This is a genomic window from Faecalibacterium sp. Marseille-Q0746, assembly GCF_017377595.1.
Lineage (GTDB): Bacteria > Bacillota > Clostridia > Oscillospirales > Ruminococcaceae > Faecalibacterium > Faecalibacterium duncaniae.
The window spans coordinates 1-56,961 of the sequence record NZ_JAFREI010000013.1; the positions used below are offsets into that span (position 1 = coordinate 1).

A 56,961-nucleotide genomic window follows, 5' to 3' on the forward strand; every position below is an offset into this window, starting at 1 on the left:
CCGCAAAAATCCCCGGCAAGTGCTGACCCGTGGGCAGCTTTTGGAAAAGCTGTGGGATATAGACGAGAGGTTTGTGGACGAACACACCCTGACAACCTCCATCAGCCGGATTCGCAGCAAGATTGAAGCCGACGGAGGTGTGCCATACATCAAGACCGTTTACGGTATGGGCTATCAATGGACGGGAGGCGAGGCAAAATGAAGTTTCAAAATCTATCGGTAAAGCGGCTGTTTGGCCGGGTGGCAATAGGGCTTGTCCTCTCCATGTCCGGGATCACCATAGCCCTGTTTCTTGTGACAAAACAGACGGCGGTGCTGCTGACGGGCGGGGCGCTGCTGTTGTGCGCCCTTGTGGGGATTTTTGTACTGACGCAGGCGTTTGGAAAGCGGTTGTCGCAGTTTACCGCTGACCTGTGCCAGACCTTAGACCACATGATCGCCGGAAATGAAGCACCCCAGCGGCCAGAGGACAGCGAAACCCAGCTTGCCAGAATTGGACACCGGCTGGCAAGGCTTTACCAGATCATGCAGGAGAACCGCCGCCGGGTGGACGAGGAACGGCAGGAGTTACAGACCCTTGTATCGGATATTTCCCATCAGGTGAAAACGCCGGTAAGCAATCTGAAAATGGCGACGGATACCCTGCTGGAAAAGCCCATGACTGAGGCGGAGCGCACCGACTTTATCCGGGGAATCCGCAGCCAGACGGATAAGCTGGACTTTCTCTTTCAGGCCCTTGTGAAAACCTCCCGGCTGGAAACGGGCGTGATCCAGTTGGATAAGAAGCCGGGCCGCCTTTTTGATACCGTGGCGCAGGCCATGAGTGGGATCGTGTATGCAGCGGAGAAAAAGGAAATTGCCGTGTCCGTGGACTGCCCGGAGGATTTGACCGTTTTCCATGACAGCAAGTGGACATCCGAAGCCCTCTTTAACCTGCTGGACAATGCAGTGAAGTACACCCCGGCAGGCGGGAAAATCGCCGTGTCAGTGGTGCTGTGGGAAATGTATGTGGAGATCAAAGTAGTCGACACCGGCAAGGGCATTTCCGAAAGCAATCAGGCTGCCATCTTCCGGCGCTTCTATCGTGAGGAAGAAGTACACGAACAGCAGGGCGTGGGCATTGGCCTGTATCTGGCCCGCGAGATCGTAACGCGGCAAGGCGGCTATATCAAAGTGGTTTCGGAGCCGGGCAAGGGTTCAGAATTTTCCATTATGCTGCCGACAAAATAGAACGCGGCGGACGGCCATTTCCGGCTGCCCGCCGTAAGTCTTTTCGCAACAGTGTGCCGATAAAGCTGCCAGTGGCAGTTTTTCGGCGGAAATGTCCGAGCGTTGTAACATTTCACCCCCGATTTTCAATGAAATTTTTTGGCCGCTGTAACATTTCGCGGACATTTGGGTTTTACAATAGCCTTATCAACAGGCAGAAAGCCTTGAAAGGAGTTTTGAGTATGAGCGTTTTACAGGCGATTGATCTGAAAAAGTATTACGGCACAGAGCCGAACATTACCCGCGCCCTTGACGGTGTGAACTTCTCCGTGGAGGACGGCGAGTTTGTGGCCGTTGTGGGAACATCCGGCAGCGGCAAGTCCACCCTGCTTCACATGATGGGCGGGCTGGACACTCCCACCAGCGGAACCGTGATCGTCCGGGGCGAAGAACTGGCAAAGAAGAACGATGAACAGCTTACCATCTTTCGCCGCCGCAACATCGGCTTTATCTTCCAGAACTATAACCTTGTTCCTATTCTGAATGTGTATGAGAACATCGTCCTGCCGGTGGAGCTGGACGGGGACACGGTGGATCAGAAGTTTTTGGACGAGATCGTTCACCTGCTGGGGCTGGAAGATAAACTGAAAAATATGCCGAATAATCTTTCTGGCGGACAGCAGCAGCGTGTGGCGATTGCCCGCGCTCTGATTACCAAACCGGCTATTGTGCTGGCCGATGAGCCAACCGGTAACCTTGACAGCAAGACCAGCGCCGAGGTGCTGGGACTTATCAAGCGCACCAGCGCGGAGTTCCGGCAAACCGTTGTAATGATTACCCACAATGACGACATAGCCCGCCTTGCAGATCGGATTGTCCGCATTGAGGATGGCAGGATTGTGGAATAAGGAGGTGGCAAGCTATGACATGGCCTTTTGAAAATGATACCAGTGACATTGAAAAGAAGCTGGCAAAGCGCAGTTTGCATCGTGAACGGCAGCGTAATTTATTTGCAATCATTGCTCTTGTGCTAACTGCATTTATGATAACTGCGACATTCAGTATTGGTTTTAGTTACTTTGAAACCTACCAAATGCAACAAATTCGGTTAATGGGAACTACCGCTGATGTCGGAATCACAAATGTAACAGAAAATCAGTTGGTTGAAATTTCAAAATCAAACCTTGTCCTTGACGTAGGTATACAGCAGCGTTTAGGTAGTGTTGATACAGAACAACTGAGAAACGCAAGATTAGGTGTAGTATGGATAAATGATACAGAGTGGGAACACCACCGTCTTCCTACTATATCAGGTGTTGTAGGAAATTACCCATCAAGTAAAAACGAAATTATGCTACCTACATGGGTGCTTGAACAGATGGGCATTTCTGATCCGCAAATAGGGATGGAGATTGTGTTGTCATACCAAATTGGCGATAGCTATGATTATGTCACGGACACCTTTTTGCTGTCGGGCTACTATACGGACTACATTCCAGTGCGCACAAATAATCGTGGTTATGTTTATGTTTCATCCGCTTTTAAGGATAGCTTAAATGTATCACTGGATAATAGTGTTACGGCAATGATCCGTTTTCAAGGCAATGATAATGCTGACAAAAACTGTGAAAGATTGCGGCGTGAGATTGACTTTACAGAAGGGCAAACATTTGAAATTGTACCATTAGAACAGGCAAATGGTGGAACTATTATTTTAGCTGTAATAATTTTAGCAGTTTTTATATCCTTTAGCGGCTATCTGCTGATTTATAATATTCTTTATGTCTCTGTCATAAAAGATGTGCAATTCTATGGCCGTCTTAAAACGATTGGAACGACCCAAAGGCAGATAAAGAGAATTATCTATAAGCAGGCAATCAGAATCTCTTGTATTGGTATTCCGATTGGTCTGTTACTTGGTGCGGTTGTTTCCTTTGGCATTGTTCCTTACTTCCTGAATATGATGTATTCAACAAATTCTGATGTGGGAACAAAAGTATCTTTTTCGCCGTTTATTTTCATAGGAGCGGCCATATTTACGTTCATTACCGTTATGATTGCAAGCATGAAGCCCGCCAAAATTGCCGGAAGTGTTTCACCAATAGCAGCACTCCAATATACAGCAGCCAGCACAAAGAGTAGCGCCAGAAATTGTAGCAAAATGAAGTTGTCCAGAATGGCATGGAACAATGTCTTTCGTAATGCTAAGAGTACAACCCTTGTTTTTGCATCGCTTTTTTTCGGCCTTTCCTTGTTCCTTGTCGTCACAGGGCTATTACATGGTTTAAACCCGGAGAATTATGTGAGCCAATGGGGAGTAAGCGATTTTGCACTCACATATAGTATCCACGAAAGAGAAGATTTAATTTCCAGCGAAATGGTTTCAGAGGTTGGTCAGCTTGACGGCATTGAGAATTTGAGGTTGACCTATGCACCTTATCCTCAAGTAGTAGCAGATGTTGTATATGACGATGCTGTATTTCACGAGTTTCTTGCGTCATTAGACGGAGTAAACGGCATTGATTTTTCTGATCCGGCAAAATTAGAAAATTATCAGCAAAACTTTTTTAGTGGGGTTTTTGGAATTGACAGTGCATATTTGGAAGAAATCAATAAAACCTTAAACTTGCCTATTGACACGTCTGCCTTTGAACAAGGAAAGGTTGTGCTGCTGTCCAAAACAGTAGAAGACCTTATTCAGCCGGGGCAGGAAATAACAATCCAGACGCAGAACGGACAGCATTCCTTTATTGTAGCGAACGGTTATTTGAATGAAGGGTTTCGAGCAGGAGGAGGCAATGAGAGAGGGACGGCTCCTGATTTGTATATTAGTCAAACAGCTTTGAAAGAACTCTTTCCGCAATATAGAGTGTTCCGCGTGGCCTTTGATACGGATGGTCAACATGACGAAAGTATACTGCAAGAATTAAAGCAAATCACCGCATCACAAGCTAACATTGATATTATATCCCGATATGAACGGCGAGAAGAAATGCAGGAATATCTCATTACAGCAAAGGTTTTAGGAACAGGGTTGTCCGTGATCCTGCTGCTTGTTGGTGTCATGAACTTTGTCAATACAATGGTTGTCAATGTAAATACTCGGCGCTATGAATTAGCTGTTCTTGAAAGCATTGGAATGACAAAGCGACAAATCAAACGAATGCTATTTATGGAAGGTTTCTATTATTGGGGCGTTTCCCTTTCCCTTGCAGTCACCATTGGAACAGCAATCTTCATCTTGCTATATATGATTTTTAGTAAAGTGGCCTATTATGCTGTTTTCTCCTATCCATTTATCCCACTGGTGCTGGTGTCTGGACTGGTGTTGCTAATCTGCCTTATTGTGCCTATATGGGTCTACAAAACTGACGTTAACCTTCCAGTTGTGGAGCGATTGCGGTTGACAGAGTGAGTTTAATCAAATAGCAAAACATCCTTAGATCAATCATATCGAAGCGGAGCAGATTTTAGCTGCTCCGCTTCTTTAGTGTTTTTCAAAAAATTCTTTTGAAATGTCCGAGCTTTGTAACAATTCAGCCTGTTTTTTTGTCGAAATCAAAGGCACCTCGGACATTTATAGTTCTTCCAAAAGTTTGATGATAATATTACCATTCATGGAAGAAGCAATCTGTTATTACAATAATGCGAAATTGACGATAGTGCCATCATTAAATTGGGCTTCCACCCGGTTGGTGTCCATGTTGTAGCGGTAGGAAAGCGCTTTTTGAGAGTGATTATGGTCGAAATACTGATTTCGTTTCATTTGAATTGCTCCTTAAATGATTTTGGATTTGATTTTCAACGAGATGAGGTCTCTTTTTCCTTTCTCTTAAGTCACCCAACCGCACTGTCCTGCATCGGTCGCGGCGGTCACGCTGTCCACGTCCGGGCGGTTGAGCAGGGCACGCAGAACTTCAAACTGCTGTTTCTTTTCGTCCGGGACAATGAACTGCCACGGCTGGGGCAGGATGGGCAAATCCTCATACCGCCACTTACAGTATTTTTCGTCGTACTGGCCAGCCTCGGCAAAGGACACCAGATGCCCGATGCACCAGCTGACCAGATACCCGCCACCCTGCCAGTAGCCGGTTTGTTTTTCGCTTGCCCCGATCACGGCGGCGATGCTACGGGCCACACTGGGCTTTTCGGCAATCACCAGCTGAAAACTCATGTTTCATCCTCCTGTCCGTCCTCCGAATGAATCTCGATTTCAGCCGGTTCCTCGTCTGCATCCTCATCCTCGCCAAAATCGTATTCGTCCAAATCATCGTGCCCGGTGGTGTCGGCCTTGGGTTTGCGGAGCTTGAAATAATAGAGGGCTGCACCGCCGCCCGCCAGAGCCAGCACCAACAGGATCATCAGACAGCCCATGTTGGACTTCGGCTTTTCCTCTGGCGTTTCGGTGTCGGTTTTCACCGCTTCCGGGGCCGTGCAGTTGCGCAGGCTCTTTTCACACAAGGGGCAGTTTTCGTTGACGTTTCCGGCCTCACATTTCACCGTGCAGGTGCAGACTTCGGTTTCCTGCGGTTCTTCATCCAGCAGGGCCAGCAAGTCGGCATCGTCCACTTGGTTCAGGAAGTGAACGGACGTTTCCTTGTCCTCGTTGGCACGGTCAATGAGAATGTAATAATAATTCCCGGCCTTGGTGGTCACTGTGATAAGCTGCTTGTCGCCGTAAAAGTCATCCACCAGTGTTGCATTGCCCTTGGGCGTGATGGGCACACCCTCCGGCTCCATGCCGCCCGTAGTGGGTTCTTCTTCGATAATCTCCGGCAGAGGTTCCGGGGCAGGGTCAGTACCGCTTGCGAAAGCGGGCATGGAAAAGGAGCAGAGGCAGAGCAGGATAGCCAGCAGTCCGGCAGCGAAACGGTTCCAGTTGTCAGGTTTCATCGGCGGCATCCTCCTGTTTGTGGTACGGGGTGACGGTAGGAGCGGCGTTCAGCGCACCGCTGCGCAGGAAGGCCGCAAACTCGTCCGGCTTCATATTCATGCTGCGCACCAACTGAATGATCTGCAAATTTTCCTGTTCGGTCTTTTCAGCTTCCAGTTCTTTCAACTGCTGCTGGTATTCGCTGATTTTTTCTTTGAGCCGTTCAATGTCGCGCTCAATGCGAGAAAGTCTTTTTGCCATACAAAATCCTTTCTGGCGTCACGGTAAACGCCCATAGCTGTAAAAATGTTCTTGCCAATATTTCGAGTTGAGGTTTGTGTAAGAGATCGGGTCGCCGCAGTGCAGCATGATGGAATTGCCCACATAGATACCGCAATGGCTCACGCCGGGGGTATCGTAGGTTCCCTTGAAAAACACAAGGTCGCCCGGTTTGACCTGCGCCGTCGAAACAGGAGTACAGAGGTTGTAAAGGCCCTGTGCGGTCTGGCGGCCCACATTCCAGCCGGAGTGATTCAGCACCCACGAAATGTAGCCGCTGCAATCAAAGCTGGTGCTGGGCGAACTGCCGCCCCACACATACGGGTAGCCGATGTACTTCGTGGCTTCCTCCATCATGGCGGCAAACCTATCATCCTTTAGTGCTTCCGGGGGAATATCGTAATAGATGGGCTGCTTGATGGTGGACGCATTGGGGTACTGTGCCTGCCCGAACAAATCCGGCCGGTTGCCCAGCGTGCGCATATAGAGCGAATAAGCACTGAGTTGTTCTTCGGTCAGCACTTCCACGGGCAAATGGGACAAATCCTTGTTTTTCAGCTTGACCGTGCAGATGTAGTATTCATACGGTTCTTGGTAGGTGATAACTTGCGGCACACCATACGGGCCAATAATGACCATCATTTTTGTACGGTAGCGTATCTGCATGGTCACGGTCTCGGTCAGGATGTATTGCTTTTCAAAGAGCATTTCAAGTTCGCCCTGCACCTCGGCCAGTGTGAACACGCCGTCATGCAGCGCGGACAAAATCGAGATCAGCACATAGGGGTCATGCTCGATTTCATCCAGATAAAAATGATACTCGTCATAGTTGTGGGTGGCCTCGTAGGTGTCGAGATAACGTTGCAGCTTTTGTTCCAGCTTGGCATAAGCCTTCTCTGCACCCAGCATATCCTTGTCCTTGGAAAAATAAGAAGATGCCGTCACGCCGGTTCCAGCGGTGCCCGCCATCACGGTGCAGGACTGCAAACCCGTTATCAGGAGCAGAGCCAGCAGACCGAACACCGCCACGATCAGAATGGTTTTCCAGTTCCGGGCCGCAAATTCGGCTACCCGTTCGCCGCCCTCGGCCGCCAGCTTCGTTACCCGGAAACCGTTCTCTGCGGTGGCGGCTGCACCCTGCGCGGCGGCTTGTCCGGCCTGCCGTGCAGCTTTGGCATACTGCTGTTTGATACGCCGTTTCTGCCACATCCGGGAAATGGGGTTGCTGGCCGCCTGTGCAATTTGCGGATTGTCCCGCAAGGATTTCTGGTAAAAGTATTCTGCATTGGCAGACATGAGCTGACGCTCTGCCTTTTCCACGGCCTTGTAGGGCTTCATCTTGTGGTGCCGGATGCCGCTGCGGATGGCTTTGGCGGTCTGACGCTCCACCAGTTCTTCACCTTTGTGGCCGCCCTCCACGCCCACATTTTCGTGTTCGACCTCGTGGATTTTTCCGTGAGCGAACAGCAATGCTTCCGACAGCGGGCGGCTGGCCGGGTTTGGTTTCAGGCTGGGCGGGCCTTTGTCCTGCTGCTCAAACCGCAGGGTGGATTTTGCCTTGCCGCTGACAGCATCGTAGACTTTTCCCTTGACCGGGACGCGCTTTTTCGGCAGAGCGGCGCGGGCTGCATCCAGTTTGTCGGCTTTCGCTCCCGCCTTTTGGATATACGGCTGCAACTCTGGGTCTGCCCGTTCTTCCTCGGTCAGTTCCAGACGCGCTGCCGAACCGTGCAGACCATCTTCACTCCCGGCGGTTTCCGCAGCTTGTTTGGCTTTTTTCTTTGCCTTGTGCTTGTCCTTTACGTCCTCGGTGCGTTCCAGTATTTTTTCGGTCTTGCCCTCGGAATCCGTTGAGTAATCCTGTTCCGCTTCCCGACTGGAAACATTCTCTACAGTGCCGTCCGCTTGATTTTCCATCACCAGACCATCACGGGTCATGGTCTGGGTGACTTTGGCTTTCGCCTGCAATTCTTTCAAAGTTCTTCACCTCCCATCGGACAGCGGCCCGTTTCAATGTCCGCAATGTATTTGAGAATCGGGAACACCTGCGGCGGCGAAACTGCATTGCCCAGTGTTTTCATCCGCTTGCTGCGGTTCGGCACCTCTTCGGTCAGGCGCGGGATGTCGGCGGGTTCTTCGGCCCAAAGGGAATGTCCGTCCATTTGCGCGGGAAACCCATCAGCCACTCTACCCAGTCCGGGTTGAGGTAGGGCTTTTCCAGCGTGGTGGGGGTCATGCGGTAGACCACATGGGAAAGCCGCGCCGTCCACGCCTTGCCGTCCTTGTTCATCTTGCGGTAACTGCCATTCGCAGAGATTTGGATGTCCAGCCCCTTGCCCACATCCCCGGTGTCGCTGGCAAGGGGTGTGGGAAGCAGCGGAGCCGATGATGAATACTCGTTTCCGCTCGTGCCACGCGCCAACGGCAGCAGCAGGTAATACGAAAACCCGAACATCGTAACCTGCCTGCTCCAAGTCAATGAGCGTTTTGTCGAGCCCCATACGGAGGAAGCCAGCAACATTTTCTCCAAGCACCCAACGGGGCTGCAGTTCCCGGATGACCCGCAGCATTTCGGGCCAGAGATAGCGTTCATCGTGGAAGCCGCGCTGCCGCCCTGCGGTGGAGAACGGCTGGCACGGGAAGCCACCTGAAATGAGGGTGACGGTGCGAAGTCCTGTTTTTTCAAAGAAAGCCTCCTTTGTTACGGTGGTGATGTCCTGAAAACGGGGCACCTCCGGCCAGTGGCTTGCCAGCACAGCGGCGGGAAAGGCCGCCCACTCGCATTGACAGACCGAAGTAAAACCCGCTGCTTCTGCGGCAAGGTCGATGCCGCCGATGCCGGAAAACAAGCTGAAATGTGTTAAGCTCATAGCTCCACCACCTCGCTGAGCCGGGTGGTCATGATCTTATAGAGCTGTGTGTTTTTCGGGATGGGGTTGGAAAACGGAAGCACCACGTTTTCAAAAATCAGCAGTCCTTCGCCCGGTTCCGAATTGTCGATGTACTTCTGCTGGTCTGCGGAGAGGTTCAGCCGTTCCGAAAGGATTTTGCGGTCGCCGGATGCCTGATTCAGCAGCGTGATGAAGTCGCTGTTTTCCAGAATGTTCTCAATCTCCGGGGAAGAAAGAAGGTCCTTCACATTTTGGGTGGCACCTGTGGGCACGCCGCCCCATTTGCGGAAGCGCTTCCAAATCTCGGCGCTGTACGCGGCGGTCTGTTCCTCTTTCAGCAAAAGGTGGAACTCGTCTGCAAAATACCATGTGGCCCGGCCTTGGCTGCGGTTCTGGGTGACGCGGCCCCATATCTGGTCTTGGATAATGAGCATCCCCAATTTTTTTAACTGTTTTCCTAACTCTTTGATGTCAAAGGCCACAAGCCGGTTGTGGATGTCCACATTCGTTTTGTGGTTAAACACATTCAGCGAGCCGGACACATACAAGTCCAATGCCTGCGCTACCCGGTCCGCTTCCGGCAAGTGCTGGTCGAGCAGGGCTTGGTGGAGGTCAGATAAAATCGGCATATTCTCTGGGCTGGGATTCGCCAGATAGGGGCGGTAGATGGCTTTCACGGCACGGTCTATCACGGTGCGTTCAATCGCTTCCAGACCTGTTTTGCCGCCCATGACCAGCTCACAGAACGACAGCACAAAATCCGACTTCAAGGCCAGCGGGCTGTCATCTTCGGAGTAGTTCAGGTTGATGTCCAGAGGATTCACATAGTCCTTGCTGGTGGGCGAAAGTTTGATGACCTGCCCATGCAGCCGCTTGACCAGCGGGTAATACTCGGCCTCTGGGTCTGAAATAAAAATATCGTCAGCAGTCGTTAAAAACACACTGACGATTTCGGACTTGCAGCTCATGGATTTGCCGCTGCCGGGCGTACCCAGCTTTAGGCCGTTGGGACACCGGGCCTGCTTGCGGTCCAGCATGATCATGTTGTGGGATTTTGCGTTGATGCCGTAGTACATGGCTGCCCCGCTCTGGAAAAGTTCCTGCGTCACAAAGGGCACGAACACCGCCACGTTGGAGGTGGTAAGGCTGCGCTGAATCTTTATCTGGTTGATGCCCAGCGGCAGGCTGGACACAAGGCCCTGTTCCTGCTGGTAGTCCAGCCGGACAAGCGAGCAGTTATACTTCTGTGCCACACCTGCGGCTTGGAACACATCGTTGCCCAGCTTTTGCTTGGTGTCGGCCACATTCAGCACAAGAAAGGTCAGCATGAAAAGCCGTTCGTTCCGGGTCTGCAATTTGTTCAGCAGCTTTTTGGCGTCCTCGCCGTAAGTGGCAAGGTCGCTGGGCAGGATGTCCATGTCGTACCCGGAACGGACAGCCTTTTTCTGCTCCTGAATCTTCATGGCGTCAAGGTCTGTGATCTTCCGCTTGATGGTTTTGATGGCCTCGGTCTGGTCGATGGCCTGCACATGGAGATTGACGAGAATGCCGCTTTCCGTTTTGAGAAAATCGGCCAGCATTTCATCCGAAAGTTCCGGCGCAAGGATTTGTAAAAAGCTCACAGCTCCATATTTGCCGCCCAGTCCAAAAGTCTTGGCCGTGCCGAAGCAGAGGGAGGACGGGGCCACAAAATCCTTAGTGGACAGGCCGGAGGGCGCCAGCCAGTCCCAGTCAAAGCGGAACGGTTCCCCGTCCGGGTGGAAGATGCCGTGCAGCACCTCCAAACGCGCCTGTCCGTCCATGACGTGCGCCACGCAGCCCATGGTCTTGAAATAGCCCAGCAGGTCAAGACCAATGCGGGTCAGCCGAGCCCGCGCAGTTTTCAGGCTGTCGGCCTCGATGGTGAACGTCAGGTACTTGGTTTTCACAATGCCGTTGTTGCCGCTGGCAAGCTGTTTTTGCAGGATGGCGGTGTACTCGGCGCGGATGTCGTCAAAATCATCCCCCTGCGGTGCGATCTCAAAACTTTTTGCGTACTGTACCGGGTCAACCTTGCGATTCAAAAACGAAAGCTGCACATGGATGGAAGCATCCACATAGTTGTAGAGGTCGCACAGGTGTTCAAAGATGGCGGTGCGGGTCTCCGGCTGAGCCAGCTGATAGCTGATGTCCTCAAAGGTAATGCACTTGGAGAACGTGCGGCGGTCAATGCGGCACACACCGTCCGGGTAGATGGCCTCATACGGGATGGTGGCCTGTGCCGTGCGGGGCTTGCCGTCACCCTTGTACTTGCGGAGAACGGCATCAATTTCTTTTTTCTGGGCGCGGGTGAGCTTTTTGGGCTTTTCGGTTTCGCGGGGTGTCGTTTTTCTGGACAATGGCCTTTACCTCCTGTTCCATTTTGTATTGCCGCACAAGGGCGGCGTAAGCATTGTTGGTCTGATAGCGCCTTTCCTTGGGACGGATAAAGCAGCACTGAATCATTTGCTGAATCACTACTTCAAGGGGCTGGCCGTGCCGCTCAAACAGAGCGAACAGCAGCCCCGGCAGCATGGCAAAAATCATCAGCAAAGCCGCCGCACTGTTGGAAAGATAGTTCCGGGCCAAAAAATAAAGCGGTCCGCCCGTTAAAAGCGCACCGCCGAAGCAGACCAGCTGCCGCTTGGTCAGCCCGAATAAGACTTTGGATTTTACATGGGTCAAATCTTTGGGAACGGTCACATACGCCATTCAAACGCTCCTTTTTCAATGGGCACCGAACACGGATTTGCTGATGCTGCCGGTCTTGAACAGACAGAAGCAGAGCAGCACGGTGTAGCCCATGCAGCCCCAGATGGCCCCGGCAATGTCCGCCGCGCCCGAAATGTTGCGTATCAGCACCGCATAGACGCCCACGACAATCATAATCAGGAACGCTTGGAAACCCAGTGCCAGCAAAGACTTCAAATAATTTTGCCCGGTGCTGCGCCACTCGCTGCTGCCCATGGTGGCAAGCGGGATAGGGCCTAACGCTGTGACCACATATATTTCAATCATGCGGCCGTAGGTCACAAGAAAGATGCAGATGGACAGGATGTTCATGGTCAGGCCCACTACAAGGGTCTGGAACCACAGGCTGAGCAGACTGCCAATGGTCATGCTTTCCAGCTGAAATTCCAGTCCGGGTATCAGGCGGTCAAAGTGGATGGATGTTTCACCGATGATAACGCCGGAACTTTGGTTGACAACGCTCTGGGTGGCATCGAACACACCCATAACGATATTCCATGTGTTGCTGACAATGAGGATGGCAAAGGCAGACTTGAAAATCCAGCGGAAGAACATGGAGGTGTCGAAGTCGTGCATATTGTTCTTTTCGGTAATCATCTGGATAAGCTCATGGCATATCACAAGGGCAAGGATAGCCGCTGCAATGGGCAGCACCACCGTTTCGGAAAGACTGCGCAGCATATTGAAAATGCCGCTGTTCCACGCCTGCGGGGTAGAGCCGACATCCGAAGCGATTTCGCCCACCTTGGCGTTCACGTTATCGAACAGGCCGGAGAAGTTGCCCGTGATGCCATCGATCAAAATGCCTTTTATCCATTTCTCGATGATCTCACTAATCAAGCAAAGATACCTCCTTTCCCACGCCCTCCCATGTGAGCGGGAGAGCGCGGCGTAGGATTTTAAGTGTTAGTCGTTCGGAAAATTGTGGGCAGCGATGCAGGACTTAGCCCAGCAGCCCGGACAGCAGCGGGACAAGGGTCACGCCGATCAGGGCAACGCCGCCGCCCGCGACCAGCTGCTTGACGCCCTGGCTCTTGCTGCCGGGGTTATCCTGTCCATAGCCCTCCAACAGGTTGATGCCGCCCCAGACACACAGGGCACCGCCCAGACCGACTACGATGGTCTGCAAAGTATCGACTGCGCTGTTGAAAAATTCCATAAGGTCCTCGCTTTCTGCCGCTTGTTCTGCGGCACTCAAAATTGTTTTTTCAAAAAATACCGCCTTATTCGGCGGCTGCATTTTCATCCGACAGGTCAATTTCATACAGGTCAAAACTTTCGTCCTGTGCGACTACCTGCTGCCGTTTCCGGCGCAGGGTGGATAAGAACCTGTCCACATCAAAGGTGTTTTTCTTGTCCGCGTCCGCAAGGTATTTGTAGTGCGGGTGCTTGGTGATGTCGAACTTCTCCGAGAAGAACGGCCTCACACCCCGCAGCTGCAAAATACATCTGCCGCCGTCCATGATTGCGATTTCGTCCTCTGACATCAACGCCTTTCCTAGTTTTTGATAGTTCAGTCCGTGGGAGGTTTGAGAGCCCCGGTTTTCGCTGGTGTTGAAACTGTCGATAGTCTCTTTCCCCAGCGCATCGGAGATCTCTTTAGCATTTTTGCCCCGCCCACTCAAAAAGAGAACAGAATCGCAGTTGTCCGAAATGATTTCGGCGGCATCTTTGTAGATGGCTTTCAGCTGCGACTGGCTCTGCAAAATGATGGATGCCGAGATTTCCCGGCTGCGGATGGTGGCGATCAGCTTGTCGAAGTTGGGTATCTGCCCGATGTTGGCGAACTCGTCCAGAACCAGTCGCACATGGACAGGCAGCCGACCGCCGTATTTATCATCCGCACGGTCACACAGCAGGTTGATAAGCTGGCTTTGGAGCATGGCAAGAATGAAGTTGAAGGTGGTGTCCGTGTCACTCATAATCAGGAACAGTACGGTCTTTTCATCCCCGATGGTGTCCAGCTCCATTTCATCGTCCTCCATCAGCTCCCGCACCTCCCGGATGTCAAATGGGGCTAAACGGGCACCGCAGCTTATCAGGATGGAGGAACGGGTCTTGCCTGCCGACAGCAGAAACTTTTTGTACTGCCGGACAGCGAAGTGGTCCGGGTCTTTCTGTTCCAGCCGTTCAAACATGAGGTCAACTGGGCTTTGAAACTCCGGGTCGTCCTCGCGGGCTTCACTGGCATTTATCATTTCCAGCAGGGTGGTGAAGTTCATTTCCTCTGCCGGGGCCTCGTACCAGATGTAGCCAATCAGAGCCGTGTAGAACAGCCGTTCCGACTTCACCCAAAAATCTTCTGCTGATTTTTCACCCTCGCCTTTGGTGTTAGCGATAAGGGTATTCACCAGCTTCAGCACGTCTTTTTCCGAGTGGATGTAGACAAAGGGGTTGTACTTCATGGACTTGGAAAAGTTTATCGTGTTCAGGATTTTCACCCGGTAGCCTGCCCGCTGGAACATTTGGCCTGTTTCGAGAACCAGTGTGCCTTTCGGGTCTGTGACCACGAATGAGGTGGGATAGTCGGAAGTGGGAAAGCATTGCATGAGGTTGGGCTTGACGTAAAACCGCGTCTTGCCACTGCCGGAGCCGCCAATTACCAGCACATTCTTGTTCCGGGCTGTTTTGGGGTCTTTGGGCCGCCCGGTCATGGTCAGGCGTTCAGTCTGGGTCAGCAGGATGTTGTTTTCAAACTTGGGATCGATGTACGGGGCAATGTCTTTGGCGGTGCCCCATCGGGCAGAGCCGTATTCCTCGCCCTTGCGGTACTTCTTGGCGTTCTTGCCCTTGCTGTACACGATGAGCCGGACAGCCACCGCACCAACAACGCCCACGCACAGGTCAAACAGATGCAGGCTGGGCAGCGGGCTTGCAAAGGCGACAGAGATACCGCCCGTCAGGTGGAGCAGCTTTGCCGAAGCATCCGCGCCCGCCGCCAGACGGTACGCCTGCCCGCATTTGGCGAACAGGTACACGAACAGCAGATACGGCAGATTCAGTAACAGCAGCTTTTTCAGTTCAGGCTTCATCGCTCTAACCCCCTTTGCTTAATTTTTTCCTTCGCACGTTTCGGCTGCTGAGCGGCTTTCTGCTTGGCCGCTGCCAGCACCTTGCGGATAGAGGGCCGCTGCTCCTTGGTGAGCGTTTTGGCCGTGAACTCCCGGAACGCCTGTTCCAGATTGTCCGCATCCTTGGCCTTGAAGATCACGATGTAGTGGGGCGGCTGGGTGGTCTTGTCCTTGCGTAAGGTGAAGTCCACGCCGTACTTCTTGGCACAGGGATTGAACGCCCCGATGTTCGCCTCCGTGACTTCAATGTTGGTCAGGGACGCGCCGTGGGCTTTCAGCTGTTTCAGGCTTTGCTTGCCGTGATGCAGCTTTGGCCCCTTGGCCCGGTGCTGCAAGTATTTTTTCAGCGCAGCTTGCAGCGCTTGGGCAGTGAGCTTGCCCGTTTTCATGGACAGGGCAATGGTTTTCTGGGTGACTTCTTCCTGCATTCAGCATCCCTCCTTGGGAAGTAGTCGGAAAAGCAGCGGCTAGGGTGGAACCACCAGCCGCCGCAGGTAAAGTGTTCTCATGGATGGGTACTCCTTTCGGTCAGGTGTTGGGCGGGCGGCCCCAATCGGGCTGCGCCATATCGTGCGCCACAAGAGACGCATAGTAGCTGTTGATGGTGCTGGGTGCGTTGAAAAGCATGGCCCGCAGGTATTGCTTGATGTTGCGGACTTTGGTGGTGTTGTCCCGCAGGCAGTCCATGACGAACTCAATGTGATGGCTGTCCAGCTTCAAGAATTTCGCCTTGACCAGTTCTGCCGGGTAATCGTCCCCGGCCACCCGGATGGACTTGCGGCTGGTACAGACCGTTTCCAGCAGGATGTCCACGATCTCGTCCAGCTGTTCCCGGTCTATCCGGGGATTCTGGGTAAGGGTGTCATACTCGATGTTCTCCAAAATCAGGTCCCGGTAGATTTGATAGGCCGCTTCCTTTCGGTTTTCCGTCCGTTCCGGCGGCGGTGCCGCTGCCGCGTCCTCGTCCAAAGGCAAGGGGTTTGGGGAATGGATAGGAATGGAATCGGTATTTAATCCCTCTTTCTTTTGTTTTTCTGTAATTAGTTTATCTTTATTTAATTGCATTGGATTTTCCAACGTAGGGTTTTCCTGCGTGGGATTCTCCAACGTTGGATTTTCCAATGTAGGTGAAACCGATGCAGGAACAGGCTGCGGCAGCTCGAAGATCACATAGTCTGCACCGCGCAGCCGCCCTTTTTCGTCCCGTTCTCTGGAACGCTGGATGTAGCCTGCCTGTTCCAGTTCCCGGATAGCCTGCCGTATCGCATCGATGCTTTCCCGGTTGATACGGGCCAGCCCTTGCAGGGTGTAGTCCCAATCTTCCGGCAGGGAGAGCATTTGGGAGAGTAAGCCCTTGGCTTTCAGGGACAAGGCCCGGTTCCGCAGGTGGTGGTTTGACATGACCGTGTAGCCGCTGTTCTTTTCTACCCGAAAAACTGCCATTTCACGGATGCCTCCTTTCTGTTTTTGGGCAAAGAAAAAGCCGCAGGCTTTTTGTTAAAGTCTGCGGCTATGCCGATTGTTAGATATTCAATTCTTTGTGTTTCCGCACTCCATATCAATGACTACTGAAACGGTGATATAGTCCTCAATACGCTTATTACGGAATTTATCGCCCTCGCCATCGAACACAACATGACGAGAAAACAACGTAAAACGGATGATTTCCACTAGATTTCTCTTTGTAGCGAAACTATCGCTTCCACATGCCTCGTCCTCGGGAAAAGGTCCACCGGCTGCACCTTTTCTGCCCGATACCCATGCTCTTCCAGCCACTTGGCATCCCGGGCGGCGGTGGAGGGGTTGCAGCTGACATAGACCACCCGGCGGGGGGACATGGTGACGACAGCGGAAAGGGTTGCTTCGTCACAGCCTTTGCGGGGCGGGTCGAGCATCACAACATCCGGGTGCAGGCCCTCGGCGGCAAGCTGGGTGGCAGCCTGACCGGCATCGGCGCAGAAGAAACGGCTCTTTGCGGCTATGGCATCACCCATGCGGGCAGCATTGGCCTTGGCGCTTTCGATGGCCTCAGGTACGATCTCCACGCCGATGAGCTCCCGGCAATGGTCTGCCATGGACAGGCCAATGGTGCCCATGCCGCAGTAGAGGTCCAACAGCAGGTCATCCGGGGTCAACTGAGCATATTCTGCAGCAATGCCATAGAGCTGCTCAGCGGCCAGGGTGTTGACCTGATAGAACGACAAGGGGCCCAGCTGCACCGGAACGCCGCAGAGGGTGTCCTCAATGAACCCGGGGCCGTACAGGGCGTGGGTCTCGCTGCCCAGGATCACATTGGTGTTTCTGGCATTGACATTGATCAGGATGGTGGCGATATCGGAAAACTGCGCAGTCAGTGCGCGGCAAAGCTCCTCTGCGTGGGGCAGCTTTGCCCGGGTGCAGACCAGACAGACCATGATCTGGCCGCTGTGGACACCCCGGCGCAGAAACACATGACGCACCAGCCCCTTGCCCGTCTGCTCATCGTAGGGCTGGATGTTGTGGGCGGCAAAGAAATCGCAGAGGGTATTGCCGATCTCGTTCAGCACATCCGGCTGCAGCTTGCAGTCGGGGCAGGGAACAATGCGGTGGGTGCGCCCGGCGTAGAAACCGATGCAGGGCTTGCCATTCTTATCACAGCCCACCGGGAATTGAACTTTATTGCGGTAGCGGTCGATCTCGGGGGAGGGGAGGGGCGGCAGCACGGGTACATCCAGCCCGCCAATGCGGCGGAAAGCATCGGTAACGCTTTCGCCCTTAGCGCGCAGTTCAGCGGCATAATCCAGATGCCGCAGGCTGCAGCCACCGCAGGGGGCGGCCACTGCACAATCTACCGGGATACGGTCAGGCGAGGGAGTCTGAATGGCATCCAGAATACCGAAAGCGTAGCGGCCGCAATCTTTGACGATGCGGATGGCGGCAACGTCACCGGGGGCGGTGCCGGGTATGAACACAGCCTCACCGTCCGGGCTGTGAGCAACGCCGCTGCCATCGTTGGACAGGCGCTCAATGGTCAGGGTCAGCACCTGATTTTTTTGTAAGGGCATGGAAATTCTCCTTTGGAATGGGATTGGGTCAGGCTTCTTCCGAAGCGGGGGCATCTGCATTTTCGCTCTGGGCGGCAATGTATTTGCTGGGCGGCATCCCCTTGGCCCGCTTGAAGACCCGGGAAAAATAGAACTGGTCAAAGAAGCCCACCGAGATGGCGACCTCTGCAATGGAAAGGTTTCCGGCCCTCAGCAGCTTGCAGGCTTCGTTGATGCGGTATTCGGTCAGATAATCGATGGGGCTCTTGCCCACATTGAGCATAAACACCCGGTACAGATGACTGCGGGAAACGCCCACGCTCTTAGCGACATCATCAATGGAGATGTCGTGCGAATAGTTGAACTGGATGTATTTGATGGCATTCAGTACATATTGATTGGAGGAGGAAGCGTTGTGGGGGCGCGTCTCGCTGGTCTCCTTCATCAGGGCAGAGATGAACAGGTAGAGGTACCCCACCATGGCAGCCTCATCCTGAGGCTCTAACCCACGGGAAGAATAGATGTTGGTCAGAGCTGCCCGCATTCCCTCCGGGTCCTGCGTGTGGTGCACAGGAGCAGTATCGGTAAAGGGAAGCTGTGCCGCCAGTTTATGGGCGCAGGCACCGTTGAAGCCGACCCAGCTGTACTCCCAGGGCTGCTGCTCGTCGGCAGAGTAGCGGATAAGCTGACTGGGCCGGGCAAAGAACAGATCTCCCGGCACGACCTCAAAGGTCTTGCCGCCCACTTCAAAGGTGCCCTTGCCCGAGACCACCAGATGAATCAGGTAGTGATCCCGGATACCGGGGCCCCAGGTCTGGCCCGGGGCACAGCGTTCCAGACCACAGTTGAAGATGGATAATTCAATATTATTGGTGTAATTCTGCTTGAAGGACTGCTTGTAGACATCTGCCATGATCGTTTCCTCCAGTTGACCGCATTCTTGATTCCAGTATATCATAACTGTATCCGCAAATTCAACAAAAGTACATCCGAAACTTTGTTTTTCGCGCTGAAATTGGATTTTTTGCGGATTCAAATTGCAAAAGAGGGCGGAATGAAGTACAATAAGGCTAACCCAAGTGCATGGACCCTTCATGCACGGACTTTGCGGAGAACGTTTGTGGAGGAGGAGCGGCCATGGCGACCAGTACACAACTCAGACGGGAGATCCTTGCGGGGCAGTGGGACGAAGCGCTCTGCACGCTCTATGGCACAGAACCGGCGGTGCTGGCCCGCCAGCGGCAGCGGTATGCCGCCGCGCTGGAACAGTTTGAGCTTTACTATGGCCCCGGGCGGCAGGTGCATGTTTACTCGGCTCCGGGCCGGGCGGAGCTGGGCGGCAACCACACCGATCATCAGCACGGGTATGGTCTTGCGGCAGCGGTGACGCTGGATCTGGTCGCAGTGGCATCCCCCAGTGACGACGGTTTTATCCGGGTCAAATCCCGAGGTTTCAACAAGCTGGATGTCATTGACCTGAGCGAGGCCGAGCCCCAGCAGGGCGAGAGCACCCATTCGGCCAGCTTGATCCGGGGCATTGCGGAAGGTTTCCGGGCACAGGGAAAGACGGTGGGTGGCTTCGATGCCTATACCGCCAGCGACGTGCTCCGGGGCAGCGGGCTTTCCAGCTCGGCGGCCTTTGAGATGGGAATGGCGGCCATCCTGAACGGGGAATATGGCTGCAGGCTGACAGCGCCGGAGCTGGCGAAGATCTGCCAGTATGCGGAAAATACATATTTCGGAAAACCCAGCGGCCTGTTGGATCAGCTGACCAGCGCCGTGGGCGGGGTCATCTTTGCGGATTTTGCCGACCCAAAGAAGCCCCGGATAGAAAAGATCCACACGGCAGGGTTGCTCCCGGTGGGCATGACCCTTTGCGTGACCGATACCCGGGGCAGTCACAGCGAGCTGACCGGTGAATTTGCGGCCATCCGGCATGAAATGGAATCGGTGGCGGCTTGTCTGGGCGGTAAGGTGTTGGGGCAGGTCAAGGAGCAGGAGTTCTGGACGGCTCTGCCACGCCTGCGAAAAGCCTGCGGGGATCGTGCTGTTTTGCGTACGGTCCACTATTTTGAGGAGAATGCCCGCGCATTGGCCCAGCGGAATGCCCTGATCAGCGGGGAATTCAACGATTTCCTGCAGCTCATTCTGGAAAGTGGACATGCCTCTTTTGCCCTGTGCCAGAACGTTTACTGTTCCACAGACGTACGGCATCAGGGGCTCTCGGTGGCGCTTGCCCTCAGTCAGACTCTGCTTGAGGGGCAGGGGGGAGCCTGGCGGATGCAGGGCGGCGGCTTTGCAGGGACCATTCAGGCGTTTGTACCCGGTATGCTGACGGCAAAATATCACGACGCGATAGAAAAGGTGTTCGGTGCGGGCAGCTGCTATCTGCTCCGTCTGCGGGAGCAGGGGGCCCTGCGGGTCATTTGAACCATCTGGACACGGCCAAACAAAAAGAGCTTCACACTCCGGCAGAAGCCGGAATTGTGAAGCTCTTTTATGTTACAGGGAAAACGACTCAGATACCGCGCTGCTGCTGTTTTTGGCGCATTTCATCCGTGAAACTAGAAACGGCAGAGAAGGTATCATCGTGATAACCGAACCAGTTGGACAGGTTCTTGTAAATGTTTTCTACAAACCGGTAGCCGGAAACAACAACGTTGAACAGGAGCAGAGGCACAAACGAGATGGAGATGGAGAGGATACCCCCCTGAAAGAAGAAATCGTCCAGGTGGAGGTTATCCGTAAAGCTGTCCAATGCATCTCCCAGTTCTCCGCCGCCAAAGATCTCCGGCAGCTCTTCTTCCGGAAGCGTTGCATAAGATGCAGGCATACGCAAGTTTTCCATAAAAGGCTCCTTTCAAAGATTTACTCAGGCGGCCAGAGCTGCTGTACCTGCGGCCTGTGCCTGATTTTTGGCTTCGCTCTCGTTGTAGATGTTCCGCATGTCATTGTAAATGGACAGGAAGCTCTCAATAGCAGACCTAGCCCAGTAGTAGACATAAACGCCTGCAAAACCGGCAGCAACCACAGTCATGGTCTTGCCCACGGGAGTCTGGCGGCCCCAATAATGCTCAATGGCACCCATCGTGGTCAGACCATCGTTCCGCATGTCAATGATACCGGCAATGGTGTTGCTGATGGCAGCCTGACCCAGCATACGTACCAGGTTGACACCGACATTGACGGTGAAATTCAGGACATCCTGCGCGTTGATATTCAGCTCAAAAGCGCCGCCAACGGTGTAGACCATTTCATCTTCGGAGAGAACCGCATAGGATGCGGGCAGCTGCATCGTGCTCTGATAGGTAAATTCCATGGTGGAAAACTCCTTTCGTTCGTAAAATCCGCGCAAAGGCGGATATGAAGCTAATTGGATTATAGCATAATTGCCCAAAAACAACAAGAGAGCGATGAAACCCAAAATGCGAAAGAATTGTGAAGATACTGTGGCCGTTTTGTAAAAAAGAAACGGTTCTGCGCGGAAATATGTGGAACGTCCTATGCGGGATGCGGCGAAAAAATGTTGTGTGAAAATTGAAAATAATGCAAAAAGAGACGGCGGGCACCAGCTCCTCCGGAAAGGAGGGGCCAGGGCCTGCCGTCTTTGTATGGGGAGAAAAGAAGAAGGAACGTTTTAGCGGTCTGCCGCAGCCGGGATCCGGTCATACAGTGCTGTCAGATCGGCAATATGCTCGGCCAGCAGACTGGTAAGCGGGGTATCCAGCCGCCACTGCCAGTTGGCTCCCTGGGTGCTGGGGGTGTTGATGCGGGCCTCCGCGCCCAGATGCAGCCAGTCGGCCATGGGGATGATGGCCATATCCGAAACACTGGCAAGGCAGGCGCAAATCATGGCCTCTGTCAGATCCTCGGGCAGGCAGCGCAGGTAACGGCAGGCATAGTGGACATCCTCGGGGCTGGCAGACTGCCGCCAGCCCTCGGTGGTCACATTGTCATGGGTGCCGGTGTAGACCACGCTGTTGTGAGGGTAGGTGTAGGGAAGATAGTTGCCCGGTTCCCGGCTGTCAAAGGCAAACTGCATGATCTTCATGCCCGGATAGCCGCTGGCAGCCAGCATGGTCTTGACCTCTGGGGTCAGGTATCCCAGATCCTCCGCAATGATGCCGCCCTGACCCAGGGTCTCGTGGATGGCATCGATGAAAGCGCGATCCGGCCCCTTTTCCCAGTGGCCGCCCGCCGCCGTCTTGTTTCCGGCAGGGATGGCGTAGTAGCTCTCAAAACCACGGAAGTGGTCGATGCGCACGACATCATAAATCGAAGTAGCGTGCTGCATCCGGCGCTTCCACCAGGCAAAATCTTCGGCCTTGTGGCGGGGCCAGTCGTAGAGCGGATTGCCCCAGAGCTGACCGTCTGCCGCAAAGGCATCCGGGGGGCAGCCTGCCACCTGCGTCAGGTGGGTCTGGCCGTCGGTCTGGAAGAGCTCCGGCCGCGTCCACAGATCGCTGGAATCCGGGCTGACGTAGATGGGGATATCTCCCACCAGCTGAATGCCCTTGCCGTTGGCATAGGCTTTCAGGGCGTTCCACTGGGTGTAGAAGAAGAACTGCACCGCCTTGAAATAATCCACCTGCCCAGCCAGACGCTCCCTGGCAGCGGCTACGGCAGCGGGCTGGCGGGTGCGCAGGTCATCCGGCCAGTCACACAGGCCTGCCTGTCCCTGTTCGGCCTTGACGGCCATGAACAGGGCGTAATCGTCCAGCCAGAAGCTCTGTGCCGTGCAGAAGTCTTTGTACTCCACGCTGGCTGCAGCCAGCAGACGGCCAGCGGCTTTTTGCAGCACCACCGGGCGCTGCTGGTAGAGCACGCCGTAGTCCACCGGGCCAACCGGAACCTCAGCGGGAATCTCATCGGCGGTCAGATAGCCCTGCTCGTGCAGGACACGGAAATCGATAAAGTAGGGGTTCCCGGCAAAGGCGGAAAAGCTCTGGTAGGGGCTGTCACCGTAGCCGGTGGGGCCAATGGGCAGGATCTGCCAATAGGTCTGCTTTGCACGGGCCAGAAAATCCACGAACGAAAAGGCTTCTTCCCCCAGCGTGCCGATGCCAAAGGGCCCCGGCAGACTAAAAACGGGCATCAGAATGCCGCATGCTCGCATGGTGAACTCCTCCTTAACCCTTGACAGCGCCTGCAACAACACCCTCGATGATGTATTTCTGGCAGGTCATGTACAGGATGATGATGGGGATGATGGCAATGATGATGCAGGCCATCATGGGCGCCAGTTCCACGCGGCCATAACCGCCGCGGAAATACTGGATGGCCATGGGGATGGTGCGGTATTTCTTGATATCCAGCACCAGGGTGGGCAGCAGGTAGTCATTCCACACCCACATCGTCTCCAGAATGGCGGTGGAGATCATGGTAGGCTTCAGGATGGGGAACACGACCTTGAAGAAGATCTGGATGGGGTTGCAGCCATCGATCATGGCGGCCTCCTCGATCTCAATGGGAACGCTCTTCATAAAGCCGGTGAACATGAACACAGCCAGACCGGCACCAAAGCCCAGGTAGATGATGCAGATGTTCCAGGGGGTGTTCAGCTTGAGGGTATCTGCGGTCTTGGACAGAGTGAACATGACCATCTGGAAGGGGACGACCATCGAGAACACGATGAGCAGGTTCATAAACTTGCTGAGCTTGTTGTTCACCCGGGTCAGGTACCAGCCCGTCATGGAGCAGCACAGCAGGATGAGGGCCACGCTGGAAACGGTGATGACGAGGCTGTAGCCCAGACTGGAAAGGAAGCCCATTTTGATCACGCCGTAGACGTAGTTGGAAAGGCCAGCAAAGGTCTCACTGGTGGGCAGCTGGAACACGGTAGAGGTGGTAAAGGTACCCTCTTTTTTCAGGCTGTTCAGCAGGATCAGGACGATGGGGTAGATCCACAGCAGGCAAAGCAGGGCCATGATGACGGTGAGAATGTTATCCCACAACTTTTTCTGTTTAATCATTACTGCTGGACCTCCTTAGAACGGGTGAAGTGGAGCTGCGCCAGAGAGATGACCACAACGATCAGGAAGAATACCACAGCCTTTGCCTGGCCGATGCCCTTCCACTGAGCACCGGAGCGGCCATAGAAGGTGTTGTAGATGTTCAAGGCCAGCATTTCACTGGCGTTGGCAGGTTCGCCGGCCGTCAGGGCAACGTTCTGGTCGAACAGCTTAAAGCTGTTGGTCAGGGTCAGGAAGGTGCAGATGGTGATGCTGGGCATGACCATGGGCAGCTTGATCTTGAACAGGATCTCGCGGTCAGAAGCACCGTCGATCTTGGCAGCCTCGATCAGGTCACCGGGCACGCTCTGCAGACCGGCCACGTAGATGATCATCATATAACCGATCTGCTGCCAGCACATCAGAATGACCAGACCGACGAAACCGGCCTTGGCATCCAGTGCCAGCAGGGGCTTTTGCAGGTTTGCCAGCACGCCGTTGAGCAGGATCTGCCAGATGTAGCCCAGCAGGATGCCGCCGATCAGGTTGGGCATGAAGTAAACGGTACGGAAAATGTTGGTGCCCTTGATGCCGCGGGTCAGCACGATCGCAATGGCAAAGGCACAGACATTGATCAGCACAGTGGAGATCACGGTAAACGCTGCCGTAAAGCCAAACGCATGCAGGAAGGTGGAATCCTGGAACACGGAAATATAGTTCTGGATGCCCACAAAGGTGGTCTTGCTCACGGTGGTGAAGCGCTGGAAGGAAAGGAAGATGCCCCAGATAAAGGGCCAGATAAAGCCGATGATGAACGCGATCAGCGTAGGAAGCACGAACACCGGCCAATATTTGCTGATGGCCTTTTGCATGATATACCTCCAAAACAAAAGGAGGCGGGCGAACAGCTCGCCCGCCTCCCATTACGGTTTACACAAATAAAAGGGGAAAGAGAAAACCGAGAATGCTTAGCCGTTTGCCAGCCTGTACTCCTTAGCCCAGCCATCGACGAAGGCAGTGACAACGCCGTTCCAGTCGCCGGTGCCTGCTGCGTAAGCGGTCAGAGCGGAACCAACGCCGTTCTTCCACTCCTCGGAAGGCATGGTGGAGAAGCACCAGTCAACACTGGTCTTGCCAGCTGCAACGTAGTCGTTTGCAATGGCGATCAGGGGGTTGGTGGAATCCTTTGCAGCCTTGAAGGGGATGACAAAGCCCATCTTGTCAGCCATCGCGCTGGTGCCGGCCTCAGAGGTGACGCACCAGTACAGGAAGTCCAGAGTAGCCTGAATGTCGGCATCAGAAGAAGCGTTGTTCACGCACCAGAAGTTCTCGGAACCGGTGCACAGACCCTGATTCTCCTCGCCATCCACGCCGATGTAGATGGGCAGCATACCCAGGTTGTCGTCGCCCAGATCCTTCACGTCATTGTAAGCCCAGGTGCCGTTCTGATAGAAGACAGCCTTCTTGCCCACGAACTCGGCCACAGCGTCGTTGCCGGTCTTGGAAGCCAGCAGGGTAGGATCGCAGGTGGAATCGGTGATGTACAGATCCCAAATCTGCTTGTAGTTGTCCAGATAGGTGCCCTTGATGGCGTCGGTGGAGCCGATGCCGTCTGCCTTGTACTCGTAGTAGATGGGCAGGTTTGCCAGATGGGTCTTGAAGCGCCAGTCAGAAGAACCGTCCATGCCAGCGGAGGTGAAAGCACCGTCCACACCCAGCTCGGCCTTGCGTGCCTGGATATCATCGGCAACCTTCTTCAGATCGTCAAAGCCCTTGATATCGTCCTGGGTGTAACCAGCGGCGCTCAACAGCTCCTTGTTGTAGATGATGCCGTAGGTCTCAATGACGTATGCAATGCTGGTGACAGCGTCGCCGTCCTTCAGGGCGAAGGAGTCGCTGGTCAGCTCGCCGTACAGCTTGCTGCCGGACAGGTCGTAGCAGTAATCCTTCCAGTTGGCCAGACCCACAGGGCCGTTGACCTGGAACAGGGTGGGAGCCTCGCTCTTTTCCATCTCGCTCATCAGAGTGGTCTCATACTGGCCGGAAGCGGCGGTGACAACGGTCACAGGCACGCCGGTCTCCTTGGTGTACTCAGCGGCCAGATCCTGCCAATCCTGATCCTGCTCCGGCTTGAAGTTCAGGTAGTAGACCTTGCCGTCAGCCTTTGCAGCGGTCGAAGAACCGGCAGCAGAGCTGGCAGTGGAGGAAGTGGTGGAGCTGGAAGAACCGCCACAGGCAGCCAGACCCAGAGCAGCGGCGGATGCACCGGCCACTTTCAGGAAATTACGACGAGAGATCATCTTTTTCATAGTAGTACTCCTTCTTCTTTTGGTTAATATCTGCCACCGTCCACAGCATGAGGACGGAAGTTAGACTGAATCGTTCCGGCGGCAGGGGCAAACGCTTTCGCCCTGCTGCAATTCCGGCTGGAGCGTGACTGTCTGGGCCGGGGCTCCGTGTTCGATCTGCCGCACCAGCAGCTCGATGCTCTGCAGTGCGATCTGTTCACTGGGCTGGACAATGGTGGTCATCACCGGCACGCAGTAGCGGGACATCGTGATGCCATCAAAACCGATCACTGAGACATCCTCCGGCACCCGTATACCTGCACTTACCAGCGCCCGGATCGCACCAAAGGCGATCACATCGCTCATGGCAAACAGGGCAGTGAACTCGGCCCGGCGGGCCAGCAGACTGTTCATGGCGTGGTAGGCGGACTCGAAATCGTAGTTGCACAGGCCATAGAGTTTATCGTCAAGGACAAGCCCTGCGTCCTCCATGGCATCCTGCGCACCCAAACGGCGCATCCGGCTGGGAAAGCTGGTGGCCGGGCCGCCCAGCACCGCGATCTTGCGGTGCCCCTGTGCGATGAGATGGGAGACTGCCGCTTTTGCTGCGGCCCGGTCATCCACACCCACCATCGAGAGGTTGGGGAAGTCCAATTCATTGGAGACCAGTGTGGCCAGCACGGAGGGAACGGAGATGTTTGCAAAGCCGTTCTGGAAGTTCGTAACACTGCCGCCCAGAAAGATCATACCCTTGGGCTTGATCTCCCGCAGGATCTTCTCGGCAGCATCGATCTCGTTGGCGTTCTCGTCCAGGTAGGAGACGATGCCGTTGTACCCATACAGGGTAGCGGCCCGCTGCAGCTGAACGAGGAAGTCAGAGAAGAAGATGTTCCGGGTCCCCTTGACCACGAACACCAGACTGCGGGATTGCTGGATCTTCAGCTGCCGCGCGTTGGTGTTGGGGGTGAAGCCTGCCTCCCGCATGACCTTGAGCACATGCTCCTTGGTCTCGGGCCGGACATCCGGCCGATCATTGATGACGCGCGAAATGGTGCTGACAGAACAGCCGCTGATGCGGGCAATGTCCTTGATCGTCATATCGCGTGCCCTCGCTTTCGGTTGGATTATCGGGAACGGTGTCGGGAACGTTTCCAGTGGCTATAGTATGGCACAATTTGCGCAAAAAATCAATCGTGTGGAAGTAATTTCGTAAAAGGTGTACAAAGAATCAACTTGCATTTGTGCAGATTGATTTGCCAGCACATCAAAACACCGGTTGATTTCGGAAATTCCCGGTAATAAATCATAAAATACCGGAAAAACCGTACCGGTTTGTAACTTTTTGACCGGATGATGCAATTTTATGGACGAGGGTGATCTGCCCGGAAACTGCGGGAACGGTTCCATAAGATGTTCCCAGAATGCGGCAAAAAGAAACAGGCAGACTACTGAGTGCCGGGAGCACTGCACAAACGAAAGACACAACAAAAAAGCGCTTTCACCTTGTCATCGGTGAAAGCGCTTTGCTGATTGCTGATTATTTTGAATGGGTTGATAAAGTTCTGATTAGTCGCTGACGTAGGGCATCAGAGCAACGTGACGAGCACGCTTGATGGCGGTGGTCAGTGCGCGCTGATGATAAGCGCAGGTGCCGGTCACACGGCGGGGAATGATCTTAGCACGCTCAGAGACGTACTTACGCAGACGGGGCACGTCCTTGTAATCGATGGTGTCGATGCGATCGACACAGAAGCTGCAAACCTTCTTGCGGCCGCGACGCATGGGGCGTGCGGGGCGAGAGCCTTCGGTTCTTTCAAAAGCCATTGCTTATTACCTCCTATAAGAATTGAACGGGCAGACCGTTACGGAATCAGAACGGCAGGTCATCACTGTCATCGATGACAGCAAAATCATCTGCACTGCCAGCGGAATAGCTGGGAGCTGCCTCCACAGCAGCCGGACGGGCAGGGGCTGCGTTCTGGTAGGCGGGAGCAGAATTCTGATAATTTGCTCCACCGCCCTGATTGCTGCTCTTGGGGCCTGCAAAGCTGATGTTGTTGGCTACGACTTCCACAGCCGTGCGATTGTTGCCGTTCTTATCCTGATACTGGCGGGTCTGAAGAGAGCCTTCGATGGCGATCAGACTGCCTTTCTGGAAATACTTAGAAACAAACTCGGCCTGAGAACGCCAGGCAACGATATCAATGAAGTCAGCCTGACGCTGCTCACCCTGACGCACAAAATTGCGGTCGCAGGCAATGCGGAAGCTGCACACATTGGTGCCCTGGGGCGTGGTGCGGAGTTCAGGATCCGCCACAAGACGGCCCATGATAGCAACAACATTCAACATTTTACGGTCTCCCTTTCTGTCACGAAAAGATTACTCCTCGTGGGCAACGATCAGGCTGCGCATAACACCTTCAGTGATCTTGTACACACGGTCCAGCTCAGCGGGGAAGCTGGGCTCGCTGGTGAAGTTGATCACAGTGTAAACGCCTTCCTCCTCGTCGTTGATGGGGTAGGCCAGACGGCGCTTGCCCCACTCGTCGATGGAATCGATCGTACCGTTGTTCTCGATCAGGGTCTTGAACTTACCAACCAGAGCGGCGGTAGCCTCCTCGTCGAGAGCGGCGCTGGTAATCAGCATGGTTTCGTACTTTGCCATTTTGTAGCACCTCCTTTTGGACTTAAGGGCCTCAAGGTTATGAGGCCAAGGGTACACACGACATGCGGCATCGCCTGCCGTGTGCGGCGTGTCTGTTCAGACAGCAATTTATTATAGCAAGCCCCTGCTGTTTTGTCAAGCCCTGCGGGCCAAAAATCCGCACAAAAATTTGTACTGAAGCTTTGGTGAACTTTGTCTGTTTTTTTAACGAGAAAGATTGAAAAGTATTTTGATTTTGGTTCTGAGCGGCGATATAATAAAAAAATAGGGGGTCGGGCGCGGCCGACAGCCCTATTCAATGAAATAAAACGGAGGAAGGTAAATTTATGTATTCTGTTTTTCGGAACCTTGCTATCATCATCCTCAGTGCCAAGTTCTTCGGGCTGGTGGCCCGCAAGTTCAAAGCGCCGCAGGTGGTGGGCGAGATCATCGCGGGCCTGATCATCGGGCCCTGTCTGCTGAACCTTGTGCATATCAGCGATACCATCTCGATCTTCGCAGAGATCGGCGTGGTGCTGCTGATGTTCTCCACGGGCCTTGGCACCAACCTGAAGGAGCTGATCAAGGCAGGCCCCATCGCCACCCTGATCGCCTGTGTGGGCGTGGCGGTGCCGCTGGCAGGGGGCACGCTCCTTTATAGTCTATTTTACGGCTTCTCAGCGCTGGGCAGCCAGGAGTTTTACCGTGCCCTCTTCATCGGTACCATTATGACCGCCACCAGCGTGTCCATCACCGTGGCTACCTTGCAGGAGCTGGGCCACCTGAAGAGCTTCCTTGGCACCACCATCGTCAGTGCCGCCGTTATCGATGATGTCATCGGCATCGTGGTGCTGACCTGTGTGCTGGGAGCAAGCTCCGGCACCGGTACAGGGCTGGGTAAGGTGCTGATGAACACCGTGCTGTTCTTCGCTACCGCCATCGGCGTGGGCCTCATTGCCCATTTCGCCATGAAGTGGCTGGACAAGCGCAACCCCCACACCCAGCGCATCACCATCGTCAGTATGGCGTTCTGCTTTGTCATGGCTTACATTGCCGAGGCCTACTTCGGCATTGCAGACATCACAGGTGCCTACATCGCGGGCATTGTCCTGTGCACTCTGGAGGATGCCCCCTATGTGGAGCGCCGGGTGGATATCAGCAACTATGTGCTGTTTGCTCCCATCTTCTTCGCCAGCATCGGCCTGAAAACCGATATCAGCGGCCTGACCCCGGAGATCCTGCTGTTCAGCGTGTGCTTCGTGGTGGTGGCCCTGATCACCAAGATCATCGGCTGCGGGCTGGCGGCCAAGATTTGCAGGTTCAGCTGGGGTGATTCCCTCAAGGTGGGTGTTGGCATGATGACCCGCGGCGAGGTGGCCCTGATCGTGGCCCAGAAGGGTCTGGACATCGGCGTGGTGGATTCCGTCTACTTCACCGCCGTCATCCTGCTCATCGTCGTGTCCAGTGTGGCCACTCCGCTGGTCCTGAAAGCGCTGTTCACCAAAATGCCTGTGCAGCCGCATCCCAGTCAGGCAAAGCAGTAAGGGAGCTCTGCCAGAACCTTTTTGATATTTTCCAAAACGACAGCAGCACCTCACCAGAAATGGCGGGGTGCTGCTGCTTTATGGGGAGAAACGGGGCGAAAAGTTTTCGCAAACGGTGCAAAACGGGCTGAAAAGCGGGGCCCTTTTGTGAATAGTGCTAAAGAAATGGCGAAATCCTTGTAAAAAATAACAGCAGGTGGTATAATTTACCTGTAAAACGAAAATGATTGGCTCAAAAGAAACAAACTTGGAGGGATTTACATGAAAACTGTAGCGCAGACCGTGATCGAGGCAGATCGCTTCTATACCATCGCTGCCAAGGGCGGCAGTGTCATTCAGGCCGTGGAGAAGGCCACCAACGGCGGCGATATCCGCCTGGGCAAGTACGAGCACAAGCCCGAGCAGGAGTGGGCCTTTGTGCGCGAGGGTGACGGCGTGTACCGCATCCGCAACCGCGCATCCGGCAAGCTGATCGACCTGATGATGACCGGCACCGCCAATGGCACCTGGCTGCACCTGTGGGAGGATGTGGGCGGCACCTCTCAGATGTGGACCGTGGAGCCCACCCCCGCCGGCACCGTCCGTCTGCGCTCTTCCTGGGCCAGCGGCAAGTGCATCGATACCGTGGGCATGGGTGCCAACGATGGTGCCATCCTGCAGATCTGGCAGGAGGCCGCAGGCGATGACCAGCTGTGGACCATTTCCGAGGTGAAGGATCGTGCAAAGCGTGCCCCTGCCAAGAAGGCAGAGGAGCCCGTTGCAGAGGCTGCACCTGTGGTCGAGAGCGCTCCTGCAGAGGAGGCAAAGCCGGAGGTCAAGGAAGAGCCCGTTGTGGAGGAAAAGCCCGTGGAGGAGCCTGCAAAGGCTGAGGAGAAGCCCGCTGAGCCTGTTAAGGCCGAAGAGGTGAAGGCGGAGCCTGTCAAGGCCGCTGCTCCCGCTGCCAAGGCTCTCACAAAGAAGCCCGCCGCCAAAAAGACCAGCCGCGCCGCCCGCAAAAAGGCCGCTGCCGCTAAAAAGTAAGTAATACAAGCAAAAGCAGCTGCATTCCGTAAAAACACGGAGTGCAGCTGCTTTTTTGTTGCGATCTTACAGGCCTCTCCTACGAGGAGAACTGGAACGAAACGCCTGAGAAGGTCAGACGTGCATCATGCCGCGCTGTGCATGGATGCGGAATTTGAGTGCGGCGGCGATAAAGCCCTTGAACAGGGGATGAGCGCGGTTGGGACGGCTCTTGAACTCGGGGTGGAACTGTGCACCCAGATGGAAGTCACGGCCGGGCAGCTCCACGGTCTCCACCAGACGGCCGTCAGGGCTGGTGCCGGAAATGACCAGCCCGGCATCCTCCATTTCCTGACGGAACTCGTTGTTGAACTCGTAGCGGTGGCGGTGACGCTCCCAGATCTCAGCCTCGCCGTAGCACTCGGCCATCTTGGTGCCGGGCTTGACGGTGCAGGGGTACTTGCCCAGACGCATGGTGCCGCCCTTGGGGATGTTGCCCTGCTGGTCGGCCATCAGGGCAATGACATTGTGGGCACCATCGGGGGTGAACTCGCTGGAATTGGCATCGGCATAGCCCAGCACGCCGCGTGCGAACTCCATCACCATGATCTGCATTCCCAGGCAGATGCCAAAGTAGGGGATCTGGTTCTCACGGGCATACTGTGCAGCCTGGATCATGCCCTCGATGCCGCGGTCACCAAAGCCGCCGGGCACGATGATGCCGTCCACGTCAGCAAACACTTCTTTGCAGGCATCCTGATCAATCAGGTCTTCGCTCTCCACCCACTTGATGTCTACCTGACTGTCGTTCTCAAAACCGGCGTGGTACAGGCTCTCCATCACGGAAAGATAAGCGTCGTGCAGCTTGACGTACTTGCCCACCAGCGCAATGGTGCAGGTCTTGCTGCGGGTGGCAATGCGGGAGACCACACCCTTCCACTCGGTCAGGTCGGCGGGGGGCACGTCCAGCTTGAGCTTTTCCACCACCACATCATCCAGACCGTTGGTGTGGAGCATCAGCGGGCACTGGTACAGGCTGGGCATGGTCAGGTTCTCAATAACGCACTCAGGCTTGACATTGCAGAAGGTGCTGATCTTGCGGCGGATATCGCCGCCCACGCTGCCGTCGGCACGCAGGATGATGATATCGGGGTTCACGCCCATGCCCTGCAGCTCCTTGACGGAATGCTGGGCCGGCTTGGACTTGTACTCGTCGGAGCCGGAGATATAGGGCACCAGCACAACATGGATGTAGCAGCAGTTGTCGCGGCCCTGCTCCAGGCCCACCTGACGGATGGCCTCCAGGAAGGGCTGGCTCTCAATATCGCCGGTGGTGCCGCCGATCTCGGTAATGACCACATCGGCATCGGTAGAGGATGCCATGTTGTAGATGTAATTCTTGATCTCGTTGGTGATGTGGGGGATGATCTGGACGGTCTGACCCAGATAAGCGCCCTGGCGCTCCTTGTTCAGCACGTTCCAGTACACCTTGCCGGTGGTCAGGTTGGAGTACTTGTTCAGATTTTCGTCGATGAATCGCTCATAGTGACCCAGATCAAGGTCGGTCTCAGTGCCGTCATCGGTCACGAACACCTCACCGTGCTGCAGGGGGCTCATGGTACCCGGGTCCACGTTCACATAGGGGTCCAGCTTCTGGCTGGCGACCTTCAGTCCGCGGCACTTGAGCAGGCGGCCCAGAGAAGCCGCCGTGATGCCCTTGCCCAGACCGGAGACAACACCGCCGGTCACAAAGATGAATTTTGCCATTTGTTCAGTCCTCCTCTAATTTATCTTTCAGAGATCATTCTTTCCCAGTACGGATGCGACCGCATCCGGAACAAAACATACAACACCAGATTATAATCCTAATCCTCGTAAGAATCAAGGATTTCCTGTGCAATTTCTGCACGGCTGCGCCGGGTGTCCATGGCGCGCTTTTCAATGTAGCGGTGGGCGGCATCCTCGCTCATCTGCTCCCGCTCCACCAGACAGCATTTTGCATGGCTGACCAGCCGTACCTGTGCGATCTTTTCCTGCATCCGGGCGTTTTCCTGCCGGAGCAGCTGCAGGCGGTGGTTGCTGGCCGCGGCCAGATGGATGGCCTGCAGGAACAGCGTGTTGGAGAACGGCTTGCTCAGCAGCAGCACCCCCTGCTCACTCATGGGGGCCAGCAGCTGCTCGGCGGCGGCGGCCTTGGCCAGCAGCACCACGCCTGCGTCTGTTTTTTCTACGGCAGAGGAACACAGCTCGTGGCCGAACTCGTCCGGCAAAGGCGCGTTGACCACGATCAGCTCAAAATCGGATTCCAGCATCCTGCGCCGGGCCTCGGCACCACTGGGGATGATCGTAGGCCGGGTGTATCCCAGCTCTGCCAGCCGCGCGGAGATGTACTCGTTGGAGCTTGCTCCGGCGCTCACGATCAGAGCACGTCCCATTTGAATCGCTCCTTTCTCTTACATCCAGGCAAGGGGCCGGATCATTGCCCCTTCGTACTTTCCCTCAAAAGCGGTTCAGATGGCGTTGAAGTAGTGCACCCGCTCGTACTCTGCCGGGTCGGCGGCAGCTTTCAGGGCGGCACAGCGCTTCAGTTCTTCCTCATAGTACCGATGCGAAAGCTCTTCCGGCAGCACGCGGTGCAGAAATTCGCTCTCCTGCGCGGCCTGCACGGCCTCCTCCAGCGTGGAAGGCAGTCTTTCCAGCCCAAGACCTGCGGCCTCGGTGGGATCGAACAGGTTCTTGTTGATGGGGGCCTGTAGCACCATCCGGTGCTCGATGCCATCCAGACCGGCGGCCAGCACCAGACCCACGGCCAGATAGGGATTGCAGGCAGGGTCAGGGCTGCGCAGTTCCATGCGGCAGTTGTTGCCCTTGACCTGCGGGATGCGCACAAGCTGGCTGCGGTTCTGGCGGCTCCAGCTCACATAGCGGGGGGCCTCGTCACAGCCAAAGCGCTGGTAGCTGTTGGGCAGGGGATTGGTGAACACGGTCAGCTCCCGGCTGTGGGCCAGAACACCCGCCATAAAGCTGCCTGCAATGCTGTCCGGGGCAATGTCGCCCTCAAACAGATTGCGGCCGTCCATGCAGAGCGAAAGGTTGATGTGCAGGCCGCTGCCTGCCTGATCCGGCAGGGGCTTGGGCAGGAAGCTGGCGTGGATGCCGTTGCGCATGGCAACAGCCCGCACGATCTGCTTGAACATCATCACATGGTCGGCTGTTTTCAGGGGGCCGGCGTAGTGGCAGTCGATCTCGTTCTGACCGTGGCCGCTCTCGTGATGGCTGTGCTGGGGGCTCATGCCCATCTGCTCCATGGTCAGGCAGATGTCCCGGCGCAGGTTCTCACCTGCATCCAGCGGGGCTACATCAAAGTAGCCGCCAAAGTCGATGGGGATGCGGGTGGGGCGGCCCCGGTCGTCATTCTCAAACAGGTAGAACTCGCACTCAGCCCCCACGTTGCAGGTCAGCCCCAGTTTGCGGAAGCTGCGGCTCATCTGGCGCAGGAAGCCACGGCAGTTGCCGCCAAAGGCAGCGCCGTCCGGCTTTTCCACGTCACAGAAGAACTGCATCACCCGGCCTTCGGTGGGCCGCCAGGGCAGGATGGTCACGGTGGAAAGATCGGGCCGGAGCACAAGATCGCTCTCCTCCACCTTCATAAAACCGGCAATGGAGCTGCCGTCAAAGCAGACACCATCCTCCATGGCCTTGGGCAGGTCGCTGGCAAGCACGGCGATGTTTTTCTGGGTGCCAAAGATATCGCAGAAGGCAAAGCGGACGAATTTGACGTTGTTGTCCTCCACAAAATCAAGGATGTCCTGTTGGGTATTATAGCTCATAGTGGTTCCCTCCGAGCCGCAGAGTGCGGCAAATGGGCACATCAGTGCAAAACTGGAAAAATCAGCTTGCGTCCTTAAAAAACGCCTAAAGGCCTGCTTCGTATGCGCAAAGCAGGTCTTTAGGCTGGTGTAAGAAATAGGAAAAGGGGAATGGCTTAAAAATCCAACAACCCAGCGATGCTTATCAAGCTATGTCAGAAAGATCAGACGTAGTAGAGCATCTTGCTGTAGCTGGGCAGAGGCCAGTAGTCCTCACCGCAGATGGTCTCGGCATCGTCAGCAGCGGCGCGCAGAGCATCCATCCTGGGCAGAACGTCATCGTGGAAGGAGACAGCCTTGGCACTCTCATCGGTCATGGCCTCAGCGGTATCCACGGCAGCCTGCAGGGCATCGATGGCATCGCTCATGGCATCGGCATCGGTGGACAGGCGGGTGAGGGTCTTGGTCTCGCTGCGCACGCTGATGGCCTCGCTGACGGCCAGCTTGGATGCAGCGGTGTTGGCAACCTCGCTCATGTAGGCGTTGATGGCGGGCAGCAGCTGCTTGCGTGCCATCTCCAGCATGGTCAGAGCCTCGATGTTGATGATCTTGGAGTAGTGCTCCATCTCGACCTCGTAACGGCTCTCCATCTCGATCTTGGTCAGAACACCGAAATCCTCCATCAGCTGGATGTTCTTCGGGTCGATCAGTGCGGGCAGAGCAGCGGGCGTGTTCTTCTTGTTGGGCAGGCCGCGGCGTGCTGCTTCCTCTTCCCACTCGGCAGTGTAGCCGTTGCCGTTGAAAATGACACGGCGGTGGTCACGGATGGTGCGCTTGATCAGAGCAATGGCAGCGCTGGTAAAGTCCTCAGCGCCCTCCAGCTCGTCGGCGTAGCCCTTCAGCTCCTTGGCAACAGCAGTGTTCAGGATGGTGTTGGCATCGCTCAGGTTCTCAGCAGAACCGGGCATACGGAACTCGAACTTGTTGCCGGTGAAAGCGAAGGGAGAGGTGCGGTTGCGGTCGGTGGTGTCCTTGCTGAACTTGGGCAGGACATCCACGCCCAGATCCATCTTCATCTTGACGGGGCCGGCATAAGGAGAATCAGATGCAATGGCATCGATGACAGCTTCCAGCTCCTCGCCCACAAAGATCGAGATGATGGCCGGGGGAGCCTCGTTGGCACCCAGACGGTGATCATTGCCCGGGGTGGCAACGGAGGTGCGCAGCAGATCGGCGTACTCGTCCACTGCCTTGATGACAGCGGCCAGGAATACCAGGAACTGCAGGTTCTCCATGGGCGTGTCGCCCGGGTCCAGCAGGTTCTCGTGGGTGGTGGACATGGACCAGTTGTTGTGCTTGCCGCTGCCGTTCACACCCTCAAAGGGCTTCTCGTGCTGCAGGCAGACCAGACCGTACTTGGGAGCGATCTTCTTCATCATCTCCATGGTCAGCAGGTTGTGGTCAATGGCAACATTGGTGGTGTCGAAGATGGGGGCCAGCTCATGCTGGCAGGGAGCCACTTCGTTGTGCTTGGTCTTGGCAGGAACGCCCAGCTTCCACAGCTCCTCGTCCAGCTCCTTCATAAATGCGGAGACCTCGGGACGGATGACACCGAAGTAATGCTCCTCCAGCTCCTGACCCTTGGCAGAGGGAGCGCCGAACAGGGTGCGGCCGGTGAGGATCAGATCCTGACGTGCCTCGTAATCCTCCTTCTTGACAAGGAAGTACTCCTGCTCGGGGCCGACGGTGGTGGAGACGTAATCAACATCCTTGCCAAACAGCTTCAGGATGCGGATGGCCTGACCGGACAGTGCGTTCATGGAGCGCAGCAGGGGGGTCTTTTTGTCCAGTGCCTCGCCGGTGTAGCTGACGAAAGCGGTGGGGATGCACAGCACGTCATCCTTCACGAAAGCGTAGCTGGTGGGGTCCCATGCGGTGTAGCCGCGGGCCTCGCAGGTGGCACGCAGGCCGCCGGAGGGGAAGGAGGAAGCATCGGGCTCGCCGCGCACCAGCTCCTTGCCGGAGAACTCCATGATGGCGGTGCCGTCGCCCACGGGGCTCACAAAGCCGTCGTGCTTCTCACTGGTGATGCCGGTCAACGGCTGGAACCAGTGGGTGTAGTGGGTGGCACCCAGCTCCATGGCCCAGCGCTTCATCACGCTGGCCACAACGTTTGCCACCTCGATATCCAGGGGTGCGCCCTTGTGCAGGGTGCGCTCCAGGCTCTTGTAAGTAGCGCTCGGCAGGCGCTCCTTCATTACATGCTCGTTAAAGACCTTGCTGCCGTAGATTTCCATAACATTTGCTGCCATAAATCCTACTCCTTACTTGATCTTATGTCTGTCCCTTCCGAAACTGTCTCCCGCCGCCGAACTGCGGCCCGGAAACAGCGAAAAGCTTTTTAACAAAAACGGCGCTGCGAGTCAGGAGGTGACCCACAGCGCCGTTGCTGTCTATGGTTTGATTATATCCCGGAACGGCTCAAAAGGCAATTGACAAAACTGACGATTCTGCACAAACACGTTCTCGTTTTTTTGGGAGATATCGTATTTGGTATTACTTTTAGATCACCTGGAACAGGAAGAACTTCAGGTAATTGGTCTCGGGCACGCCCCACAGGATGGGGTGATCCGGTGCCTGCTGGCGCACCTCGATCTGCCGCAGCTGCCGGTGGGCATCCTTTGCGGCGGCGTGCAGCATTTTGATGAACAGCTCCTCGGTGGCAAAGTGGGAGCAGCTGGCTGTGGCCAGATAGCCGCCCCGGGGCAGCAGCTTCATGGCGCGGTAGTTGATCTCCTTATAGCCGCGCATGGCGTTCTCCACCGTGCGGCGGGCCTTGGTGAAGGCCGGCGGGTCAAGGATGATAAAGTCGTAGGGGTGGCCCTCCTTTTCCAGCCGGGGCAGCAGCTCAAAGGTGTCCTCGCAGAGAAAATCCATGTTGGTCAGGTTGTTGCGCTGGGCGTTCCGCTGGGCCATGGCAATGGCCTCGGCGCTGATGTCAGCGGCAGTGACCCGGGCAGCCCCGCCCTTGGCGGCGTTCAGCGCAAAGCTGCCGGTGTGGGTAAAGCAGTCCAGCACAGTGTGACCGGCAGCAATGCGGGCCACGGCCCGGCGGTTGTATTTCTGGTCGAGGAAAAAGCCGGTCTTCTGGCCGTTCTCAAAATCAACGTGGTAGAACACGCCGTTCTCGCAGATCTCAGTCTGGGTGCTGTCGGGGTGCGTCTCGCCGGGCAGGTCAAACCAGCCCTTGTTCTGTGCCAGACCCTCCTTGGCCCGTAGGGCCTCGTCGTTGCGCTCGTAGATGCCGTCAATGGTCTGGCCGTCAGCGCGCAGGACTTCTGCCAGCAGGGGGAAGAGGATGGGCTTGAGCTTTTCCATGCCCACGCTCAGGGTCTGGGTGACAAGGATATTATTGAACCGGTCCACAGTCAGGCCCGGGAACTGGTCAGCCTCGCCAAAGATGACACGGCAGGCGGTCAGGTCGGCGGGCTCCAGCACGGTCTTGCGGTAGGCCCAGGCGTATTCGACACGGCGCTTCCAGAAAGCGGCATCAAAGGTGTCGTTGGCGTTGCGGGAGATGAGCCGCACCCGGATCTTGCTTTTCAGCGAGAGAAAACCGGTGCCAAGATAGGCACCCTTTGTGCTGACCACATCGACCAGCGTGCCGTTTTCAGGCTCTGCTTCCGGGGAACCCAGGATGTCGTTTTCGTACACCCAGGGGTGGCCGCCCACCAGCAGGCCCTCGGCGTGTTTGTTGACGGTGTAAACGGGGTAATTGCGAGAAGATTTCATAGTTGCTCCTGTTATAACTGGCTCGCCCTCTCAGTCTCGCTCCGCTCGCCAGCTCTCCCAAAGGGAGAGCCTTTGGCGATTTTCGATTCAGTCTCATCAAGCTTGAATACAGAGCGGCTCTTGGCTCCCCCTTTGGGGGAGCTGGCAATGCCGTCAGGCATTGACTGAGAGGGTGAGGATGCTAAAATTTCTTACTGATATTTATTCTAACATAAAAACGTGCTAGAATAAATACAAAAACACAGAAACGAGGAAAACGTCATGGAGATCGAACGCAAATGGATGGTGAACGGCTGGCCGGAGGGCGGAAACCTCCCGGCTCTGCCGCTCAAGGAAGAGTTTGCCATGCGGCAGGGATATATCAGCGTGCGGCCCACCGTGCGCATCCGGGAGGAGGCACTCAAAGGCGGCGAGACGGCCTATATCCTCTGCTTCAAGTCCGGAAGCGGGCTTGCACGGGAAGAGATCGAGCGCCCCATCGACAAGAAACTGTTTGATGAACTGGAAACAAAGATCATCGGTAAGCCCCTGATCGGGAAGATCCGCAGAAGCTACGCCCTGCCCGATGGCCTTGTGCTGGAGGTGAACCATGTGGATGAGGGCCAGCCCACTGCGTTCTGGTACGCTGAGGTGGAATACCCCACCGTGGATGCCGCCCGCAGCTGGAAGCCGGAAGCCTTTGGTCTTGCAGACTATCTGAACGATGATGTCACCGACCAGCCCGGCCAGAGCATGGGAGCCTACTGGGAACAGACCCGGAAATAAAAATGACCCTCTCCGTCGCGCAGATGCGGCCGCCTAGCCCTTGGGGAAAGACGGCAGTGCAAGGCAATGACAGAGAGGGTCATTATTTTTTACTTCTTGTGATACATCCGGTCTGCTTCCTCATAGGTGGGCTCGCAGGTCAGATACATGCCCAGCTTCTTCACGGTATCCATATCCACGCTGGATAGGATGACGGTGGAGTGCATATCGCAGCCCTTCAGGTGGGAGAGCTGCTTGAGGGCGGCTGCAGCAGTGGGATTCTGCGCGGCCGAGCTGGACAGGGCGATCAGGATCTCGTCGGTGTGCAGGCGGGGGTTCTTGCTGCCCAGATAGTTGGTCTTGAGGGTCTGGATGGGCTCGATGGCGGCGGCAGAAACGAGGTCAAGCTCCTGGTCGATGCCGGCCAGCTTTTTCAGCGCATTGAGCAGAGCGGAGGAAGCGGCACCCAGCAGGGGGCCGGTCTTGCCGGTGACAACGGTGCCGTCCGGCAGCTCGATGGCAGCGGCGGGGGCACCGCCGGTCTTTTCAGAGACTGCATGGGCGGCCTGCTCCACCGGGCGGCTGCCCAGGGTCAGTCCGGCCTGATTCATCAGCAGCTCCAGCTTGTAGACTTCGCTCTGGATCTGTGCGCCGTTCTTGAGGTCGCACAGGGCCTTGAAGTAGCGGCGGACGATCTCGTTGCGGGAAGCTTCGCAGCAGGCCGCGTCATCCACAATGCAGTTGCCTGCCATATTCACGCCCATGTCGGTGGGGGAGTGGTAGGGGCTCTTGCCTGCAATCAGCTCAAACATGGCATTGACCACGGGAAAGATCTCAATGTCGCGGTTGTAGTTGACCGCGGTCTTGCCATAGGCCTCCAGATGGAACGGGTCGATCATGTTCACATCGTTCAGGTCGGCGGTGGCAGCCTCGTAAGCCAGGTTGACCGGGTGCTTCAGGGGGATGTTCCAGATGGGGAAGGTCTCAAACTTGGCATAACCGGCCTTTACGCCCCGCTTGTATTCGTGGTACAGCTGGGACAGGCAGGTGGCCATCTTGCCGCTGCCGGGGCCGGGAGCCGTGATGACCACCAGCGGGCGCTGGGTCTCAATGTACTCGTTGCGGCCATAGCCCTCGTCACTCACGATGCGGGCAACGTCGTTGGGGTAGCCGGGGATCTTATAGTGCCGGAAGGTGCGGATGCCCAGGCTGTTCAGCCGCTTCTCAAAGGCTTCCACCTCGGGGGCAGCGGTGTACATGGTCACGCATACGCTGCCCACAAACAGGCCGCGCTCCTGGAATGCATCGATGAGACGCAGAACGTCCAGATCATAGGTAATGCCATAGTCACCGCGCACCTTGCTGCTGACGATGTCCTCAGCGTTGATGACGATAACGACCTCGGCCTGATCCTTCAGCTGCAGCAGCATCTGCAGCTTGGAATCGGGCTGGAAGCCGGGCAGCACGCGGGAGGCGTGGTAGTCATCGAACAGCTTGCCGCCGAATTCCAGATACAGCTTGTTGTCGAACTGCGCGATCCGCTCCCGGATGTGCTCCGACTGCATCTGCAGGTATTTGTCGTTGTCAAATCCTTTTTTCATTCGTTGCTCCTCTTCCTGATTTCGGTTCCCATATCCTGCCCGGGCAGCGGGTTCCACAGCGGAAGTGTGCCCGGGTAATTACACAATACAAAAACAGTATATCATATCAGAGGAGCGGGTGCAATAAAAATCAACAAAAGTCCCGCTCCTTCCAGCAGAAAGCTTTTGCCGGAAAGAGCGGGGCAGGGAGGAACAGTGCGGATTACAGGGTCAGCTGGATGCCGCTGAGGGTCACGGTATCCGGATCGGGCTCCTCATCCTTTGCTTTGGCGCGGGTCTGCTTGGGCAGAGCGTCCTCGTGGACTACTTTGCCGCATTCCAGCTCAGGGATGGCAAAGAAGGCCGCTTCCAGAGCATCAGGCAGCTCTACTTCACCGGTAACATGCAGGAATTTGATCTGAGCCAGCAGATCTGCGCTCTCTGCGGGGATGACAGCATCACCCAGCACATAGAGACGGGTGCCATACCGACGCAGGGAAGAGGCGGTCAGTTCCAGGTCGTCCTCCACCACGGCGGTGCCGTCCGGCACGATGATCAGCTCGGTGGAATCCGGGAAGAGCGGGGCCAGAACGGGCGCAAGGCTTGCGCACAGGATGGCCTTTGGAGCGGAAAAGCTGCAGCCCTTTGCGGCCAGTGCGGCAGTGTCGAGTCTGGGGTCAACCGCCAGGAAGCGATGTTCATTCCAGTACAGGCGGCTTTGTGCCCGCAGCAGGAAGGTGTTGTCCAGCTTGATGGAGCTTCCCGGCAGGAGCACTGCATCATCGGGGTAGACCGCCAGCTTTCCGTTCAGGATGCAGCGGGCGGATACCACTGCCGAGAGGCACTGCGGGCAGTAGATCATACCGTTGACCAGAATGCAGGCGTACTTCTGTAAAACCTCCGCAGCATCCGGGTTGATCATCAGCTTGCCGTTGACCACCAGTACCTGCCCGGCGGCGGTCTGGCTGGCAGAGCTCAGCGTGACCTTGCCATTGACCACACCCACCGAGACCTCCTCCGGGACATTTTTGCAGAGCATCGAATCCAGAGAAATGTTGTGCTGGCTCAGGAGCGCCTGCACCCGGGGCGAGGTCAGCGCGATCATGCAGTCCAGCTTGATCTGCTCATAGCGGTCAAGAAAATCCTCCTGTACATTGCGCAGGTCCAGGATCATAGCGTCCACATTCAGGTTCTTTTTCATCATTTAATCCTCCGTAAGTTCAGTTTTGAGGCGATGGCGTATCTGGGCAAGGCGGCTGCGGACCGTGCCGGGCGGGAGACAGAGCAGCTGACCGATCTCACTGGCATTGTAGCCCGCTGTATAGCGCAGGGTGAACAGCCGCCGTTCTTCCGGGGTGAGCAGAGCCAGCAGACTGGCGGCTTCCACCGTGTCCAGTGCGGAATCCGGTTCAGCACTGTCCTCTTCCGGGAAAAAGGTGCTGAGCAGCTGCTCCTCCTTTGCCGTCCGGCGGAGCTGGTCACAGTAGAGGTTCCGTGCGGTGGTAAACAGCCAGGCCTTGCACTGCCGTTCCGTAAAGCTGTTGATAAGGCTCCGGTTCTGCAGTGCCCGCAGAAAGACTTCCTGGGTCAGATCCTCCGCCCGGGCTTCGTCCCGGCAGAGATTGCAACAGAAGTGTTCCAGCCTGTCCCAGAAGGTCTCGTACAGCAGCTCCCACATGGGGCTTCCTCCTTTCATTGCGTCGTTCTGCCTGTAAGACGAAGGAGACCGGGGAAGTGTTGGATAGATCCGGAAAAAAATAAACCCTCAGTCTCGCTGGCGCTCGCCAGCTCCCCTACCAGGGGAGCCTTTGGCATGGCGGTAAACAGCGTGAAACTGAGGGAAACTCCTTGATTTAATGTTTTGCTTCCAGTGCTTCGAGATCTTCTTTGATCTCTTCCACATCTTCTTTCAGGAACATCAGGCAGAAGCTGACGGCCAGCAGCAGGCAGGAGAACCAGATGGCCTTTGCGCCGCAGAGATCCAGCGTCAGGCTGCCCAGGCCCGCGCCCAGCGCAAACAGGAGGATGATGCCCCAGTAATAGAAGGATTTTTTCAGGGCGGCAGGATTGCGGTTGAGCACCCAGCTGCAGAGGGAGTCCATGCCGCTGCGCATGTTGCCGATGCACATGGTGCTGGCAAAGGCATAACCGTTCACCTTGCGGAAGGTCTGCACCTGCATCGCACAGGCAAACGAGACCAGTGCATTGGCCATAAGATTCCACTCCTGCGGGAAAAAGCCCACCACGAACAGCATCACGATCTCACATAGCACCACCAGCTGCCGCCAATGGAGCCGCTGCAGATTCTGCAGCTTCTGGTGCATCAGCTCTGCCGCGAACACGCCCAGCGCAAAGAAGCACAGGGGCACAAGATAATGCAGCACACGCCCCCACTCCCCGGCAAAGGCATGGACAGCCATCAGCACGATGTTGCCGGTCTGGGCGTTGGCAAACACCTTGCCCCGGAACAGATAGGTGTATACGTCCTGCAGGCCGCCGGACAGTGAAAGGAACATTGCCGTGCAGAACGCTTCCGACATCTGGCCGCGGCGCTTTTTCTTGGAATTCATGCAAATTCCCCCTCTGATTTGTTACCCCTATACTATAACGCGGGTTGACGGATTTGTCAAAAACAAAAGGTGATTTTTAGCGGTTTTGACTATGTAAAGCGAATATGCCTGCCATGTTTTTTGCAATTGCATCCGGGTTGTGCTACAATAAGACCATTCATACAGAAAAAGGAGAATCCCCCCATGCCCAATATCATCGAGATCACGGATTTTCACGCGCCGGAGCTGGACCCCTACGCCCGCTTGACGCAGAACCAGCTGCGCAGTCGGCTGGAACCCGAAAAAGGCATCTTCATTGCCGAGAGCCCCAAGGTGATCTCCCGGGCACTGGATGCAGGCTTTGTGCCGGTCTCCCTGCTGATGGAGCGCAGGCAGATCACCGGCCCTGCGGCGGAGATCCTGACCCGCTGCGGGGATGCACCCATTTATACTGCTGACCGGGAGCTGTTGGCTGCACTGACAGGCTACGAGCTGACCCGGGGTGTGCTCTGCGCCTTTCAACGTCCGAAGCCCCGCACCGTGGAGGAGCTTTGCCGGAATGCCCGGCGGGTGGCCGTGCTGGAGGGCATTGTGGATTCCACCAACGTGGGTGCCATCTTCCGCAGCGCGGCAGCGCTGAACATGGACGCTGTTCTCGTCAATCCCTCCTGCTGTGACCCGCTCTGCCGCCGGGCCGTGCGCGTGAGTATGGGCACGGTGTTTCAGGTACCCTGGGCGCAGATCGGCGAAACGCCCGCCGATTGGCCCGAAAAGGGGCTTGCTCAGCTGAATGCCCTGGGCTTCAAGACGGCTGCCATGGCCTTGAGTGACCGTTCGGTCAGCATCGATGACGAAGCCCTTGCCCGGGAGCCGAAGCTTGCCATTGTGCTGGGCACGGAGGGAGACGGCCTTTCCCATACCACCATCGCATCCTGCGATTATACGGTCAAGATCCCCATGTCCCACGGGGTCGATTCCCTGAATGTTGCCGCCGCCAGTGCCGTGGCGTTCTGGCAGCTGGGCAAACAGTAATTCATAAGCCACACAGCAAAAAACTCCCGCCCGGAGCGCATCCGGGCGGGAGTTTTGCTATGCCTTAGAAGGATTCAAAGGAGAAATTACTTTTTCATGTAGATATGGTGGGGCAGACCTGCAATGTACAGCGGAGTCAGCTCAGCCTGGATCAGCGGGCGGGCATACTCGAGGAATTCCTCGGTCATCTGGGTGTGATTCTCGTTCATCCAGCTCAGGGGAACCTTCTTCTCGAGGTTTGCAACTTCACTGATGGGGTGCAGCTCGGTGATGTACTGATAGGGGCTGTTGGAGATGCGCTTCAGGGCGACCATCTGACCGGTGACACCCTCAAAGGCAGCCTTGGCAGCAGCGCCGCCCACCTGGTAAGCCTCGGTGATATCGGTGCGGCTGGTCAGGTGACCGGCGCAGCGCTGCAGGGTAGACAGCTCGATGCAGCGGGTCTTGGTGTCCAGATTACGTGCGACCACATTCGCCAGATAGCGGGCGGTGCCGGTCAGTGCCTTGTGGCCGAAAGCGTCCACTGCGTGCACATCGTCGGCCAGCTCACAGACGTAACGGCCGTCCTCGAGCTTGACACCCTCGGAAACAGCGATCACGATGCTGGGCTTCTTCTCCTGCATGGCGCGGACCTTCTCAATGAAGTGCTCCACGTTGAAGGGGACTTCGGGCAGGCAGATCATATCCACGCCCTCGCAGTCATCGCTCTTGGCCAGAGAGGCAGCAGCGGTCAGCCAGCCGGCGTTGCGGCCCATGATCTCGACCACGGTGACATAATTGGTGCCGTAAACGGTGGCATCGCGGATGATCTCCTTCATCACCACACCGATGTACTTTGCCGCAGAGCCGTAGCCGGGGGTATGGTCGGTCACCATCAGGTCGTTGTCGATGGTCTTGGGAACGCCCATGAAGCGGATGTCGCTCTGGATGCGGTTGCCGTATTCAGCCAGCTTGCCGATGGTATCCATGGAGTCGTTGCCGCCAATGTAGAAGAAGTAGCCAATGTTCAGCTTTTCCAGGATGGCGAACAGCTTCTTGTAAACGGTCTCGTCATCGTGCCAATCGGGCAGCTTATAGCGGCAGCTGCCCAGGAAGCTGGACGGGGTGCGCTTGAGCAGCTCGATATCCAGGTCATCGGTCAGCACGGTGGAAAGATCCACCACGCGCTCCTCCAGCAGACCGGCAACGCCGTTGCACATGCCGTAAACGATCTCAGCGCCGCGGCTCTTGCAGCTCTCGAATACACCTGCCAGACTTGCATTGATGACGGAGGTAGGGCCGCCAGACTGACCAACGATTGCATTTTTACCCATGATGATTTCTCCTTTTCTTCTGTTTCGGCTTTTATATTATCGTGCAGGAGCACGAAAACAGACTACGAGGGGGGAGGAAACGCGCAAATGAAACTTACAGGCAGATATGGCGCGGGGTGCCGTTGACGTAGACCGGTGTCACTTCGTCCAGGATGAGCGGGCGGGCATACTCCTCAAATGCCGCCGTCACCTGCATTCCGTCCGGGGTGATCCAGTCCAGCGGCACCTTTTTCTCCAGGTTTGCCACCTGCTGGACATCCACGGACTCGGTGATGCACTGGTAGGGGTAATCGGAAATGCGCTTGAGCGAGATCATCCGCCCGGTCTCGCCCGCAAAGGCAGCGGAAGCGGCAGCGCCGCCCACGGCATAGGCCTCGTTCACATCGGTGCGGCTGGCCAGATGGCTGGCGCAACGCTGCAAGGTCGAGAACTCAATGGCACGGCTCTTGCAGTTCAGATTGTCGTGGATGAGATCGGAAAGGTACCGGCTGGTGCCGCTGAGGATGGCCTTGTGGCCAAAGGCATCCAGCTGCCCGGCGGTGGAGACCAGATCGCACAGATAGGTGCCGTCGGCTGTCTTAACGCCCTCGCTGGCTGCAATGATGACATTGGGTTTGACCCGCTGCAGCTCGTCCACCCGGGTCAGGAACCTGTCCGGGTCAAAGGGCACTTCGGGCAGCAGAATGAGGTCGGGGCCTTCGCAGTCATCGCCGCCGGCCAGACAGGCCGCACCGGCCAGCCAGCCTGCGTGGCGGCCCATGATCTCGGCCACCGTCACGCTGCGGATGTTGTAAACGGAGGAGTCACGGATGACCTCCTTCAGGATGGTGGCAATGTACTTGGCGGCAGAGCCGTAGCCAGGGGTGTGGTCGGTCAGGCAGAGGTCGTTGTCGATGGTCTTGGGCACACCGATGAACCGGACGCTGCTGCCCACCTGGGCACCGTAACGGGAGAGCTTTGCAATGGTGTCCATCGAGTCGTTGCCGCCGATGTAGAACAGAGCACAGATATCGTACTTGTCAAACAGGGTGAACAGCTTGATGAACGGGGTAGAGTCCACGTCCGGGTCCGGCAGCTTGTAGCGGCAGCTGCCCAGATAGCTGGACGGGGTGCGCTTGAGCAGTTCGATGCTCATGCGGTCATCCAGCAGAACATTCAGTTCCAGCATCTCTTCCTTTAAAAGGCCCTCGATGCCGTACTTCATTCCGTAGACCTTATCGGCTCCCAGACTGCAGGCAGCTTTGTATACGCCTGCCAGGCTGGAATTGATAACGGCGGTAGGGCCGCCGCTCTGGCCGATGATGACATTTTTTGACATACGTCCTCCTTATCCAAAAGAACAACATTTCACGTCCTGCAAAGCGCGGCAAGTCCTTCTGTGTCCTCCCAAAGCCCTGCACTGCCCGGGGAAGGAGATTGCGGATGCGCGCCGCAAGTCGTACAAAAAGAATGCAGGATGTGCATCTGATTCAATGAAAACTGTGCAATTCCTGCAACAATACTATTGTAAACCATTTCTCTGTTGTATGCAAGACCTGATTGGTTGCACGGGCAAAAAAATTATGATACAATATTTGGCGTATCCTACAAAAACACAGGGTCGGTCGGAGTGCAGAATGCAAACTCTGCATTTTTTCGGGGATACTGACCGTAATGATAGAGAAAAGAAAACAGGGAAAGGCGGGAAAGAGAATGGGGATCTCACACGAATATCATTCCACCCATGGCCGGAGACGGCGCAGCAAGGCAGGCACCGGCCTGCGGCTGGCGGGGGTCATTGCAGCAATCCTGCTGCTGTCGCTGGCCGTCACGGCCATTCTGGAAAATGGCGAAAAGCAGAGCGAGGCTGTCCAGCAAAGCCCGGCGGCGGGCACAGCGGCCAATATCCTGGCTCCGCTGCCCATGCAGGGAGATACGGGAGCCTCTGCGGCAGACAGCACCGGCGGTACGGCAGGGGAAGGCAGTGGAGCCGACGATGCGGCGGCTGTCACGCTGGAACAGTTCGGCCCCGCCCGGCAGGCAGCGGGGGCCTATCAGATCAAGGCGTATGACAGCAGCGTGATCCGTCAGCCCAGCTGTGGGCAGGTGGATCTGAGTTACTTTTCGGACGCGGCCCTGCTGGGCGACAGCCTGACCGTGGGCTTTTCCGATTACAGCATCAACCTAGGCGGGGCGCTCATCTGCGGCTATACCGGTGTGGGCCCCGATGCCATCGTGAACCGCAGCGCGGTCAAGAGCAGCGTGCGCGGTTCAGAGGTGGCAATGGATGTGCTGACAGCGGCTCAGCCGAAAAAGCTCTATATCCTGCTGGGCACCAACACGCTGACCACGCTGGGGGCGGCAGACCGCTTTCTGGCCTACTATGGCCAGATGCTGGATCAGCTCAGGCAGGCCCTGCCCGGCTGCGTCATCTATGTCCAGTCCATCCCGCCGGTGCGGCCCCAGGCCGCTGCGGAAAAGCCCGGTCTTGCCTCCGATGTCCTGCGCTCGGTGAACGAGCAGCTGGCAAAGCTGGCTGCAGACAAGGGCTGTGTCTACCTTGACCTGTGGGAGACCTTTGCCGATGAGAACGGGAATCTGAAGGAGATGCTGGCGGCTCCGGATGGAGTCCACTTCTCGGCCGGAAACGGCTATGGTGCCTGGGTCACCTACCTGCGCAACCACGCAAAGTATTCGGCTTCCAACTCCTGGACTATGGGCAGCGCATACAGCGCTGAATAAGGAGCGAAACACAAAAACGGCATCGCAGACCGATCGGTTTGCGATGCCGTTTTTTATGTTGATCGGGAAGGGAAGCAGCTTACTTCAGCTTGCTCTTTGCCTTCATGCGCTGGTCGTGGTTCAGGATCTGCTTGCGGATGCGCAGATTCTCAGGGGTGACCTCCAGCAGCTCATCCTGTGCCAGGAACTCCAGGCAGCCCTCCAGGCTCAGCTTGCTGACGGGGATCAGGCGCAGAGCGTCATCGGAACCGGAAGCGCGGGTATTGGTCAGGTGCTTGGTCTTGCAGACGTTGACATCCACATCCTCGCCGGAAGCGGTGTAGCCGATGACCATGCCCTCGTAGACCTTTTCGCCAGCGCCCACCAGCAGGGTGCCGCGCTGCTGCGCGTTGTACAGGCCGTAGGCAACGGCATCGCCGGTCTCAAAGCTGACCAGAGAACCGGTGGAACGATTGGCAATCATACCGGCCCAGACATCATAGCCATCAAAGATCTGGTTGAGGATGCCCTCGCCGTGGGTATCGGTCAGGAACTGGTTGCGGTAGCCGAACAGGCCGCGGCTGGGCATCCGGAACTCCAGGCGGACACGGTCAGTGCCCAGAGACTCCATCTGCTGCAGGACGGCTTTGCGCTGGCCCAGGCCGGTCATCACAGCACCCTGATACTGGGTGGGAACGTCGATGACAACGTGCTCCATGGGCTCGTAGGTCTTGCCGTCGATGACCTTGGTCAGAACGTGCGGGGGAGAGACCTGCAGCTCGTAGCCTTCACGGCGCATGGTCTCGATCAGGATGGACAGGTGCATCTCACCACGGCCCATGACGCGGAAGGAATCGGTGGTGGGAGAATCCTCCACCTTCAGAGCAACATCCTTCAGCAGCTCTTTCTGCAGGCGGTCACGGATCTGGCGGCTGGTGACGTACTTGCCCTCACGGCCGGCCAGGGGGCTGTCGTTGACGGAGAAGGTCATCTCCACGGTGGGATCGTTGATCTTCACGAAGGGCAGCGGCTCAACCTGAGAGGGAGCACACAGCGTGTTGCCGATGGTGACATCGGGCAGGCCGGAGAATGCAACGATATCGCCTGCGGTGATGTTGTCGCAGGGCTGGCGGCCATTGGCCTGGAAATCGTACAGCTTGGTCAGGCGGCCGCGCATCTTCAGGTCGGGGTTGTGCCAGTCGCACACGACCACTTCCTCGCCGACCTTGGCAACGCCGTTCTGGATGCGGCCAATGCCGATGCGGCCAACGAACTCGTTGTAGTCAACAGAGGAGACCAGCATCTGGAAGGGAGCCTCGGGATCGCCCTGAGGAGGCTGGATGGTGTCCAGCAGGGTATCGAACAGGGGGATCAGGTCGGTGCCGGGCACATCGGGGTCCAGGCTTGCGGTGCCCTGACGGCCGCAGCAGAACAGGATGGGACATTCCAGCTGCTCATCGGAAGCGCCCAGATCCATCAGCAGGTAAAGCACCTCATCGATGACTTCCTTGATGCGGGCATCGGGGCGGTCGATCTTGTTGATGGCAACCACCAGGCTCAGGTTCTGCTGCAGAGCCTTCTGCAGAACAAAACGGGTCTGGGGCATGCAGCCCTCAGCAGCGTCCACCAGCAGCAGCACGCCGTTGACCATCTTCAGCACGCGCTCAACCTCGCCGCCAAAGTCGGCGTGGCCCGGGGTATCAACGATGTTGATCTTGACACCCTTGTAGGTGCAGGAGCAGTTCTTGGCCAGAATGGTGATACCGCGCTCACGTTCGATATCGCCGCTGTCCATGACACGCTCTGCCACGACCTGATTGTCGCGGAAAGCGCCGCTCTGACGCAGCATGGCATCCACCAGCGTGGTCTTGCCGTGGTCGACGTGAGCGATAATGGCGACGTTGCGCAAATCGTTACGAACCATAAATAACTACCTCTCTATTTTGAATCTCTGTAGAAGTTACGTCATACGAATAAAGTTTATCTCAATTGGGGGTGGTTTGTCAAGATTGTATAAAAACTTTTTCAAAATTTCGGCGCTTTGCCCGATAACTCTTTACACGATTTGGGCAGATGGACGCGGCGAGTTATGCTATACTAAGGGTGCAAAACCGAACTGGGAGGTGTATCTATGAAGCTCACATTTTTGGGAGCCAACCACGAGGTCACGGGCAGCTGCACCCTGCTGGAAGCAGCTGGGCAGCGCTACCTCATCGACTGCGGCATGGAGCAGGGGAAGGATGTTTACGAGAACCAGCCCTTTCCTGTGGCACCGGGTGAAATTGACGGCGTGCTGGTGACCCATGCGCATATCGACCACACAGGCCAGCTGCCGCTGCTGGTGCGCAACGGCTTCCGGGGCAGGATCTATGCCACCAAGCCCACGACCCAGCTGTGCAGCATCATGCTGCGGGACTCTGCCCACATTCAGGAGTTTGAAGCTGAGTGGAAGAACCGCAAGGCGAAGCGTGCCGGTGCCGAGCCGGTGGAGCCGATGTACACCGTGCAGGATGCCGAGGCGGCCATGCAGCTGTTCCGGGGCATGGAGTATAACACTAAGATCGAACTGGCCCCGGGCCTTGTCCTCCGCTTCATCGATGTGGGCCATCTGCTGGGCTCTTCCAGCATCGAGATCTGGGTCACTGAGAGCGGCACCACCACCAAGCTGGTCTTTTCCGGAGACATCGGCAACCAGCATCAGCCCATCATCAAGGACCCGACAACGATCCGGGACGCGGACTATGTGTTTATGGAGTCTACGTATGGCGACCGCAGCCACGGTCCCCGTCCGGACTATGTGGGGGAGCTGAGCAGGATCCTGCAGCGCACCTTTGACCGGGGCGGCAATGTGGTCATCCCCAGCTTTGCGGTGGGCCGTACCCAGGAGCTGCTCTACTTTATCCGTGAGATCAAAAAAGAGGGACTGGTCACCGGCCACGGCAATTTTCCGGTCTACATCGACAGCCCCCTTGCCATTGAGGCGACCCGCATCTTCAAAGATACCGACCCCGACTGCTTTGACGAGGATACCCGGGCGCTGCTGGCCCAGGGCATCGATCCCATCCAGTTCCCGGGGCTGCAGGTCAGCGTGACCAGCGATGAGTCCCGGATGATCAACGCCGACCGGGTGCCCAAGGTCATCATCTCGGCCAGCGGCATGTGCGAGGCAGGCCGCATTCGCCACCACCTCAAGCACAATCTGTGGAGGCCGGAGTGCACGATCCTTTTTGTGGGCTATCAGGCCGTGGGAACGCTGGGCCGCACCCTGATCGATGGTGCCGTCAATGTCAAGCTGTTCGGTGAGACCATCGACGTGCAGGCAGAGATCTGTCAGCTGACGGGCCTTTCGGGCCATGCCGACCGCGAGGGCCTGCTGGCCTGGGTGAACGCGTTCAGCCCCAAACCCAAGCGGGTGTTCGTCATCCATGGCGAGGACGAGGTGGAGAACATCTTTGCCCAGACCCTGACCGAACAGGGCTTTACCGCCTGTGCGCCATATAATGGAGAGCAGTGGGCCATTGGGGCCGAGGGTGCGGTCTGCCTGCAGGAAGGCTCCCGTGTCCGGCTGGAGCACAAGCCCAGCGAGGGCGCGTCCCGCGCCGCAACGGTGTTCCAGCGGCTGGTCAGCGCCGGCAAGCGGCTGCTCCGCGTCATCGAGCACAACGAGGGCGGGGCCAACAAGGATCTTGCCAAGTTTGCCGACCAGATCAACGCCCTGTGCGACAAGTGGGACAGATAACCATAGAACCAGAAAAAACAGCACGCCGTTCGGTTTCGGCGTGCTGTTTTTGGTTGAAAGGGAAAAGGCTCTGCCGGGAGAAACGGCAGAGCCTTTTCGGGGTATGGAGAAAAGTGTGTGGGAGAAGAGCATGGAGGGCGCTACTGGTCGTCAGAGAGGCTTTGGGAGGAAGCCTTGTCTGCAGCATCCGGGGAGAAGGGGCGGTGCAGTGCTTTGTACTGCCTGTACCGGATGCCGAGCAACGTGAATACAACGCCGGTGACAAAGGAGCCGACGCTGACCACGATATAGGCATCAGCGCCGCTGTGCAGCAGCACCGAGCCGTACCCGGCCAGAACGATGGAAAGACCCGGAACATGCTCCTGATACAGCAGGGACGCAATGCCGACTGTCAACAACAGACAAACTGCGGAGAGAGTGCAGTTGATTCGATGTGCCCGCCTTTGACGAAGCCTGCGTGTGCGGCGGCGAATTTCCTCCATACGAACACTCGCCTTCTGGGTCATGGACAGTCCCTCCTTTTGAGAGATCATCAGAGCGGCTGCTTTCCGTCCTCTCTATCTCCTATAATACAGTTCGCGCCGATTCCTTTCACCCAAATTTGAAAAAAGTTCAAAAAAATTTCCCGCTCCGGAGAAGAGCGGGAAACGGTCAGCGAAAAACAGTGTGCCTGCCCCTGTGAAGCAGCCTTGCCGCAAACAGGGTGACGATGATGGCAGAAGGAAAGAAGTACCCGACCATCTGCCAGAAGCCGTCGGCGGTGATCAGCAGGTTGTAGATGCCGTGCAGCACCATGCAGACCCCCAGAATCCCCACCGTGCCGGTGCAGGTGAGCCACGGACGGCGGAACACATAGGCCAGTGCCAGACCGGTCAGGATGCCGCAGACCAGATGCAGGGCCCCGGCGGACATGCCGCGGATGAGCAGGAAAACAAAACTTCCTGCACCGTTTTCGGTCAGGTAGCAGACGTTTTCAAAGGTAGCAAAGCCCACTGCAATGCCAATGGCCGCAGGAGTCAGCTTGTGGGAATCCGGCTCAAAGATCAAAAAGTAGAGCAGCAGAGGCAGCAGCTTCAGGATCTCCTCGCAGACAGGTGCGATCTCAATGGCGGTGGTCACGGCACTGCACTGGTTCCGCCCCATGAAAAAGCTGCTGACATAAGCCGAAAGCAGGCAGGTGGCCATGCCCAGCACCACGAACAGGGTAAAGCGCCGGGGGCTGCCCGATGTGAACAGCAGGGAGAGCAGCATGGGAAGCGCCAGGCACAAAAAGATGTTTTCAATGTAGGTCATGGGGCTCCTCCTGCAGGATACGGGGCAGGAAGCTGACCAGCGTGAGGGTCAACAGGATGTCCACAGCATAGTAAAGGCTGAACCGGGTGTAATCACGGATGAACCCGGAGGCAACGAACAGAAGAATCTGCAACAGCATTTCAAACAGAAGTGCGATCTCATAAGGCCGGAGCCGTTTTTCCTTTTGCAGGGCCGAAAAACAGAGGTAGGCCAGCGTGCCAAAGGTGAGCGCCAGCACACCAGACATCAGCGGAGAGGGGCCAAACACCTGCACCCGCATGACAACTCCGGCAATGACCACCCCGGCCGCCAGCGCAAAAGGCGAGAACGGCGGGCGCAGGCCCTCCCAATAGAGGATCTCCAGCGAGAGAAAAAAGAAATACGAGGCCATCCAGGAGCATTCGGCCACATAAAACACCTGCGGCCCATGGCCCAGAATGATCAGATGGAGCAGGTAGTACAAAGTGCCCATCATAAAGCTGGCGTAGCCGAACGCCAGGATCAGGCAGGAGCGGCTGCTGCGCCGGAAGGCGAGGAGAAAGGCGAGGAGCGCCATCGCAGCCAGCACGATCACCTGAAAGGTGTTGTCAATGATCTCAAAGCTCATCGTCGTCCCTCGTGTGCTTCTTTTCACTGCTGCGGCGCAGGCGGTAGAGCAGGATGGTCACGCAGGAGCCCAGCAGGAACGAGAGTACGCCCACCAGGATATAACCGTCGGCTCCGCGCTCACTCAGCATCCCGGCGGTGCCGGTGGGGGAAACATGCAGCGCGACCGATGTGCCTGCCCAGCCGGGCATGGCAAGGCCCAGGCAGACCACCAGCACCAGACAGGCCGCCATACAGCCTGCATCGATCAGCAGCATCTGCCGTGCGCGCGCCTGACGCTGCAGCTGGGCCGTGCGCTGGCGGATCAGCGCCATCCGTTCGGCATCAGTTTTCATACTGATATCCCTCCTGTTCCAAAAGTTGTTTCAGCTGCTGCTTGCCCCGGTACACAAGGTTCGTTACCTGCTGCTCGGTGCGTCCCAGTACCTGTGCGGCCTGCCGGTAGCTCAGTTCTTCAAAATAGACCAGAAAAAGTGTCTCCCGGTATTCCTTTTTGAGCTTGCCCAGTGCGGCGTACAGCTGCTGGTGCTGTTCGTTCTGGAGCGATCCAGTCTCGGCCAGTGCCTCGTCCGGCAGTTCAAAAGGCAGTTCCTCCAGCGGCAGAAAAAACCGCCGCCGGGTCTTGCAGCGCAATGCGAGATTGCGCCCGGTTTTATAGAGGTAAGCCTTGAAGCAGCCATCCTGAATGGGCCGCTCTCTTGCAAAAATATGGGCAAAGGCTTCGATCATCAGATCCTCTGCCTCGTGGATATCGCCCAGCACGCCGTTGATGTAAAGGGTCAGCGCGTCGCCATACCGCTCCACCAACAGCTGAGCGGCAGCTTCGTCTCCGGCCAGATACTTCCGGTAGGCTGTTTCGTCTGAGACCATCCGGTTGTTCCTTTCCGTGTTGTACACATTTCATCTTGTCTATTTTATATAAGATGAAAGAAATTTGCAAGGGAAAATACGAAAAAGCACTCCATTCTCTTCCAATTTGTGATATAATAAACTGATTTCGCCTGTTTTTCGTGCAGAAGGCGGGCGGCTGAAATTATTGGAGGGGACAAATTTATTATGGAACGTGAAACGCTGAAATCGCGGCTGGGCTTCATCCTGCTGTCGGCAGGCTGTGCCATCGGCATTGGCAACGTATGGAAATTTCCTTATATGGCAGGTCAGGGCGGCGGAGGAGCCTTTGTACTGTTTTACCTGCTGTTCCTGGTCATTCTGGGTCTGCCCATTATGACCATGGAATTTGCTGTGGGCCGTGCCAGCCGCAAAAGCCCGGTGCGTGCCTATCAGGTGCTGGAAAAGCCGGGCCAGAAGTGGCATATCCACGGCTATTTTACCCTGATCGGCTGTTACCTGCTGATGATGTTCTACACCACCGTTGCAGGCTGGATGCTGCACTATTTCTATATGACCGCCGCCGGAAAGCTCTCCGGCTTGAACGCAGACGAGGTGGCGGGCAAGTTCACCGAGATGCTGGCAAGCCCCGGCATTATGACCTTCTGGATGGTGTTCGTGGTCGTTCTGAGCATTCTGGTCTGCGCTAAGGGCCTGCAGAATGGTCTGGAGCGTGTGACCAAGGGCATGATGATCGCCCTGCTCCTCATCATGGTCATTCTGGCTGTGAACAGCCTTTTCATGGATGGCGCAAAGGAGGGTCTTTCCTTCTTCCTGGTGCCTGACTTTGGCCGCATGAAGGAGGTAGGCATCGTCAACACCCTGGTGGGTGCGATGAATCAGGCCTTTTTCACCCTGAGCCTGGGCATCGGTGCTATGTCTATTTTTGGCAGCTACATCGGCAAGGAGCACTCCCTGCTGGGCGAGAGCGTCCGTGTGGTGGTGCTGGATACCTTTGTGGCCATCACGGCCGGTCTCATCATCTTCCCGGCCTGCTTTACCTTTGGTGTGGATCAGACTGCAGGTCCCAGCCTGATCTTCATTACTCTGCCCAACATTTTTGCCAACATGGCGCTGGGGCGGCTGTGGGGCAGCCTGTTCTTCCTGTTCATGGCATTTGCGGCCCTGTCCACCGTGCTGGCGGTGTTTGAGAACATCATCTGCTGCGGCATGGAGCTGACCGGCTGCACCCGTAAAAAGTCCAGTCTGGTCAACCTGTTCCTCATCATCCTGCTGTCCATGCCCTGCGTGCTGGGGTATAACCTCTGGGCCTGGGATGGATTTGCCGTGTTTGGCGGTGCGGTGCTGGACTTTGAGGATTTCCTTGTCAGTAACCTGTTCCTGCCGCTGGGCAGCCTGGTCTACCTGCTGTTCT

At 56.3% G+C, this 56,961-nt stretch carries 54 protein-coding genes and 1 pseudogene (1 of these 55 only partly in view); 13 read left to right on the forward strand and 42 right to left on the reverse strand.

From position 1 onward, the window contains the following. From J3351_RS08515 to J3351_RS08530, 4 genes are all read left to right on the forward strand, one after another. On the forward strand, positions 1-202 hold a 202-nt coding region (locus J3351_RS08515; RefSeq protein WP_207697529.1), incomplete at its 5' end, for a winged helix-turn-helix domain-containing protein. Continuing rightward, positions 199-1,230, forward strand: a complete 1,032-nt coding sequence (locus J3351_RS08520) for a sensor histidine kinase KdpD (protein ID WP_207697530.1) — start codon at positions 199-201, stop codon at positions 1,228-1,230. The genes J3351_RS08515 and J3351_RS08520, both read left to right, overlap by 4 nt. Positions 1,231-1,451: 221 nt before the next feature. Continuing rightward, positions 1,452-2,117: an ABC transporter ATP-binding protein gene (locus J3351_RS08525; protein WP_014079454.1), complete on the forward strand. Its 666-nt coding sequence runs from the start codon at positions 1,452-1,454 to the stop codon at positions 2,115-2,117. A 14-nt stretch (positions 2,118-2,131) separates the two neighbouring features. Next, on the forward strand, positions 2,132-4,624 hold the full coding sequence (locus tag J3351_RS08530) for an ABC transporter permease (RefSeq protein ID WP_014079455.1): 2,493 nt from the start codon (positions 2,132-2,134) through the stop codon (positions 4,622-4,624). Positions 4,625-4,846: 222 nt separating this feature from the next. Here the strand turns inward: J3351_RS08530 and J3351_RS14165 are convergent, their stop codons facing one another. The 15 genes and pseudogenes from J3351_RS14165 to J3351_RS08600 form a co-directional block, all read right to left on the reverse strand. Beyond that, positions 4,847-4,975 (reverse strand): DUF6061 family protein, encoded by a 129-nt coding sequence (locus tag J3351_RS14165; RefSeq protein WP_242699359.1) that lies wholly within the window; start codon positions 4,973-4,975, stop codon positions 4,847-4,849. Between the two features lie 78 nt (positions 4,976-5,053). Further along, positions 5,054-5,383 (reverse strand): annotated as a pseudogene (locus tag J3351_RS08535) (toprim domain-containing protein); the annotation flags it as partial. After that, positions 5,380-6,102 carry a DUF4366 domain-containing protein gene (locus tag J3351_RS08540; RefSeq protein ID WP_207697531.1) on the reverse strand — a complete coding sequence of 241 codons (723 nt, stop codon included), beginning with the start codon at positions 6,100-6,102 and terminating at the stop codon, positions 5,380-5,382. The gene J3351_RS08540 and the pseudogene J3351_RS08535, both read right to left, overlap by 4 nt. Then, positions 6,092-6,343, reverse strand: coding sequence for a DUF4315 family protein (locus J3351_RS08545; RefSeq protein ID WP_097769763.1), 252 nt, complete (start codon positions 6,341-6,343; stop codon positions 6,092-6,094). The genes J3351_RS08540 and J3351_RS08545 overlap by 11 nt, the downstream gene beginning before the upstream one ends. An 18-nt stretch (positions 6,344-6,361) precedes the next feature. Next, positions 6,362-8,338: a C40 family peptidase gene (locus J3351_RS08550; protein WP_207697532.1), complete on the reverse strand. Its 1,977-nt coding sequence runs from the start codon at positions 8,336-8,338 to the stop codon at positions 6,362-6,364. Beyond that, positions 8,335-9,231, reverse strand: coding sequence for a DNA cytosine methyltransferase (locus J3351_RS08555; protein WP_207697533.1), 897 nt, complete (start codon positions 9,229-9,231; stop codon positions 8,335-8,337). Before J3351_RS08555 ends, J3351_RS08550 begins: the two co-directional genes overlap by 4 nt. Beyond that, entirely contained in the window at positions 9,228-11,630 is a 2,403-nt protein-coding gene (locus tag J3351_RS08560) for a VirB4-like conjugal transfer ATPase, CD1110 family (protein ID WP_207697534.1), read from the reverse strand. The genes J3351_RS08555 and J3351_RS08560 overlap by 4 nt, the downstream gene beginning before the upstream one ends. After that, positions 11,557-11,982: a PrgI family protein gene (locus tag J3351_RS08565; protein ID WP_207697535.1), complete on the reverse strand. Its 426-nt coding sequence runs from the start codon at positions 11,980-11,982 to the stop codon at positions 11,557-11,559. The genes J3351_RS08560 and J3351_RS08565 overlap by 74 nt, the downstream gene beginning before the upstream one ends. 15 nt (positions 11,983-11,997) lie before the next feature. Next, on the reverse strand, positions 11,998-12,861 hold the full coding sequence (locus J3351_RS08570) for a VirB6/TrbL-like conjugal transfer protein, CD1112 family (protein WP_207697536.1): 864 nt from the start codon (positions 12,859-12,861) through the stop codon (positions 11,998-12,000). A gap of 103 nt (positions 12,862-12,964) precedes the next feature. Continuing rightward, on the reverse strand, positions 12,965-13,180 hold the full coding sequence (locus tag J3351_RS08575; protein WP_005922889.1) for a Maff2 family mobile element protein: 216 nt from the start codon (positions 13,178-13,180) through the stop codon (positions 12,965-12,967). Between the two features lie 64 nt (positions 13,181-13,244). Beyond that, positions 13,245-15,053 (reverse strand): VirD4-like conjugal transfer protein, CD1115 family, encoded by a 1,809-nt coding sequence (locus J3351_RS08580; RefSeq protein ID WP_207697537.1) that lies wholly within the window; start codon positions 15,051-15,053, stop codon positions 13,245-13,247. Then, positions 15,050-15,520: a PcfB family protein gene (locus tag J3351_RS08585; protein ID WP_207697538.1), complete on the reverse strand. Its 471-nt coding sequence runs from the start codon at positions 15,518-15,520 to the stop codon at positions 15,050-15,052. Before J3351_RS08585 ends, J3351_RS08580 begins: the two co-directional genes overlap by 4 nt. A gap of 100 nt (positions 15,521-15,620) precedes the next feature. After that, complete coding sequence (locus J3351_RS08590) at positions 15,621-16,535, reverse strand: DUF6017 domain-containing protein (RefSeq protein WP_207697539.1); 915 nt, start codon at positions 16,533-16,535, stop codon at positions 15,621-15,623. A gap of 227 nt (positions 16,536-16,762) precedes the next feature. Further along, positions 16,763-18,136 (reverse strand): 23S rRNA (uracil(1939)-C(5))-methyltransferase RlmD, encoded by a 1,374-nt coding sequence (rlmD, locus tag J3351_RS08595; protein ID WP_207697540.1) that lies wholly within the window; start codon positions 18,134-18,136, stop codon positions 16,763-16,765. Positions 18,137-18,164: 28 nt separating this feature from the next. Next, the gene (locus J3351_RS08600) at positions 18,165-19,028 is read right to left on the reverse strand and encodes an AraC family transcriptional regulator (protein ID WP_035394341.1); all 864 of its coding nucleotides are present in this window, start codon (positions 19,026-19,028) and stop codon (positions 18,165-18,167) included. A 224-nt stretch (positions 19,029-19,252) separates the two neighbouring features. On the opposite strand from J3351_RS08600, the gene J3351_RS08605 reads away from it, so the two are divergent. Further along, the gene (locus tag J3351_RS08605; protein WP_156060993.1) at positions 19,253-20,545 is read left to right on the forward strand and encodes a galactokinase family protein; all 1,293 of its coding nucleotides are present in this window, start codon (positions 19,253-19,255) and stop codon (positions 20,543-20,545) included. Between the two features lie 88 nt (positions 20,546-20,633). Here J3351_RS08605 and J3351_RS08610 read toward each other — a convergent pair whose 3' ends face one another. The 7 genes from J3351_RS08610 to J3351_RS08640 form a co-directional block, all read right to left on the reverse strand. Further along, on the reverse strand, positions 20,634-20,963 hold the full coding sequence (locus J3351_RS08610; protein ID WP_097771250.1) for a hypothetical protein: 330 nt from the start codon (positions 20,961-20,963) through the stop codon (positions 20,634-20,636). A gap of 24 nt (positions 20,964-20,987) precedes the next feature. After that, positions 20,988-21,434 (reverse strand): hypothetical protein, encoded by a 447-nt coding sequence (locus J3351_RS08615; protein WP_005933531.1) that lies wholly within the window; start codon positions 21,432-21,434, stop codon positions 20,988-20,990. Positions 21,435-21,752: 318 nt separating this feature from the next. Next, positions 21,753-23,231 (reverse strand): 4-alpha-glucanotransferase, encoded by a 1,479-nt coding sequence (malQ, locus tag J3351_RS08620; RefSeq protein ID WP_207697541.1) that lies wholly within the window; start codon positions 23,229-23,231, stop codon positions 21,753-21,755. A gap of 13 nt (positions 23,232-23,244) precedes the next feature. Beyond that, positions 23,245-24,087: a carbohydrate ABC transporter permease gene (locus J3351_RS08625; RefSeq protein WP_207697542.1), complete on the reverse strand. Its 843-nt coding sequence runs from the start codon at positions 24,085-24,087 to the stop codon at positions 23,245-23,247. Next, positions 24,087-24,938, reverse strand: a complete 852-nt coding sequence (locus J3351_RS08630) for a carbohydrate ABC transporter permease (protein ID WP_005933523.1) — start codon at positions 24,936-24,938, stop codon at positions 24,087-24,089. Before J3351_RS08630 ends, J3351_RS08625 begins: the two co-directional genes overlap by 1 nt. A 96-nt stretch (positions 24,939-25,034) precedes the next feature. After that, positions 25,035-26,375, reverse strand: coding sequence for an ABC transporter substrate-binding protein (locus J3351_RS08635; RefSeq protein WP_207697543.1), 1,341 nt, complete (start codon positions 26,373-26,375; stop codon positions 25,035-25,037). Positions 26,376-26,435: 60 nt separating this feature from the next. Beyond that, a complete protein-coding gene (locus J3351_RS08640; RefSeq protein WP_207697544.1) occupies positions 26,436-27,452 on the reverse strand; it encodes a LacI family DNA-binding transcriptional regulator in 1,017 nt (338 codons plus the stop codon). Between the two features lie 323 nt (positions 27,453-27,775). On the opposite strand from J3351_RS08640, the gene J3351_RS08645 reads away from it, so the two are divergent. Next, positions 27,776-27,931: a hypothetical protein gene (locus J3351_RS08645; protein ID WP_156065836.1), complete on the forward strand. Its 156-nt coding sequence runs from the start codon at positions 27,776-27,778 to the stop codon at positions 27,929-27,931. Here the strand turns inward: J3351_RS08645 and rpsR are convergent. The 3 genes from rpsR to rpsF are packed head-to-tail and all read right to left on the reverse strand — an operon-like array spanning position 27,921 to position 29,019. Beyond that, positions 27,921-28,178, reverse strand: coding sequence for a 30S ribosomal protein S18 (gene rpsR / locus J3351_RS08650; protein WP_050762800.1), 258 nt, complete (start codon positions 28,176-28,178; stop codon positions 27,921-27,923). The two genes, J3351_RS08645 and rpsR, sit on opposite strands and share 11 nt — an antisense overlap. Before the next feature lie 46 nt (positions 28,179-28,224). After that, on the reverse strand, positions 28,225-28,704 hold the full coding sequence (locus J3351_RS08655) for a single-stranded DNA-binding protein (RefSeq protein WP_005933513.1): 480 nt from the start codon (positions 28,702-28,704) through the stop codon (positions 28,225-28,227). Positions 28,705-28,734: 30 nt separating this feature from the next. Then, positions 28,735-29,019, reverse strand: coding sequence for a 30S ribosomal protein S6 (gene rpsF, locus J3351_RS08660; RefSeq protein WP_005933510.1), 285 nt, complete (start codon positions 29,017-29,019; stop codon positions 28,735-28,737). Between the two features lie 326 nt (positions 29,020-29,345). Here rpsF and J3351_RS08665 point away from each other — a divergent pair, with 326 nt between their 5' ends. Next, positions 29,346-30,542, forward strand: coding sequence for a cation:proton antiporter (locus tag J3351_RS08665; RefSeq protein ID WP_207697545.1), 1,197 nt, complete (start codon positions 29,346-29,348; stop codon positions 30,540-30,542). Positions 30,543-30,803: 261 nt separating this feature from the next. Further along, positions 30,804-31,562, forward strand: a complete 759-nt coding sequence (locus J3351_RS08670) for an RICIN domain-containing protein (protein ID WP_207697546.1) — start codon at positions 30,804-30,806, stop codon at positions 31,560-31,562. 114 nt (positions 31,563-31,676) lie between these two features. Here J3351_RS08670 and J3351_RS08675 read toward each other — a convergent pair whose 3' ends face one another. The 5 genes from J3351_RS08675 to J3351_RS08695 form a co-directional block, all read right to left on the reverse strand. Continuing rightward, a complete protein-coding gene (locus tag J3351_RS08675; protein ID WP_097771883.1) occupies positions 31,677-33,308 on the reverse strand; it encodes a CTP synthase in 1,632 nt (543 codons plus the stop codon). 98 nt (positions 33,309-33,406) lie between these two features. Then, on the reverse strand, positions 33,407-33,976 hold the full coding sequence (locus tag J3351_RS08680; RefSeq protein WP_097771242.1) for an ANTAR domain-containing response regulator: 570 nt from the start codon (positions 33,974-33,976) through the stop codon (positions 33,407-33,409). Positions 33,977-34,051: 75 nt separating this feature from the next. Next, positions 34,052-35,371, reverse strand: a complete 1,320-nt coding sequence (locus J3351_RS08685) for a glutamine synthetase family protein (RefSeq protein ID WP_117534118.1) — start codon at positions 35,369-35,371, stop codon at positions 34,052-34,054. A 203-nt stretch (positions 35,372-35,574) separates the two neighbouring features. Continuing rightward, positions 35,575-37,662, reverse strand: coding sequence for a glutamine synthetase III (locus J3351_RS08690; RefSeq protein ID WP_207697547.1), 2,088 nt, complete (start codon positions 37,660-37,662; stop codon positions 35,575-35,577). Positions 37,663-37,912: 250 nt separating this feature from the next. Further along, entirely contained in the window at positions 37,913-39,142 is a 1,230-nt protein-coding gene (locus tag J3351_RS08695) for a class I SAM-dependent rRNA methyltransferase (RefSeq protein ID WP_207697548.1), read from the reverse strand. A gap of 261 nt (positions 39,143-39,403) precedes the next feature. On the opposite strand from J3351_RS08695, the gene J3351_RS08700 reads away from it, so the two are divergent. Then, on the forward strand, positions 39,404-39,907 hold the full coding sequence (locus tag J3351_RS08700) for a CYTH domain-containing protein (RefSeq protein ID WP_207697549.1): 504 nt from the start codon (positions 39,404-39,406) through the stop codon (positions 39,905-39,907). 89 nt (positions 39,908-39,996) lie between these two features. Here J3351_RS08700 and J3351_RS08705 read toward each other — a convergent pair whose 3' ends face one another. The 4 genes from J3351_RS08705 to J3351_RS08720 all read right to left on the reverse strand — a co-directional run bounded on the left by J3351_RS08705 (position 39,997) and on the right by J3351_RS08720 (position 44,036). Next, entirely contained in the window at positions 39,997-41,487 is a 1,491-nt protein-coding gene (locus tag J3351_RS08705) for a DUF1846 domain-containing protein (RefSeq protein WP_098922210.1), read from the reverse strand. Positions 41,488-41,689: 202 nt separating this feature from the next. Next, positions 41,690-42,670: a hypothetical protein gene (locus tag J3351_RS08710; RefSeq protein WP_207697550.1), complete on the reverse strand. Its 981-nt coding sequence runs from the start codon at positions 42,668-42,670 to the stop codon at positions 41,690-41,692. Then, complete coding sequence (locus J3351_RS08715) at positions 42,671-43,144, reverse strand: RNA polymerase sigma factor (RefSeq protein WP_207697551.1); 474 nt, start codon at positions 43,142-43,144, stop codon at positions 42,671-42,673. Between the two features lie 175 nt (positions 43,145-43,319). Next, entirely contained in the window at positions 43,320-44,036 is a 717-nt protein-coding gene (locus J3351_RS08720; protein WP_098922213.1) for a YoaK family protein, read from the reverse strand. 183 nt (positions 44,037-44,219) lie between these two features. On the opposite strand from J3351_RS08720, the gene J3351_RS08725 reads away from it, so the two are divergent. Further along, the gene (locus J3351_RS08725; protein ID WP_005934478.1) at positions 44,220-45,047 is read left to right on the forward strand and encodes an RNA methyltransferase; all 828 of its coding nucleotides are present in this window, start codon (positions 44,220-44,222) and stop codon (positions 45,045-45,047) included. Between the two features lie 86 nt (positions 45,048-45,133). On the opposite strand, the gene J3351_RS08730 is transcribed toward J3351_RS08725, so the two are convergent. Then, positions 45,134-46,360 (reverse strand): 6-phosphofructokinase, encoded by a 1,227-nt coding sequence (locus J3351_RS08730; RefSeq protein ID WP_097771220.1) that lies wholly within the window; start codon positions 46,358-46,360, stop codon positions 45,134-45,136. Positions 46,361-46,454: 94 nt separating this feature from the next. After that, a complete protein-coding gene (locus J3351_RS08735) occupies positions 46,455-47,678 on the reverse strand; it encodes a 6-phosphofructokinase (RefSeq protein ID WP_005934476.1) in 1,224 nt (407 codons plus the stop codon). A gap of 374 nt (positions 47,679-48,052) precedes the next feature. Between J3351_RS08735 and J3351_RS08740 the strand changes: the two genes are divergently transcribed. Continuing rightward, entirely contained in the window at positions 48,053-49,081 is a 1,029-nt protein-coding gene (locus tag J3351_RS08740) for a GDSL-type esterase/lipase family protein (RefSeq protein WP_227622070.1), read from the forward strand. A 79-nt stretch (positions 49,082-49,160) separates the two neighbouring features. On the opposite strand, the gene typA is transcribed toward J3351_RS08740, so the two are convergent. Beyond that, positions 49,161-50,984 (reverse strand): translational GTPase TypA, encoded by a 1,824-nt coding sequence (typA, locus tag J3351_RS08745; protein WP_207697553.1) that lies wholly within the window; start codon positions 50,982-50,984, stop codon positions 49,161-49,163. Between the two features lie 207 nt (positions 50,985-51,191). Here typA and J3351_RS08750 point away from each other — a divergent pair, with 207 nt between their 5' ends. Further along, positions 51,192-52,799 carry an MBL fold metallo-hydrolase RNA specificity domain-containing protein gene (locus J3351_RS08750; RefSeq protein ID WP_207697554.1) on the forward strand — a complete coding sequence of 536 codons (1,608 nt, stop codon included), beginning with the start codon at positions 51,192-51,194 and terminating at the stop codon, positions 52,797-52,799. Positions 52,800-52,939: 140 nt separating this feature from the next. On the opposite strand, the gene J3351_RS08755 is transcribed toward J3351_RS08750, so the two are convergent. The 5 genes from J3351_RS08755 to J3351_RS08775 form a co-directional block, all read right to left on the reverse strand. Then, positions 52,940-53,305, reverse strand: coding sequence for a hypothetical protein (locus J3351_RS08755; protein ID WP_207697555.1), 366 nt, complete (start codon positions 53,303-53,305; stop codon positions 52,940-52,942). A gap of 145 nt (positions 53,306-53,450) precedes the next feature. Beyond that, positions 53,451-54,092, reverse strand: a complete 642-nt coding sequence (locus J3351_RS08760; protein WP_207697556.1) for a PrsW family glutamic-type intramembrane protease — start codon at positions 54,090-54,092, stop codon at positions 53,451-53,453. Then, positions 54,079-54,699, reverse strand: coding sequence for a hypothetical protein (locus tag J3351_RS08765; protein ID WP_207697557.1), 621 nt, complete (start codon positions 54,697-54,699; stop codon positions 54,079-54,081). Before J3351_RS08765 ends, J3351_RS08760 begins: the two co-directional genes overlap by 14 nt. After that, the gene (locus J3351_RS08770; protein WP_117534128.1) at positions 54,689-55,033 is read right to left on the reverse strand and encodes a hypothetical protein; all 345 of its coding nucleotides are present in this window, start codon (positions 55,031-55,033) and stop codon (positions 54,689-54,691) included. Before J3351_RS08770 ends, J3351_RS08765 begins: the two co-directional genes overlap by 11 nt. Next, entirely contained in the window at positions 55,023-55,568 is a 546-nt protein-coding gene (locus J3351_RS08775) for an RNA polymerase sigma factor (protein ID WP_097771212.1), read from the reverse strand. The genes J3351_RS08770 and J3351_RS08775 overlap by 11 nt, the downstream gene beginning before the upstream one ends. 186 nt (positions 55,569-55,754) lie before the next feature. On the opposite strand from J3351_RS08775, the gene J3351_RS08780 reads away from it, so the two are divergent. Beyond that, a protein-coding gene (locus tag J3351_RS08780) for a sodium-dependent transporter (RefSeq protein ID WP_207697558.1) crosses the window boundary here: on the forward strand, positions 55,755-56,961 show its 5' portion. It continues 164 nt past the right edge of the window; only the first 1,207 of its 1,371 coding nucleotides appear in the window; the start codon lies at positions 55,755-55,757; its stop codon lies off the right edge, out of view.

Bases quoted from the DNA above. Each gene is read 5' to 3' on its own strand.
- J3351_RS08545 (WP_097769763.1), bottom strand. From the start codon at position 6,343: ATGGCAAAAAGACTTTCTCGCATTGAGCGCGACATTGAACGGCTCAAA.
- J3351_RS08565 (WP_207697535.1), bottom strand. From the start codon at position 11,982: ATGGCGTATGTGACCGTTCCCAAAGATTTGACCCATGTAAAATCCAAA.
- J3351_RS08530 (WP_014079455.1), top strand. From the start codon at position 2,132: ATGACATGGCCTTTTGAAAATGATACCAGTGACATTGAAAAGAAGCTG.
- J3351_RS08700 (WP_207697549.1), top strand. From the start codon at position 39,404: ATGGAGATCGAACGCAAATGGATGGTGAACGGCTGGCCGGAGGGCGGA.
- J3351_RS08640 (WP_207697544.1), bottom strand. From the start codon at position 27,452: ATGACGATCAAGGACATTGCCCGCATCAGCGGCTGTTCTGTCAGCACC.
- J3351_RS08585 (WP_207697538.1), bottom strand. From the start codon at position 15,520: ATGCAGGAAGAAGTCACCCAGAAAACCATTGCCCTGTCCATGAAAACG.
- J3351_RS08710 (WP_207697550.1), bottom strand. From the start codon at position 42,670: ATGATGAAAAAGAACCTGAATGTGGACGCTATGATCCTGGACCTGCGC.
- J3351_RS08610 (WP_097771250.1), bottom strand. From the start codon at position 20,963: ATGGAAAACTTGCGTATGCCTGCATCTTATGCAACGCTTCCGGAAGAA.
- J3351_RS08720 (WP_098922213.1), bottom strand. From the start codon at position 44,036: ATGAATTCCAAGAAAAAGCGCCGCGGCCAGATGTCGGAAGCGTTCTGC.
- J3351_RS08775 (WP_097771212.1), bottom strand. From the start codon at position 55,568: ATGGTCTCAGACGAAACAGCCTACCGGAAGTATCTGGCCGGAGACGAA.
- J3351_RS08760 (WP_207697556.1), bottom strand. From the start codon at position 54,092: ATGACCTACATTGAAAACATCTTTTTGTGCCTGGCGCTTCCCATGCTG.
- J3351_RS08680 (WP_097771242.1), bottom strand. From the start codon at position 33,976: ATGGGACGTGCTCTGATCGTGAGCGCCGGAGCAAGCTCCAACGAGTAC.
- J3351_RS08575 (WP_005922889.1), bottom strand. From the start codon at position 13,180: ATGGAATTTTTCAACAGCGCAGTCGATACTTTGCAGACCATCGTAGTC.
- J3351_RS08590 (WP_207697539.1), bottom strand. From the start codon at position 16,535: ATGGCAGTTTTTCGGGTAGAAAAGAACAGCGGCTACACGGTCATGTCA.
- J3351_RS08705 (WP_098922210.1), bottom strand. From the start codon at position 41,487: ATGAAAAAAGGATTTGACAACGACAAATACCTGCAGATGCAGTCGGAG.
- J3351_RS08655 (WP_005933513.1), bottom strand. From the start codon at position 28,704: ATGTTGAATGTTGTTGCTATCATGGGCCGTCTTGTGGCGGATCCTGAA.
- typA (WP_207697553.1), bottom strand. From the start codon at position 50,984: ATGGTTCGTAACGATTTGCGCAACGTCGCCATTATCGCTCACGTCGAC.
- J3351_RS08730 (WP_097771220.1), bottom strand. From the start codon at position 46,360: ATGGGTAAAAATGCAATCGTTGGTCAGTCTGGCGGCCCTACCTCCGTC.
- J3351_RS08735 (WP_005934476.1), bottom strand. From the start codon at position 47,678: ATGTCAAAAAATGTCATCATCGGCCAGAGCGGCGGCCCTACCGCCGTT.
- J3351_RS08615 (WP_005933531.1), bottom strand. From the start codon at position 21,434: ATGGAATTTACCTATCAGAGCACGATGCAGCTGCCCGCATCCTATGCG.
- rpsF (WP_005933510.1), bottom strand. From the start codon at position 29,019: ATGGCAAAGTACGAAACCATGCTGATTACCAGCGCCGCTCTCGACGAG.
- J3351_RS08665 (WP_207697545.1), top strand. From the start codon at position 29,346: ATGTATTCTGTTTTTCGGAACCTTGCTATCATCATCCTCAGTGCCAAG.
- J3351_RS08670 (WP_207697546.1), top strand. From the start codon at position 30,804: ATGAAAACTGTAGCGCAGACCGTGATCGAGGCAGATCGCTTCTATACC.
- J3351_RS08675 (WP_097771883.1), bottom strand. From the start codon at position 33,308: ATGGCAAAATTCATCTTTGTGACCGGCGGTGTTGTCTCCGGTCTGGGC.
- J3351_RS08630 (WP_005933523.1), bottom strand. From the start codon at position 24,938: ATGCAAAAGGCCATCAGCAAATATTGGCCGGTGTTCGTGCTTCCTACG.
- malQ (WP_207697541.1), bottom strand. From the start codon at position 23,231: ATGCGAGCATGCGGCATTCTGATGCCCGTTTTTAGTCTGCCGGGGCCC.
- J3351_RS08520 (WP_207697530.1), top strand. From the start codon at position 199: ATGAAGTTTCAAAATCTATCGGTAAAGCGGCTGTTTGGCCGGGTGGCA.
- J3351_RS08765 (WP_207697557.1), bottom strand. From the start codon at position 54,699: ATGAGCTTTGAGATCATTGACAACACCTTTCAGGTGATCGTGCTGGCT.
- J3351_RS14165 (WP_242699359.1), bottom strand. From the start codon at position 4,975: ATGAAACGAAATCAGTATTTCGACCATAATCACTCTCAAAAAGCGCTT.
- J3351_RS08580 (WP_207697537.1), bottom strand. From the start codon at position 15,053: ATGAAGCCTGAACTGAAAAAGCTGCTGTTACTGAATCTGCCGTATCTG.
- J3351_RS08605 (WP_156060993.1), top strand. From the start codon at position 19,253: ATGGCGACCAGTACACAACTCAGACGGGAGATCCTTGCGGGGCAGTGG.
- J3351_RS08600 (WP_035394341.1), bottom strand. From the start codon at position 19,028: ATGGCAGATGTCTACAAGCAGTCCTTCAAGCAGAATTACACCAATAAT.
- J3351_RS08695 (WP_207697548.1), bottom strand. From the start codon at position 39,142: ATGAAATCTTCTCGCAATTACCCCGTTTACACCGTCAACAAACACGCC.
- J3351_RS08645 (WP_156065836.1), top strand. From the start codon at position 27,776: ATGCGGCAAAAAGAAACAGGCAGACTACTGAGTGCCGGGAGCACTGCA.
- J3351_RS08625 (WP_207697542.1), bottom strand. From the start codon at position 24,087: ATGATTAAACAGAAAAAGTTGTGGGATAACATTCTCACCGTCATCATG.
- J3351_RS08750 (WP_207697554.1), top strand. From the start codon at position 51,192: ATGAAGCTCACATTTTTGGGAGCCAACCACGAGGTCACGGGCAGCTGC.
- J3351_RS08685 (WP_117534118.1), bottom strand. From the start codon at position 35,371: ATGAGCTATAATACCCAACAGGACATCCTTGATTTTGTGGAGGACAAC.
- rpsR (WP_050762800.1), bottom strand. From the start codon at position 28,178: ATGGCTTTTGAAAGAACCGAAGGCTCTCGCCCCGCACGCCCCATGCGT.
- J3351_RS08770 (WP_117534128.1), bottom strand. From the start codon at position 55,033: ATGAAAACTGATGCCGAACGGATGGCGCTGATCCGCCAGCGCACGGCC.
- J3351_RS08715 (WP_207697551.1), bottom strand. From the start codon at position 43,144: ATGTGGGAGCTGCTGTACGAGACCTTCTGGGACAGGCTGGAACACTTC.
- J3351_RS08540 (WP_207697531.1), bottom strand. From the start codon at position 6,102: ATGAAACCTGACAACTGGAACCGTTTCGCTGCCGGACTGCTGGCTATC.
- J3351_RS08525 (WP_014079454.1), top strand. From the start codon at position 1,452: ATGAGCGTTTTACAGGCGATTGATCTGAAAAAGTATTACGGCACAGAG.
- rlmD (WP_207697540.1), bottom strand. From the start codon at position 18,136: ATGCCCTTACAAAAAAATCAGGTGCTGACCCTGACCATTGAGCGCCTG.
- J3351_RS08635 (WP_207697543.1), bottom strand. From the start codon at position 26,375: ATGAAAAAGATGATCTCTCGTCGTAATTTCCTGAAAGTGGCCGGTGCA.
- J3351_RS08555 (WP_207697533.1), bottom strand. From the start codon at position 9,231: ATGAGCTTAACACATTTCAGCTTGTTTTCCGGCATCGGCGGCATCGAC.
- J3351_RS08755 (WP_207697555.1), bottom strand. From the start codon at position 53,305: ATGACCCAGAAGGCGAGTGTTCGTATGGAGGAAATTCGCCGCCGCACA.
- J3351_RS08725 (WP_005934478.1), top strand. From the start codon at position 44,220: ATGCCCAATATCATCGAGATCACGGATTTTCACGCGCCGGAGCTGGAC.
- J3351_RS08690 (WP_207697547.1), bottom strand. From the start codon at position 37,662: ATGGCAGCAAATGTTATGGAAATCTACGGCAGCAAGGTCTTTAACGAG.
- J3351_RS08740 (WP_227622070.1), top strand. From the start codon at position 48,053: ATGGGGATCTCACACGAATATCATTCCACCCATGGCCGGAGACGGCGC.